This is a genomic window from Metamycoplasma phocicerebrale (assembly GCF_003383595.3).
GTDB lineage: Bacteria > Bacillota_I > Bacilli_A > Mycoplasmatales > Metamycoplasmataceae > Metamycoplasma > Metamycoplasma phocicerebrale.
Genome location: NZ_CP033058.2, coordinates 1 through 57671, shown reverse-complemented (window position 1 = coordinate 57671; position 57671 = coordinate 1). Strand labels below are relative to the sequence as shown.

The window sequence follows — 57671 nt, the reverse complement described above, 5'->3', positions numbered from 1 at the left end:
CGTTTTGAATTAATATCAAAAAGAATATTTGAGTATTTAGGAAAACAATATGATATTAATGAATTTAATTTAAAAACAAAACAAAAATTATTGTTGTATTTTCAACAAGATGGTTATGATCCATATATTAATCAAAAACTTGATCTTTTTAAAGTTATTAACGATTCCAGCTATTCTGAAATAGACCATATTATACCTTATAGCATTAGTTATAATGATGCTATTACAAATAAAATATTAGTATTAAAATCTACAAATCAAAATAAGGGAAATAGAATTCCTAGAGAATATTTAACTGAAAAACAATTTGAAAAATTAATCGATTTTTGTAATCAAAAATTCACTTCTACTAAAGATAACCCATTTTTTGACGCTAAATCTAAAGAAGCAGAGAATAAAAAAAGAAATTTATTGCATGAACTTATAACTGAAGATGATGAAATCGAATTTGCAGCAAGAAATTTAAATGATACAAGATATGCAAACAAAATGTTTTTAGAAAAATTGAATAATTATTCTGAAATAAATGATAAACCTTTTAATGTTGTTACAATAAGAGGCAAATTTACAAGTTTAATGAGAAAATTAGGGGGTCTAAGTCCAAAAGATAGAAATCATTTTTCTCATCATGCTATTGATGCTTCAATTTTGGCAATAGTGGCAAATAATTATAACCCAAGAGCACAAAAACTAGCTTTTAAAGATCCTAAATATTTGGTAAAAAATCATAAAATATTTGACTTTGAAACTGGAGAATATATTTGTGAATTTAAAGATTTAAATTTAAATGCAATAAAAATATCAAATATAATTAAAAATTCAATGACTGAAGTATTTGATGAAAAGAAAAATTTAACTAAAACAAAATCAGACATTATAGATAAAATTAGGTATTCAAGAAAGTTGATTAAGGATTATAATATTGAATTATTTAATGATACTATTTATTCTTTAAGAGAGGATTCTAATGGGGATTATAGAAAAATTGAAAGAATTTCAGTATTTGATATATCGCCAAAAATTATTTTAGATGAAGAACAAAAAGAATTAGTGTTAATGAATAAATCGCATCCACAAGAGTTTGCAAAAATCAACAAAATATTTTTTGAATATAATGAAATATTATTTAAAGAAAACAATTCTAAAAAGATAACCTCGAAAGATATTTTAAATAGATATACTTTTGATTTATTTAAAAACTTTAAAGAAGAATTATGCAAAGATCCTAATAAATATGAAGAAGAAGCCAAAGCCTTTTTAAATAATGAAGAAAAAAGAGCACTAATAATAAAAAATGAAAATGGCTTTTCTTATGTTAAAAAAATAAAAATTTTTGGAGACAAAATTGATATAAATAATGTAAGTTTTATAAAAAATCAAGATAATAAAAGTTTTAAGCAATCATTCAATTGGGTTGCCTTGCTATTATACAAAGATGATAAAAATAAATATACATACTTACCTGTAAATGCAAAAATATATCATTTTAATAATAATAAGCAAATAAATTTTAAAGACGAATCCATATATTTACAAAAAGAATTGAAAAAACAAAAAAAACTTAATAAGATACCCTTAGATAATAAAATAATTGATGTATTTTATAAAGGGACAATGTTAATAGATTGTTCAGAAATTATTAAAGACAAGCAATTAATTTATATAAGTGGAGCTACCAACGGTAGAATAGAATACAAGTATTGCTCGCATTTAGAAAAAGACCATGATTCCAACAAAATTAAAAGAAATCTTAAAACAGTCAATTCATTATTAACAACATATGAAAAAATAGATAAATCAGTTTTAGGCTAATTTTAAAAATAAGAAAAGATAAAAAAGTAAACTAGGACAAAAAAAGTTAACATAGCTATATAGTGAACCCCTAAAGTTGGACCAAACAACGGAATAACTTTAGGGGTTTTTATTATGAAATTAAAAAATGAAGAAAAAATAAAAATAATCAAACTTTCAAATGAAGGTTATAGCATTAAAGATTTATGTGAAATGTATAATGTAAGCAAAACTACAATAGCGACTATTAGATCTCTATATAAAATACATAAATATGATTTCTTAAGCAAAAACAAAAAAAATAACTATTCTTTTAATTTTAAAATTTGAATTATTAAATTAGTTAAAACTGGTCGCTCTATTCACGATATTGCTGTGAAATTTAACATAAATTCTGGTGTTATTTATAGTTGAATAAAAAAATATTTAAATTTAGATTATAATGGTCTTAAAAGAAAAATAGGAAGGCCATGTAAAATGAATTTAAATAAAAAACTTAAAGAAAAAGAAACAACAACAGATAAAGATAAAAAAATAAAAGAACTAGAAGAACGTAATGCTCAGCTTGAAATGGAAAATGATTTGCTAAAAAAATTGAGAGCCTTGGTTCAACAAAGGAAAGAGCAACAAAAAAAGAAAAAGTAATTGTTGTATATGAATCAAGGCTAAAATATCCTTTAAATAAAATGCTATTATTTTTTCAAATTGCTAAATCTACATATTTTTATATTTTAAAAAATATAAATGAAGAGGATTCTAACAAGAAAGAAAAAAAATTAATTCTTGACATTTTTAATAAAATAAAGCAAGGTATGGATATAGAAGAATAACTTTAGAACTAAAAAATAGAGGCTTTATTATCAATCATAAAAAAGTAAAACGATTAATGAGTGAGCTAAATATATACGGTAAGCAACCTAAAGCTAAATATAAATCATATAAAGGCGAAATTGGCAAAATATGCAAAAATCTTTTATTAAAAAAAGTTGTTGACAAGAATAAAAATATTACTTATTTTAATAGAGATTTTCAAACTAGCAACATAAACCAAATTTGGAGTACAGATGTTTCAGAATTTCATATTGCTTCTGGAAAAGTATATTTATCACCAATTATAGATGCAAATAGTCGCGAAATTATATCTTACACAATATCAAGAAGTCCAAATTTTAAACAAACTATTGATATGTTAAAAATTGCCTTTAAAAAACACAAAAATTTAAATGGTTTAATTTTGCACTCTGATCAGGGTTGACAATATCAAATGAAAGAATATAGAGATATTCTAAAAGAAAAAAACATTCTGCAAAGCATGTCTCGAAAAGGAAATTGTTATGACAATTGTATAATTGAAATTTTTTTCGGAACAATGAAGAATGAAATGTTTTACGGTCATGAATATGAATTTAAGTCATTAGATGAATTAGAAAACGCAATGCACAAATATATAAAGTATTATAATGAAAATAGAATAATAACAAAATTAAGAGGAATGACACCTAAACAATATAGATGCCATTCGCTTAATAATTTAAAATAATTTTTTTAGTCCAACTTTTGGGGTTCACCCTACTTGACACTGTTATCATTTTTTTTAGGCGGATTAGGTATTGATAGATTTTATGCCGGAAGAATTGGTTTAGGAGTACTTAAAATATTCTTTGGTTTTGGAATTTGACAACTAATAGATTTTATTCTAGCAGTTGCAGGTTTACAAAAAGATGCTAATGGAAAATTAATTTCAGAATGAAATCCTGGCAAAACAAGTACCAATAGCTAATTTTGCTATTATTTTAATTAAAAATCAAGCAAGTTTTATGTGCTTGATTTTTAATTTAAAAACTTGAAATAAACATTGAAATTTTATTTAAATTTAAATGTCCTTAAATGAAATATCAAGTGCAACACATAATTGTGCTTGATGTTTTTATTATATATTTAAAATTTTAAAGTTTGTAAAAATATATGTTTTTTTTGTTTTTATGTATTTTTTAAACAATTTAAATAAACAAAAAACACCGTTTATTCGGTAGAAATAAATTCTAATTTATTTATTTGTTAATTATTAGCTTAGATGTAATTTTCTTTTAAAAATAGTTCTTTTGAAGATTTTCAACCAAGTATTTCTCTTGGCATTTCATTTATTTTATTTGAAATATTTTGTAACGTTTCAATGTTGATTGTATTAAAGTTAAAACCTTTTTTATATTCCCTTCTAATTAAACCATTTCAATTTTCATTTGAACCACGTTGAAATGATGCATAAGGTTCAGCTCGATAAATTTTTATTTTTAATCATTTGGCTAATATTCCTATTTTTTCAAATTCTATACCATTGTCAATTGTTATACTTTTAACAATTAAACTATTTTCTTTTATTAGCTTGCGTAGTTGAGTATTAATTTCATAACCTGATTTACTTAAAACAAATGTTGCAAAGCCTATTCTTGTTTTTCGTTCTGTTAAAGTTAAAATATTTCTGAAACCAGTGCTGCGCTTGCCAATTACTAGATCAGCTTCTCAATGACCATATTCTTGTCTTAAATCTATAGATTTAGGTCTAGTTCAAATCGGAAAAACATAGCTAGCGCTTGTAACTAATCTGCTTACAACTGAAGCTGTTCGTTTGCCGCCCTTTTTATAAAAACTCCTTAATCTATTATGTTTTTTAATTGTTCATTGATTGCTTTTTATCCAATTAAAAACAGTTCTTAGTGATGGTAATTTAATTTTAAAATTAGTTTTAATATAGTGATATGTTGATTTTATACCAAAAAACTTTTTGTCATATTTTTGAATAAAAATGTTAGTAAATTCTTTATAGCTAAAATTAACATTAAATCTAAACATATATTTATGAGAATGTCTTTTAAACGATTTTATATTTGCTGCACAAGAATCATAATTTCCAGTTAAATCAAGATTTCTTTTTATTTCTCTAGAAATGGTTGAAGGACTTCTGCGTAATCGTCTAGCAATTTTTCGTATTGAATAGCCATTATCCATTAATTTTTTGATAAAAAATCTTTCTTCATAAGAAATGTGAAAATATTTTTTAAATGCTTTATAATTCATATTAGGTCTCCTTAGGTGTTTTTTGTGAGGCCTTTTTTTATTTTTTTAAGTAGAAAAAAATTCAAGCAACCTCACACTAATATTTTATCAATAAAGTGTTGCACTTGAATTTTCAATTCAGCAATGTTGAGACATAAAACTCAACATTTTTTATTTTTGTATTGATAATTAATTTAATAATATATCTTTTTAATTAATCTTATTTTTTGATTTTTATTGTTAAGCATTTTAGTAAAAAATAACCATTAGTGTTTTGTGGTATAATGATTTTAATAAGTTTCTAGACTTAATAAAGTAAGGAGAATTATGTACGGCTTAGTTTTTTATTTAAAAAAAGAAATACTAATGAGAGAATATGATCAAGGCGAAAGTGATTATAAACAAGCATATGAAGATATAAGAGATATTTTAAGACATTATGGATTTCATTGGTTGTCAAATAGCTTTTATTTTTCTCGTTCAATAAATAATTTGTTGCAAATTACTAAGGCACTTCAACATATAAAATCAATTTCATGATTCAAAAAAGCTTTGGTTTCTTTACACGTTTTTAAAATGGAAGACTTATCAAACTTTACAGAATATATAATAGGCGAAGAATAAGACTTAGTCTTATTTTTTTATAAAAAAAGCTAGATAAAGCTAGCTTAATCAACAATCTTATAATGTAAGTTATTATTATTTTTTAAAGCATTTTGTAGAAATTCTTTAAGTTTTTGATTATTAACTTTCAAATTAACTACTTGTGAGTTTTGTTGCCCTTCATAAAAGAAAAGTTTCTCTGAAGCGTTGCTAATTTTATCGTGTAATTCTAAATTAACAAATTTATTTAAAGCTAAAGCAGACTCTTCAATAGTATTAATATTATTTAAATTAATAGTTGTTAATCTATTTTTAGCTAAAACTCCCACACTCAATTTCTTTAAATCTTTTAAATCATCTAAATTAATTGAATTAATTTGATTATTTCAAAAAGCACCTTCTTCTATTTCTTTAATTGAACTTGGTAAAACAACAGCTTGCAATAAGTTATTAGCAAATGCATCTTTTTTAATTTTTATTAATTTGTTAGATGCTATATCAAATGTTATTTCTTTTAATCCTAATCCTAAAAAAGCACCTTCTTCTATTATTTCCAAAGATTTTGGTAAAATAATTTTTTCAATATTTATTTGTTTAGTTAATTGGTTAATAATCCCGGCCGGAGGTGTTAGCACCCCGTCTTTGTTGTTTGGTGAAATTGCTTTTATTAATAATTCTGATAAGGCGGCATATGAAAAAGCGCCTTGAGGTATTACTTTTATCTTTTCTTTACTCAAGTCTAATGTTTTTGTATCTTTATTGTAATTTTCTCTACCTTTTGCCCCCAATACAAAATCCTTTGCAAACTCATTATAAGCTTCTTTATTTCCGCAAGAAACAAGAGAAATTGAAGTTGCAAAAGGTATAGATAAACCCGTTAATGTTAATAATAATTTTTTTGTTTTTTTCATAATTGCTTATTATTTTACCATAAACTTTATTTATACTTTTAAAATATAAACTAATAGTTTATAATTCTAGTCATGAATAACTTTAAACTTTTTTCTAAATTTCAACCTTCAGGAGACCAACCTCAAGCTATACAAAAATTAGTAGACGGTATAAAAAATAATAAAAAACATCAAGTTTTATTAGGAGTTACAGGTTCTGGTAAAACATTTACTTTAGCAAATGTTATAGCTAAAACAAATAGGCCTGCTTTAGTTATTAGTCATAATAAAACTTTAGCTAGTCAATTGTATACTGAGTTGAAGGAGCTGTTTCCCGAAAATAGAGTGGAATACTTTATTTCTTATTTTGATTATTATCGTCCAGAGGCTTATATTGTTTCTTCTGACCAATATGTTGAAAAAACCTCTAAAAATAATAAACAAATTGAAGCCATGAGAATGTCTGCTGTCAATGCTTTAAGTACAAGAAGGGATACTATTGTTGTTGCTAGTGTGGCTTCAATTTATGGAGAATTTAATCCACAAGAATATCGAAAACACTTTTTTCCTTTAAGTTTACATCAAAAAATTACAAGAAAAGAAATAATGAGAAATTTAGTTAAATTGCGTTATGACAATAAAAGATTTTCTCCAAATATTGAGCAAGGGGAATTTAATAGTTTTGGGAACATTATTACATTAAGCCCTGGTTATAAATTCGATTATAATATTCAAATAGAATTGTATGATGATGAAATACAAAGTATAAATTTTATTGATCCAATAACGAAAGATATTGTGGAAAAAAAAGAAGAAATTACTATATTTCCTTCTACTACATATTTAATAAATATGGAAAATATGGAGCAAATTTGCAAAGAAATTGAGCAAGAAATGCTTGACCGAGTAGTTTTTTTTAAAGAAAAAGAAAAATACATAGAAGCTCAAAGAATTGAAGATAGAACGCGCAATGATTTAGACTCTATTAGAGAATTTGGCTACACTAATGGCATGGAAAATTATGCAAGATATATGGATGGTAGAAAACAAGGTCAAAAACCATATACTTTATTTGATTATTTACACAAAGATACAATTATATATATTGATGAAAGCCACTTAATGCTACCTCAATTAAAAGGTATGTATGAAGGAGATAGATCAAGAAAAGAAACACTTGTTAATTATGGTTTTAGATTACCTTCAGCTTTAGATAACAGACCATTAAAATATAGTGAATATCAAGATATTGATTTGCCTAGAATTTATTTATCTGCTACCCCAGGCGATGAAGAAATTTCAAATGCAGATGGAGAAGTTATAACTCAATTTATAAGACCTACAGGGTTGCTAGATCCAGTAATTGAAATTAAGCCAAAAGCTAATCAAATTAATATAATTCATGATTTGTTAAAAAATCAAATTTCAAAAAACGAAAGAACTTTAATTTTGACGCATACTAAAAAAAGTGCTGAAGAATTAGCTTATTATTTAAAAGAAAAAAAGTTTAAATCTGCTTATATACACAATGAATTTAAAGTGTTTGAAAGAAACAATATTTTAAATGGTTTAAGACTTGGAAAATATGATGTTGTTATTGGAATTAATTTATTAAGAGAAGGAATTGACTTACCTGAAGTTAGTTTGATTTTAGTTTTGGATGCTGATGTTACAGGATTATCTAGAGATAAAAGGTCGTTAATTCAAATTGTTGGTAGGGCAGCTAGAAATGACCATGGAAAAGTTATATTTTTTGCTGATGAAATGACTCAAGCTATGAAAGATACAATTGATGATAATTTATTAAAAAGAAGTATTCAACAAAAATATAATACTGAACATAATATTGTTCCTCAAACAATAATAAAACCCATTCCTAAAACAATACAAGATGTAGCTATGAATTTTAAAATTCAGGATGTTGGAAAAGAACCAAATGCTTATAATAGAAAGTATATAAAACAATTAATTAGAGAAATGGATGAAGCTGCAAAAGCTAGAGATTTTGACAAAGCAATTCAAATTCAAACATATTTAAAAGAAAATAATATAGATATAGATTAAAAGCAAAATCTTTGCTTTTTTATTTTTATATTTTTATAAAAATATACAGAAATTCTTTATCATTGTATTTATGGATAAAACAAAAAAAATACTATTATTAACATCACTGAGTATTACAGCTTTGCCCCTTATTACTATAAGTTGTAATAATGAAAAAGACAATAAAACAACTGAATATGAAAAAAAATATATAGATATAAAATCAGAATTGGCAAAAAATAAATATAAAAAAGATATTTTCCAAAAGCCGGTTGAAAAATTAAATAAATTTTTAAATGGAATTACTCAAAAACAACTAGATAAAAATGATCCCCAAGAAATAAAACTACTAGATATAAAATATAAAGAATTTTTAAAAGAGATTGAAAAAATTATTCAAGATCAAAAAAACCAAGCTAAAAAAGCTTTAGAAGATTATATTAATGAACTTGAAGTTAAATTACAAACCTCTGAATTAAGAGACGATCAAAAAACAGATTTAACTAAAGCCCTAAATACCGCTAAAAATGTTTTAAATGACCAATCTTCAACTAAAGAGAACTTTGAATTAGCTAAAAATACATTGCAAAATTCATATGAAGCTATATTAGCTAAACCTGACCCACAAATAGAACTAAAAAACCAAGCTAAAAAAGCTTTAGAAGATTATATTAGCGAACTTGAAGTTAAATTACAAACCTCTGAATTAAGAGACGATCAAAAAAAAGATTTAACTAAAGCCCTAAATACTGCTAAAAATGTTTTGAATGACCAATCTTCAACTAAAGAGAATTTTGAATGAGCTAAAAATACATTACAAAATTCATATGAAGCTATATTAGCTAAACCCGATCCACAAATAAAACTAAAAAACCAAGCTAAAAAAGCTTTAGAAGATTATATTAGCGAACTTGAAGTTAAATTACAAACCTCTGAATTAAGAGACGATCAAAAAACAGATTTAACTAGTGCCCTAAACACCGCTAAAAATGTTTTGAATGACCAATCTTCAACTAAAGAGAACTTTGAATTAGCTAAAAATACACTACAAAATTCATATGAAGCTATATTAGCTAAACCTGATCCAAATACCCCTCAACAAGAAAATAGTATTAAATGAGGCCACTGAAATGTTTTAAATTTTACTGGTGATGATAGTAAACAAGCTGATAAAACTAAAAGAATAGCTCTTTTAGCGTTTTTAGAAAAATTTGATGTTTTAGGATTAACTGAAGTTGACAGATCGGAAGGAGTTCAAAAATTAGTAGATCTTTTAAATTTATACGGAGCTTCTAATAAATATTCTTTTGTAGTTTCTCAAAAATTAAAAGGTGATAAATTTAAAGCTAATTCAGCCGAACATGTTGCTATTATTTATAATAAATTAAAAGTAACACCAGTACCTTTTGATAATGGCAATATAGGCTATAGTTATACTCAAACATTTGCTGATGATTTTGGCGATTCTGCTGCTCAATATGCAAGACCTCCTTATGGAGTTAAGTTTAAATATAACTTAAAACCAGAAAAGAAAATGACCTTTGTATTTGCCCACTTTGACGGTCCGGGCGTTAAAAAAAGCGCAGGCGAAGAGTCATATAAAGGTATGGGTTCATTTGAATATAGAGAATCAAAACAACTTGTTAATGTTTTAGATTATTTTGACTCAATTGATGGAATTCAAAGTAATATTTATTTTGGAGGAGATACAAATATAAAATTAGGAAAACAAAGTACAGCTTTTGCAGCAATGAAAAATAAATATATTTCTCTATTTGAAGACAAAGAAGAAAATAAGACCTCTTTAGGACGAGAAAAACTTTGATCACAACCATATGATAAAATGTTTGTAAAAAGCGAATTTACTAATCAAAACCATTTTATTTTTAATATTTATAAAACAAAAACCGACCAAAGAATAATTGATTTATTTACTCAATATAATGTTGCTTTAAGCCAAAATGACAAAATCTGAACAGCTTCTGTTTTAAGCGACCATACTTATATTGGTTCTGAAATTATTATTAATTAAAAATATTTTAAAAGTGCTTTGCACTTTTTTAATATAGTTGTTTTAACTAAAAGCATGCATTTTTTGCTTTAAAAATTTTTAATTTTTTATTCTTTCTTTCTTTTTATATAAAAAAGAAGTAAAAAGTTGCTAAAATTTTGTTATTAAAAACTTTTAATTTCAATTAATAATAAAAAGATTTAAAGGAGAATTATGAATAAAATAAACTTTTTTGCATTAGGCGGACTAGATGAGAATGGAAAAAATGCCTATGTATTAGAAATTAATGAAAAACTTTATGTAATAAATTCTGGTACAAAAGTTCCAATAAATTCACACAATGGGATAGATACTTTAATTTGTAATTATGAATATTTAGAAAAAAGAAAAAAAGATATAGTAGGCTTATTTATTACCGATGTCAAAAATGAAACATTTTCAGCTGTGCCATGGTTATTAATGAAAATACCTGGGTTAAAAATATATACAAGTCCTTTTAATAGAATTGTTATACTAGATAGAATTACCAAATATAATATCGGATCACACGATTATGAAATAAAAACAATTAATATACCTCTTAAATTAGGAGATGTTATTGTTAGTCCATTTGATGTTGCTGGAGGGTTACCAGGCCAAATAGGATTAAATTTTGAATATTCAGAAGGTAATATACTTTTTATGACTAATTTTGTTGATGGCGATTTGGGGCCTTATGGAAAAACAGATGTTTCAAAAATTAAATCTATTATTAGTAATAATAAAAAGTTGCAGTTATTAATTTTAGATTCAGGGCATTCAAATTATCCAGGCAGAAGTATTGATAAATTATGAATATCAAAAAAAATAGAATATAAATTTAAAGAAACTCCAATGAATAAAAGAATTATTGTGGGTCTTTATGATGAAGATATGATAACTGCTCATGAAGTTTTGGTTTTAGCCAAAAGATATAATAGGCCAGTTATTACATATGGAAGAAATTATTCTCAATTTATTAATTTAGTAGCAAAAATTAATCCAGACTTGCAACTACCAGAGTTTGTCGATTATCGTTTAGCTAATGAACAAAAAAACGCTGTTGTTTTAGTTACAGGAGCTATTGAACGTTTATATTTAAGATTTATTAGAATTGCTTCTAATAATGATGTTTATTTAAAATTAAGACCAGATGATGCTGTTATAGTAATTGCTCCCCCAGTTAATGGGTTAGAAGTTAATTATGCTTTAACCTTAGATGAAATAGCAAGGAATACACCCAATTTAATTGAATTGGGTTCTGATCAATATTATTCTTGTAATCCTACTAAAGAAGATATTTTAAATATAATTAAGGCATTGAAACCAAAATATTTTATTCCTATTCAAGGATTATATAGATATTTAGTTGTTGCTGCTCATTTAGCTAGAGATGCAGGTATGAATTTTAATAATTGTATAGTTTTACAAAACGGTAGAATAGCTGAATTTGTTAATAATGAATTAGTTTCTCAAAAAAGAGGAATAAAAAATATAGGAGATACAATTATTGATGGTTTTGGAATAGGTGATATTTCGCAAGAAGTTATAAATGAAAGAGAGACATTAGCTAGAGATGGAGTTATAGCTTTAAGTTCCTTAATAGATTACAAAACAAAAAAACCAATTGGTACATTGCACATATCTTCTTATGGTATTATTACAAAAGATAATAAAGAAATAATACATAAGATAGTTAATGATTTGTTTTTTAAGGAATTTGAAAATTTAAGTGCATCTGAAATAGATTTAAAAGCAATTCAAGAGAAATTGCGTAAGAGCATGAAGAAAAAAATTTACAAATCTTTAAGTAAAGAACCAATGTTTGTTATAACTTTATATGAAATTTAATTAAAATTTAAATAGGTAAGAAAATGTCAGAAGAAAAAATAGAAAGCAATTTGCAAAATATAAAAACTAAAAAAACCAAGTTTTATTACTTTTTAAAAGATAAAACTTTTATTTGAACAATATTTAGTTTTATAATAGTTTTCTTTATGGTTATATCTTTCTTAAATATAAAAGGATTAACCACAATACATTCCTATACTTTTGGAATGTTCTTTGGTATGTTTTCAATAGCAATTTATATTGTTTTATTATTAGTTGCATTTAAAAAAATATTTAAAATGAAAAATACTTACTCTGTAGGTGTTTTTCATTTTAGTTTATTACGGATTAGTTTAATTGTGTTTTCTTTAATAATGTTAGGGACAGCAATTTATTACACTAAAAATAAACCAGATTTATATTCATATAAAAATGCTATTTCTAAAATTATGTCTAAATGATATATAGATTTTAAATATAGCACAGCTAGTCCTGAAGATGCGGCATGATTACCTTATAAATGAACACCAGGAGCTATATTTAGTATATTGCATATATTTAGTTCATTTCTTGGAAAAACAGCCGGCATGGTTATATCTTATATAGTTTCAATAATACTTTTTTGTTTATCATTTACTACTTTATTTATTAGTGATAAAAAGTTTGTCAAGTTAATTCCTTCAAAATTTAGAAAAGATAGAGTCAAAATTAAAACAAAAGTTCAAAAAAATATAAATGTATCTTTAGATAAACAGGAAGCTATTAATAACAACTTGCAAACTAAAGAAGAAATAGTTATAAAACAGCTAGATTTAACTAATAAGCAAGAAAGTTTAATGTTAGAAAGCATTAAAACTAATGAAATGTCGTTTGATACTAATACAGGTATTCTTTTAGAAGAACCGGATTTTAGCACTCAAGAATTTGAAGTAGCAATGCAAACGGAAATGAAGGAAAATAATTCATTTTTTAAAAAAAATGAAACTGAAATAAACGTAAATTATCAATTAAATAATTCTATTTCGAAAATAAATGAAGATACAATTAGTGATTTAACTAAAGAAGAAGAAATTGATATATCAAAAGACTCTAACGCAAGTATATCTTTTGAAGAAGAATCAGAATTATTGAAAGACCAAACAAACATTAAAGAACCAGAAAATTTCTTTACAAATGAAAACGCTATAAATAACAAAAAATTTTTTAAATCTAATGAAACTGAAATAAATAAAAAAAGTTCAACAAAAAAAACAAAAAGATTTTCAATAATTGAAGATAAAGAAGATTTATTTTAGGGGATAAAAATGAAAAAGCAAAATAAAAAAGAGGAATTAAAATATACAAAATCTAAAATAGTTCGTGAATTAGATTGAGACAAAATATTTACAGATCAGGTGCATACAATATACGAACCTTTAGTTGCAAAAATTAAACCAGCTTTAGATAAAGTTTATAAAAAAATAGTTTTAGATGAGCACGCTGAAGAAATAAAATTTATTGATGAAAATGTGACTAAAATTCAAAATTTGCATTCTGAAATAAAAGTAGAAAAAAAGACAAAAAAAATTACTGCTAAAAAAGTTTGCAACGGTTTTATTTTATTTTTTTCTTTTTTATTAATAGGTTTGCCCTTTCTTGGTTTTTATCGTAAAAATAGAAAAGCTATCAAAGATTTTAAGGAATATAGCAAAATAAGATTAGATGAAATTTCTAAATTAATCGTAAATAATAACATTATTTTAACTCCTATATACAATAAATTTTCAATTCTTGAATGAAAAAATATGCTTTTGAAGGAAATGGAAATAAATAAAGTCAATAATATAGAGGTTTCTGAAATTGCATTTTATTTATTAAGCCCTACATTTTATTCTTTTTATTCTGTTAATAAATATGATATTAGAAATTCATATTATTATGACATACTTTTTGGTGTTGAGGTATGACAAAATATTGTTACTTCAGCTACAGTTTATAAACAAATTAAAACTAAAGATGGCTGAACTTCAATACCTATAACAGCTTATCATAGCGAGCCAACACCTTTTATTACAACTAAACATTCAGTTAACATTCCAACAAATTATTTACCAGAATTAACATTTAATCCTAATTCTGAAAGATTAAATCAAAAACAATATAATCATAAACTTAAAAAAGGGGAATTTCTTTTAGAAAACCCCGAGTTTTATCAATATTTTAATTTTGATTTTAATGATAAAATTAAATTTACCACTTATTTTCAATTAAAAACACAAGAAAATTTCATTGATTTTGCTAAATATTTCGATAATGATACTTATGCACTACGTAAGTATAAAAAGAATTTATATACTACAAGAGTATATAACGAAAATAGATTGTCTTATTCTAATGTCCACAACTGATTGCAACTCTTAGTTGATTTGAAACAACCCATTAATTCCGATCATATATATAATGTAATTTATAACATAATGACTTCAACTTTGAAACCAATATTTAAATCTATAACACAAGCTTATTTAAATAAAAATATTGCTTCCGAAGATTTAAACACACAAGGATATTATTTATCAACTTATAAAGATGATAAAAAATATATTCAAACAAATAAGATTGGATTATTTGAAATATTTAATAAAGCAGTCATGGGTTTTAAATATAAACTAGAAAGTTTTAATCCAGCTAGAAAACCCTCTTTTGAAATTAAAGAAATTTTAGAAGATAATTTTGGCGAAGGAACTGTTGCAATGCGTATTCAAATGTCTTCATATTGAGAAGAAAATTTAATTGATTCTGTTTATAAAAGCGGAGTAATAATTAATGTGCCCTTTGTTAGATATAATTCTTTTAATGAACAAAAATGAGTTATATATAGTCCTAAATATAAGACTAAAAACGATGGTTCCTTTGTTTCCTTTAATGACACTCAATACGAGAAATCAGTGCTAAATTTTCTAAAATATGGTTTTGATAATAATTTTACTAATTTTTCATACAATACAGTTGCAGCCAATAATAAAGAAGAGTTGGAATTTAATATCTCTTTAATTAAAAAAATAGTTGACGGAAATGACAAGAACAGCAACAATATTAAAGTTTTAATTGATAATCAAGGCTTATTTATTTTTATAAATAAGAAAATTAACTCAAAAGAAATAGAAAAAATATTTAATTTATTATAATTTAAGTACAAATAAGGAGAAAAAAATGTTATTTGATTCAAGAACACCACAAGAAAAAGAGGGTTTTAAACCGAATGTTGATAATTCAATTAAGCACCCTGAAGTTTCGGGCGGCGAAAAGTTTTTATATGTACTTTTCTTTATATTAACATTCGGTTTGTTTATAATAGCTGTTATAAGTAGAAGAAATTCTTTATTAGCACAAATGAATAGAATACAAGAAGCATCATCTTTAATTCAAGCGGCCGAAAAAAAACGAAGAGCTATTTTAATTAAACAATTAGATACAGTTAAAGGATATGCCCAATTCGAAGCTAAAACATTAAAAGAAATTACTAAATACCGTTCAAAACTTTCAGATCTAGAAACAGAACAAGATCCAGCAAAAATTAATGAAGCTTTAAATTCAATTCAAAGAGGAATTAACATTCAATTTGAACAATATCCAAATTTAAAAGCCGATAGAACATTTTTACAATTTCAAACAGAAATTAGCTTGCAAGAAGATGAAATATATTCAACAATTAGACATTACAATGCAATTGTTAGAGTATTTAACTCAAATATTTATCAATTTTGAACAAATATAGTAGCTAAAAAAATGGGAGCTTACAATCAACCTTTATTTCAAGCTTCAGAACAAGAAAAAAGAGATGTTGATACAAGTTCGCTATCAACAATGTTTGAATAGAAGGAAAATACCAGTTGGTATTTTTTTATATTTTAGTTAAGTCTTATTAGCTTATTTATAAGCTAAAAGCAATAAATTTGATATAATTATTAAATATTATTATCATGTTGCAAAGGAGATTGATATGTCAGAACAAAAAAAATATGAAGCAAGTGATATACAAGTTTTGGAAGGTTTAGATCCGGTTCGTATTAGACCAGGTATGTATATTGGTTCAACAGGTTATAAAGGTATTCACCACTTGATATGAGAAATTCTAGATAATTCAGTTGATGAAGCTATGGCAGGTTTTGCTACACAAATTAATGTCACTTTATATCCAAATAATTTTATTGAAATAGAAGATAATGGTAGAGGTATGCCTGTTGATATACACCATTCAACTAATAAATCTGCTGTGGAAACAATTTTAACAGTTTTACATGCTGGGGGAAAGTTTGATAGCAACAATTATAAAGTTAGTGGGGGGCTACATGGAGTTGGTGCTTCTGTTGTTAATGCTTTAAGTGATTCTTTTGAAGTTTGAGTAAAACGTGGCGGAAAATTATATTACCAAAAATATGAACATGGTGGAAAACCGCTGGAAGATTTAAAAGTTATAGGAGAAGTGTCCTTAAATGAAACAGGTACTAAAATCAAATTTCATCCTGACTATACAATAATGGATAAAATAGATTTTGATTTTGGCACTATTAGCGATCATATAAAACAAGTGGCCTATTTAAATAAAGGTCTGACTTTTAATTTATTTGATATAACTAAAAATACTAAAAAAACATTTTGCTTTGAAGGTGGTATTGTAGATTATGTTAAAGAACTTAACAAAGGTAAGAAATTAATTAATTCAGATGTTATTTATGCTTTAGGTTCTATTGTAGATCATGAAAAACCAACAGAAGAACAATTAGCAAATAATCAAGAACCTAAAAGAGTAGATATTTTAGTTGAAGTAGCGTTTCAATATAACGAAGCTTATCAATCTACAGTTATTTCATATGCCAATAATATTCAAACTACAGAAGGTGGAACACATGAAAGTGGTTTTTATGATTCAATAGTTAGAATTTTTAATAAATATGCAGAAGATAATAAATTATTTAAAAATGCAACAGAAAAAATAAGTAAAGAAGATTCAAAAGAAGGATTGATTGCGGTTATTTCTATTAAACATAGTAATCCAGTTTTTGATGGACAAACAAAAGCTAAGTTTGGTTCTGCTAATGCTCGTTTTGCAACTAATAAAGTTGTTTCAGAAGTGTTAGAAAGATATTTAGCAGAAAATCCTATAATAGCAAAAAATATTATTAATAAATGTTTGCAATCACAAAGAGCAAGATTAGCAGCTAATGCAGCTAAAGAAGCTTCAAGAAAAAAAGATGGTTTAGAATTTAGCGGGTTACCTGGAAAATTAGCTGATTGTTCGTCTAAAAATGCGGAAGTAAGAGAATTATTTATAGTCGAAGGTAATTCTGCCGGTGGGTCAGCTAAAGGTGGCAGAGATCGTAGTATCCAAGCTATATTACCATTACGTGGTAAAGTTATTAATGCTGAAAAAAATGATCGTACTAAATTTTTATCTAATCAAGAAATTCAAACCATTATTCACGCTTTAGGAACAGGCATAGGAGAAGAATTTAATATTAATAAAGTTAAATATCATAAAATAATAATAATGACAGATGCTGATGTCGATGGAGCGCATATAACAACTTTATTATTGACTTTCTTTTACCGTTATTTAAAACCTTTAATTGAATATGGTCTTGTATATATTGCTATGCCGCCGTTATATAAAATAGTTGCTGGAAAAGTAGTGGAATATGCTTATAATGACGTTCAAAAAGATGAAATTCTTGCTAAATTAGAGGATAAAAAAAGTGTATCTATTCAACGTTATAAAGGGCTTGGAGAAATGGATGCAGAACAATTGTGAGAAACAACAATGAATCCAGAAACTAGAAAAATGTTACAAGTTCAAATAAACGATATGGCAATTTGTGACACAGTATTTACTACATTAATGGGAGAAGAAGTCGATCCACGTCATGATTTTATTGAAGAAAATGCTAAATACGTTTCAAATATAGATTTTTAATAAAACAAGGAAATTAATGGAATTATTAAAAAATCAAGGTTTTACAAATAAAACTTATTACGATAAAGAAAAAAAGCAGTTTATAAAAATAAAAAATTATGATTCTTTTAATCATAAAACTTCTAATTCTATTTTAAATAATTTGAATTTTGTTCCTAAAACTATTTTTGAAGATAATACAAAATTAATTAACGAATGAATTTCTGGTGAACTATTAAATAGTAAGACAATTACAGATGAAGATTTAAAAAAAATAGGTCATTTATTAATAACACTGCATAACTCAAAGTTGCCTTTTTATAAAGAAAATCAGATAGCCAGAAGATTTAAAGTTTATAGAGAAAAAATATCAAGTTTAAATAGAAAAATTCCGGTTTTAGATAAATACTATAAAAAGATTAATTTATTTTTAAAAAATATTGATAATTCAGCACCTACCCATAATGATTTGTGATTATTTAATTTTATAAAAAACGAAAAGGGAATTTTTATAACTGATTGAGAATATGCAACAATGGGAGATGTCCACTTTGATTTAGCTTATTTTATCGAATCTTCAAATTTAGATTCAAGACAAGAAAAAATATTTCTTGATGCTTATGGTGATGATTATGAACCAAAATTTTTAATGGCTCATAAAATTATTGTGAATGCATTAATAGTTTTGTGAATTAACAAACATGAAATTAAGCCTTTTGATGATTCCATGTATATTGCTAGAGTTGAAAAGCGAATAAAACTATATGATAAAGAATATCGAATATAAAAAAGAGCGTAATTATGTATTTGAAAGAAAAAGAAATTTATATAGAAGATAAACAAAATAAAGAAAAAATAAATATTATGCATGAAACTTTAATATCTATTTTAGGAAATGATATAGATAATAAAATTAATCATGCACGTTTTTATTATAATGAAGAAAATAATATGTATTTTATCGCTCAATATAAAGATATTTGAGTTCAAATAAGAATTCCAAAAAAAACAAATATGTATGATTATGAAACAGAACGTAAAATAATTAAAAATTTTAAAGATTATTTGTTCATAAAAGATGGAATAATAATAAAAAAATGATTTCCGGGAGCCGATTTATTTCAAATCAAGCTAAATTCAAAAGTTATTTATTCAATTCTAAATTGTATAAAAAATTTTCAATCTTTAAATATAGAGGTCAAAAAATTTAACTGAAATAAATTTAGAATTTATGATAAAAAATATCATGAATTACTACATGGATACAAAGATGATGAATTAGTTTTAAGTCATAATAACATTCAAAAACATAATATTATTATTAATAAATATGGTTTTGTAAAATTAGTTGATTTTGAAAATTCAAGCTTAAATAATCCATATTTTGATTTGGTATCCTTATATTTGTATGCCGGCCTAGATAAAAATACAATAATTGAGTTTTTTGATCTTAATGAACAAAAATTTAATGATTTTATTTATTTAATTAATACTTATCGCGAAGCAGAATATAAAAAAGATTATTGTAATTTAACTATTAATAAAAATAAAACTCCTGAAACTTTAAATTTATATAAAAGTAAAAACGTTTACGAAAACAAATTTATAGTTCATAAAAGCCACAATCAATTTGATAATAGATTAATTATTGATAAAATTAAACATTTTTATTTTGTGCCAATGCATATTTATGAAGATGATAATAAGGTCATATGAAGATGATTAAATAACAATACTAATTTTGAAATTAATTCAAGAACAATTAAAATTATAGCTAAAGCTATGAGAACTTATCATGATTCTGAAGTTGAATTTCCAAGCAACATTTTAGAACAAAAAGTCAATTGATATCTTGAAAACATTAATAAAAAAGATTTATTTTTAGATATAGGTGCAAAAGATTTTATAGATGAAATTTTGTCTTGAATAGAAAATCTAGAGATTGATGCCAATTGTCATAATAATCTTAATTTAAGCAACATTTTATGAGGCGAAAATCAAAATATTTTTATAATAGATTGATCTGTAGCTTATAAAAGTTCTAGATTTTTAGATATAGCATTAATGTTTGAAAATTTGCACGTAAATAGTAATTTAGAAGCTTATTTTTGAAAAACATATACTATTTCCAAACCAAAAGATTTTTATAAATATAGAATAATAGTTTTATTTACAGAGTATTTATATAGTAAAATTTTGAATGGAGATTTGCAAAGAGCTAAAAATAACGCAAAAAGAATTAAAGAAATTTTAGTTGAAGAACATATAAAACAAAGCAAGTAGGTTACAATGGCAGAAAAAGATTTAGAACAAAAAGAAACCATAATTAACAATACAAATACAAATGATGATTTACCAGTTAAACCAAAAAGAAATAAGAAGAAAATTGTATCGTCAGTTTTTATGTTTGCAGGAATAATTTCCTCTGTTGTTGCAATTACTGCAGTTTCTATTTATTTTTCATCATCTAAAGAAAAAACAAGATATTTTATATTGGATAAAAAACAAGATGTTAAAGTATTGGAAACACCAATAACCACGCAACAAAAAAAATATAATATTTCTTTAGAAAAAAACATTATGGCTCAAGATTTATTTGATTTAGATAAATCAATTGAAATTAATAAACCAAAGTATGATTACGGAACAAATACAGCAGTTTTATATTCTTTTTATAATACTGGTTATAATTTTGAAAAAGAATTTGATAATAAACCAAATATAGGCCAATTAGAAGCAAATTCATTAAATAATATAGTTTTAGATTTAAATTTAAAAGAAAAATTTTTAGCATTTAATAAAACCTTAAAAAAACCCATAACTTTTCATTATTTTATTCAACAAATTGCCACTATGAAATTACCTATTTCTTATTTTTATAAGGGCCAAAAAAATAAATATTATTTTTTAAATTCTAAACCAGGCGTAGCTGGTTTAGAGATTAAGGAATTTTTTACTAGAATTCACGAAATTGTGAAAAGTAATAATAATATAAAAAATTCTATTCCTAATGATTTTAGAATATTAATTTTAGCAACCACTAAAGAAGGAAAAATACAAAATCTAAAATTTAAAATACAAATAGATTTTGATATCCTAACTTAATATATTTTTTTAATATAAAGCAATTAGTAAACAAACAAATATTAAAAAACCAAGCATTATTTTGCAAAGCTTGGTTTTTAATAAATTTAATAAATTCTTTTTTAAAATCTAACTGATAAACAAGTAAAACCACCATCAATTTTTTTGTATTCAGATGTGTCAGATTCAACTATGCCTTTGTATCCTTTTAATTTTGAAAGCATTTCTTTGGTTTTTGGATAACCAGACGGCATATATAAAGTTCCATTAATATAAATAACATTCACTGCGTAGTCTTCTTCTTTTGGAACCTTGATTAAGTTATATTGTTGAAATTCTGGTGTTTGTTCAAATTCACCTGTTACTAATAAATTGTTATTTTCTATATAAGTTGTTCCTGTTTTTAAGTGTAAAAATTGATTAACAGGAATAGCTACTACTTTAATACCTAATGGTTTTACAAATTCTGTGAATTGATCAATTGCTTCTTGATTAGTTCTTTTACTTAATCCAATATAATATGTATTTCCAATAGGTAATACATCGCCGCCATCCATATATCCTGGCGCCTTTATATATTTAATTTTATCTTCTGGAAATAGTTTTTTAATTTCTTTTTCCATTTCCAATTTTTCACCATTACGTGTTTTATCTCCTGGGTTTGTCATAATTGCCAATTTGTTTGGGATAATAACAACAGGGTCCTCAACAAAACAAGAATCCGGATATTCTTCTAAAGCTTTTAATTCTATAACTTCAATACCTAATGATTTAATAGTTTTAACATAATCTTCTCATTGTTTAGCTGCTTTTTCATATACAGGTTTTCCCAAATGAGCCAATTCTGCTCAATCGTTAATTCCTTCAACCATTGATTTACCTGGTTTTCTAACTATAAATCTTTTAAATACTAATTCATTCATTTTTTTTCTCCTTTATTTACTATATAAATAATTATACCTTATCAAAATAATAAAAAACCAAGCATAACGAATATTAGGCCTGGTATTTTATTATTAATGTTGACATAATTAAATAAAATAATTTTTCATTTTTAAGAAATTATTGAAACCCATTAAATTCCTTTTGCAAGGTTCATTTTTGTGAAATTCCTTCTATAGAAACTTCTACTTCAATCTTTAATGTTTTAGTATTTTCTAGTTTTTCAAATTTTGTAATTTTAAATGTAAAAGGTTCGTTGGTAATAAATTCAATATTATCTTTTTGTGCATCTTTTATTTTTGTGTTTGCAATATCACCTTTGTAATTAATAGTAATTTTTGAATTAACATCTGATTGTGTTCATTCACTTGGTTTTCCAGTTTTAAAACCTGTTATTGTTTTTGTAAATTCACCAATTTTTTTAAAACCACGTTTTTGTTTAACCTTTATAGATACCGTTCCACCTAGTTCATCATATGTTACTGAAACAATTTCATATTTAAATTTATTTTTAATACTCATTGGAAATACGTGATGATTTTCTCTGCCTGCTTGAATAGCATAAAATTTTGCATAGTCAGAAGGTTGAGCTTTGTTTGTAAATAAATTTAAATAAACAAATTTAATATTTAAATCACTTTCTTCAACTGAATAAGTAGTTTTAAATCCAGTAATTTCTTTTATTAAATTAGTATATACAAGCGAATTATCTTTTGCATTAAGAACTTTAATATTAAGCATTAAAATTCCTTCATCTGATTTTGTTGTTTGAATTGATCTCAATTCATATTTATATTTAGTTGACTTACTATTTAGTACAATTTCATTTTCTTCTATATCTTCCACATTTTTTGTACTATATTGGTCTTTACTTAAATTACTTATTGTAATTTCAACATCATTTTCGTCAAGAGGTAGTTGCTTTTTAAATCCAGTAATTTCTTTTATAATTACTCCTATATCATCTCCTGTATCTTTATTTTTTTGAGTAATTTCAATAATAATTTTTCCTTCTAATTTATCAATTTCTTTTACATAAACGCTATATTCAAAATTTGAACTTTTGCTTGTTACAGAAAAAGTAATGTCATTTGTAGCATAATGATTTTGTAAATCATCTATTGATATAGTAGCTTCTTTAAATTTAATTTCGATGTTAGCATCATTTTCAATATTTTGATTATTTTTAAAGCCAGTTATTGTTTTTTCAACGTCATATTCAACATCAAATTGTTTAATTTTTAAACTAACTGTTACACTATTTGCTTCCGAATATGTTCCTTCAATAGTTGCAGTCCATCCTTTTGGTGTATTTATTTTAATTTTTTTAGAATCAAAATTTTGAATTTCTGTGTTTTCAACATTTGAATATTCTAATTTTGTTTGTTCTTCAACTTCTTCTTTTGTTAAAGTAACAATTTTGAATCCTTCTAAAAATCTTTCAAAAGTATATGTTTTATTTTGACTTGTTGCTTCTAAGTTAACTTTAATTTTGTTAGCAGATATTATTTCAAAATCTTTAACTTTAACAGATACTTTTCTTGGCGCAACAATACTTAGCTCTTCTTTTTTAAAATCAAAAACTTGTTTTTTAGATATATAAGGATAGTGAATTATAACTTTTTCTTTAATTTCTTCTTCTGTTAAAGTCACTAATTTAAACCCTGTTATCTCTTTTTCTATTTGATATGTAACAGAACCATTTTGAGCTTTAATTCATAATTTAATTTTATTTTCTTTCTCAATGATTTCTTTTTTTACTATTTTATACGATCAATTTTTTAATCCTTCAAATTGTATTAATAAAGGATCAAAATCTTCTATTTCAGTTTCTTGAATATTGTCATATTTCAATTTAAGTCCTGAAAAAACTTTTTCTTTACTTTCTTTTGTACAACTAGTTACAAGACCAGCTGATATTGCTGCAAGCCCAGGAACTATTGAAAAATATAATAATTTTTTTGTGTTTTTTTTCATAAAACCCCCCTTTGTTTATTAACAATTTAATTATAATTCTTTATTTTGTTATTTTCATTTTTATTAATAATATAGCGCTTAAAACAAGTTATAAATTAAAAAAATGTGTAAAAAATAAAAAACTCACAATTAAGTTGCATTTTTGTTGGTACAAAATTCAATATTTATCATTTATATTTTATAGATTTTTATATTTCAAAAAATCTATAAATTTTGAGATTGCATTTGTTGGTTATTAATTTTATTATTTTTAATTATAGATAAAGATTTAAATGCAGCTACAACAGCACAAACAATATTCATTATTATGTTTATTAAAAATAATACTCCTATCAATATTCCTCCATATGATCCTATAAGAATCAAAGTTATGACAATGCCTCAAGTTGATGCTGTATAATTATTGCTCATTATTAACATTGTAATAGCAAAAATAACATAAAATATGTATATTGTCTGAAATATAATATTTAAAATTAAATTAGATAAATGCAATTGCCTTTTCATTTTTTTCTTTCTAATTTTAAATTTCAAATGACTAATATTAAAAAAATTTATTATATTAAAAACAAAAAAATTAACTTTTTATTTAGTTTTAAAAATATATTGTTTTAAATTTAACAAAAATGAACACTTTTTGTATTGTTTTTTATATTTAAATCACTTAAAAATATTTTTTTACTTAAAAAAACACAAAAAATATGAGTTTAGAATAATTTTTATTAAAATTCTTTTATCCAAGTAAATATGGATTATATAATTAGGAGTATTTTATGTGAAATTCTAAAAAAACCAAATTATTAAAGATTTTATCTTTAACTACTTTAGCTATTACACCTGTTGTTTTTACATTTAGTTGTGTTAATAAAAACAAACAGCAAAAACAAGGAATTGCTAAACAGATAGAAAACATTAATATTTTTATATCAAATAAAGTGGATAAAATGGCTTCTGCTATTCAAGATTCAGATATTAGTTTTTCAAATTATGATGATAAAGAGTATGAAGTTTCTATAATTTCAAAAACTCCAAACGACGAAACTGGAGAACTAGAAATAAATATAAAACTTTTTCAAAAAGGCAAAGAAAATACTTTTGTTACAAAAAAACTAGTTATTAATGGATTTAAGAAAAAAAATGAAATAGATCTTAATCCTAATAAAGATAATAAATTTGAAAAAGCCGAAAACATAATAAAGAAAGATGAAAAAATAAATTATTTAGCTATAGGAGATTCGGTTTCGGCCGGCTTTACAGCAGCATTAGATAAAGATTACCATGGTAAAATGGTTAATGGAAAAATAGAAGGAATGTCTTTTCCTGTTTATTTAGCTTACTATTTAAATAAGGATAATCCTCAAAGAGTAAAAAGTTTTGATAATTTTGCAACATCCAATTCAACTATTTTAGAATGACTTGATTTGCTAGACGAAACATATAATTCTAAAAGACCTGAAATATTTAAAAATGAAGATGGAATTTATAAGCATACATTTGATGGAAGATATGAAAATAAAGAAGAGTTTAAAAAACTTTTAGTCCAAAAAATTAAACAATCTAATTTGATGACAATTACTTTGGGAGCAAACGACTTTTTAAGATTTTTTAGTTCTGTATTGGAAGCCGTCAATTTTAATGAATTAATTAATGATTTTCAAAAAAATAACAAAATTGATTATGAAAAATTATCAGCTTTATATAAAAAATTTACTGATATATGCAAAGAAGAAATTACTGATAGATTAGTAACATTATTAAATAAAATTAATTCTATTAATTCAAAAACTAATGTTGTATTGTTTAATTATCCGGCTCCGTTTTTAAGATTTTTAAGTATGATTCATAGTTTATTTCCTAACAATATTCAACTTTCAGGAGAGACTGAAAACCTTATGTTGCAATTTATGCAACCTCTTACAAATGCAATAAAAGAAGCAAAACAAAAAGTGGGTAAAAATATTTATTTTGTAGATGCATTTGATGCGTCATATTGAAACGAAAACCAAGAAGTTTTAACATCGGTTGTTTTTGATATTCATCCCACTGTTTATGGATACAAAAAAATGGCTATGGATGCCTTTGTTAAATTAACAGCTAATACTATTAAAAACGAAACTTTATATAATTTAGGTTGAAGCAAAAAATATTTATCTTCTTTTAGCAAAGATAATAATAAGCAAATAATAGAATTAACTACAGAGGATTCTAAAAAATTATATGAAGATAATATAGGCAAAAATAAACAAGAAGTAATAAATAAATTATTGGAAGAAGAAGAGGTAATCTTACATATTAAGGATAAATTAGATCCTAAGCGTATTTCAAGAAGATTAATCAATTTTACAAATAATCAAATTAAAGAAATATTTTTATCAATTTTAAAAAAATCTTTTAATATTCAAATAATAAAAGATATCGATCCTAACAATGATATTTACAATTTCTTTAAGAATAAAGAAGGCGCTGCTGATAAATTAGTTTCATGAATTAAGCAATCTAAATTTATAAGTTCTCAATTAGATGAATTTCAAAAACAATTATTAGAAAAAGATTGAGATAAAGATGGAAAATCAGGGGCCAAAATTTTAAAGAAAGAATATATTGTTGATTTATTAAATCAAACATTCTTAAAACAAGAAAATATTTTAAATTTAATTAAAGATTTTGCTAAAAGTGATTTTGCAACTTCATTTAAAGAAGATTTATCAACATTGGTTGAAAAAATTTCTAAAAACATTTTAAAAAATGATGCAATTAATAATTTAATAAAAGATAGTGCAAAAAAATTAAACAAAAAGCAAGAATATATTAGTAATGAAGATTTAGATATATTTTTAAGCAAGTTGATGCATTCAAATAAATTACCAAAATTAATTAGTGAACAATTAAAAAACATTATTAATAATGCCCAACACAATGCTAATGAAGAAGAGTTTAAAAATATAAATACAATAAGTAAACTATTAAAATTTATTTATAAAAGCCAGGCAGAAAACTTAGAATTACAGGAAGCTTTTTCCGAAACATTTAAAGAATTTATATCAAATGAAGAATTAAAACCAATTTTAGTAAGAATTATTTGCAATGTTATTAACAAAGACCCAAATATTAACAAACTATTTAAAGAAATAAATTCAGAAGAACAAACTAAGTTAATTGGTTCAATCTTAAGTGTATTTGTAGAAATAGAGAATAATTTTGATATTTCTAAAGTTTTGGCTAACGGCATGATTTCAGAATTAGGCCACAATGGATTGAAATTTAAATTTAATTACTTATCTGAAGCTTTTATTAAATATTCTCATAAAACATTTAGTGATGAAAAAAATATAATTAAAATAGTTAAAATTATAAAAATAAATGATGAATTAAATAATAATATTGAATTAGTTAAGAAGTTTTTAAGCAATGCTTTTGATATAGTTAAAGAAAAACCTAATTTAAAAGATATTATATTAAATAATAAAAATATTAATAATTTAATTGGTACAAACAGTGAAGAAGAAAAACAATTAACTAAAGATTTACTTGATTTTATAATTAACCAAGCTAGTCTAAAACAAATATTTAATTTCGGATTGGATTTATTTTTTGATACAAATAATAATTTAGTTTTAAGCAGAAACGTTTTAGAATTAGTAAAAAACCTTGCTAATGGTTCACAAATAACTAACATTAAACAATCTTTAAAAGAATTTGTTAAAACTTTATTTAATGACCCAGAAGCAAAATTAGCTAAACAAATAGATATAATAATAACAAAGACCTTTAAATCTTTACCTAATTTATATAAAATAGATGTAATTGAAAGCAATAAAAATACAATTAAAAATTTTGTTGATTCATTCTTAAAAGCTATTATTAATGAAGAAACAATATTTAGCGAAATTATAGATAATATTTTTGAACAATTTGTTACTATAAATACAGGATCCACCGATACTGTATCAGAATTGAAAAATACACTAATTTTAGGAGTTATTAAATTTATATCTAAAGATAATGATCCAAAAACTATTCATATTCCTACTCTTATGAATAAATATAAGGATAAAATTATTAATTTATTTAGTAAGGTAGATCATATTGCTTATACAAAAATGATTAATTATTTATTTGATGCAAGCAAGTTTGATTTAAAAGAAGGATTGTATTCGGTTTTATTTAATAAATCTTACAAAGACTTAGCTCAACAAAATATTTCAAAAATAATTAAAAGAAGTGCGCCTTCTGGGCAAAACGGAAAGCCAAGAGATAATAGTGAATTTAAAATTAATGTTGAAATAGGTTTGGGATTGGAATTAGTAAACTTATTATCAGCTGATACATTATTAGCAAGCTTATTTAGACCAACAGTTCAAACATTTATTGAAGAAGTTGTAAAATTAGCTAAAAACAATAATAATCAAATAGATATTAAAGAAGTTAAAAAATTAGATGGTTATAGAGCAACCAGCCGTATTTATGCATCTATAACATTATTGTCTCTTTCAAATATGACAATAGACGAATATTGGCCTATTACAGGAGCAGCAGCTTTATCTGGGCAATATGCAGAAAACTATATTTCTAGTTCTATTGCTAAAGCATATAAAGAAGTAATTGAAAAAAATAGTGAAATCAAAACTTACTTAAAAACATTAAATAATGACACTTTAGCAAAAATAGGTATTTCAAATGAAATTAAATATAATGATTATTTCTTTGCTGGATACACAATTGATAATACCAATTCTAGAAATGTAAACTTTAGAAACTTTAGTAAGTGAACAGATGATTCTATTATGTCATTTATAGCAAATCCTGAAAAAACAGACAATATCTATCACAATGAAAAAAATATTGTTTTAATTGCAAAATTATTACAAAAAGGTTATTTATACAAAAATATGGATAATGAATAATAAAAAAGACACTTTAATTAAACCGATAAAACAAATAAAGGTTTAAATTGTGTCTTTTTTTATTATTATTTTTTCACTTTCTTCAGTAATATTTCTTTTTCAATTAGTTTTGGCAGTAACTATTTCAAATATTAGTCATCTTATGAAATCTATCATAAAAAATAAACAATATGCAACTTCTAAACTAATAAAAGTATTTTTTGATCTTAATGGTATGATAATTCCAAAAGTCAAAGTAATTAATCAAATAAATGATAATCAATGAGCTCCCAACATCGTTAATGAACCTATCATATTTCTACCACCAGCACTTGGTAAAGCAGCGGTAGTATAAAATCAACACCAAACAGGATTAATGCATATAAATGTAAAACAAGTATATAAAAATATTTGTCTAAAAGATAAACCTATTTTTAATTTCATATCTTTAATTAAATTTTGAATATCTTCATTATTTATAAAAATATTTAATTCATTTTTATTAGGTATTCCATTAGATCAAACATGGAATTGCGAGTTATAAACAATTTTAGCTTTTTCTAAAATGTTGGAATCAATTCAATATTTCGTTTGTTTTGATTCTAAAATATTTCCAAAAAGCCCTCTATCTAAATAAAAGTAAATATTTGAAACTACTGCCTCTTGAGCTCCTCTAGATGTAGCAGGGGAATAAGCAATACCAAATACAACCCCTACCATTATTGTTGACATTGTTAAACCCATTATAGCATGAAAACCTTTTAGGGCAAATGCATGTTTTTCAGCTTCTTCAAAATTATTTTTTCCTAAATTGCTAGCAACAAAATATGAGACGTTAGATGAACAAGCCGAAGTAATTGCTGAAGCTATGGAAGCTAAACTTTCAACTAAACCCAATATTGTCACAGCATTGATTCCCATCCAAGCAGCTCTAATTCCCGAACCATTAATCAAATCATCGGGAAAGGCTCTTGATCATATAATCATTCTCATAGGTAATGTAATCATTGCAGCTATTGTTATTAACATAGCAGGGATCCTTCTAAGCAACTGTTTAGCAACAGGTTTTGTTATTCTGTAAATTTTAAAAATATTTATAAATATTGGCCTATCCTTATAATAAGTTAAAAAAGAATCTGAAGCTAGACACACAAAAGCGCTGATAATTGAACCAAAAGCAGCATAGTAGGCATGCCCCTTAAAACCATATAAAGATATAGCATTAATAGTAGCATTACTTAATAAGGTTAAACAGGCCGAAACAAAAGCTAAATTTGAGTGTCCCGTTTCATTAAGTTGCATGTTAGTATTAAAATTAAATGAAGTAATTACTCATGATACTGATATTAACATTAAATACATTCTTGATTCATTTAAAGCTACACCGTTAATATTTTTTCCTCCAATAAATTGAATAAGGTTTGTCGGAGTGCTTCAACAAATTATTGCAAAAGTTAAACTTATGAATAAATACATTCAAATTCTAAGGTTCATTATTTGATTAACCTTTTTATAATCTTTTTTTCCATAATATTGACCAACAAACATTCCAGCTATACCCTGAATAGCAAAAAATATGGTATAAATAATACCAGTATATGTATTAGCATAAGTTAAAGCATCAATACCAGAAGGTATGTGGCTTACCATAAAATTGTCCAAAAAACCATTTAGGCAAAATAGAATTTCACCTATAATAATTGGTCATGTTTTTGAAAAATAAATTTTTCAATCATATTTTGATTGTGGTAAAAACCTTCTAAAATAATGCTTTTTTTTGTGTTTTATTACACTTTCTTGCATTATTTTTTATCTCCTTTAAAGGTTTCAAATTTTTTGTTTTATATCTTTAATAGTTAAATTCTCATCTAGTTCTAAATTTTTAATTTGTTTTAATAATTCTTTTTTATACAAGTATTGTTTAATCATTTTGTCTGTTCTCTCTTGATCTGTGGTTAAAAATAACATTTTTTTAACGTCATCTCCTGAGTATTTTCTTAATTCTTTTATGACTAAATTTTTATTTAATTTTAAAAAGTATTTTTTTCTTTTATCATTCACACGCAAATTTTTAATGGCATTTATGTATAATCAATGTCCTACAAATGAAGCAATAGCACCATTTTTCCCTGCCACTCTCTTTTTTAATGATTCAATTCCCGAATCTTTAATTGCCTTTTTAATATTTAAAAAATATTCATCTTCAAATATGGGCCCCGTTAATTTAGATAAAGATAAAACAGGACATGACGGGTCTAATAAAGGTTGAACTTCATTATTAGGAAAGAGTTTTTGCAAAATTCTTTTTTCAAGGTTTGGATTGTGACCAATAAAAACAATTTCTGAAATTTTTAATTTTGGATTAATTTCGTATATATGTTTAATAATATTTTGTTTAATAATTGATCAAATATTATTTAAATTATTGCCTTTATTAAAATCTACAATAAAAGTTTTAGTTTCAAAATTTTGATATTTATTCAATCCTCCTACAGTATATGCATAAGGAGTATCGGAAGGAAGATTAATTATTCTTGCAAAAGGATTTGCTATAGCTTCAAAATCAATATATACGTAGTTTTTGTTCATAATTCTAAAATTATAGCACTCAAAAATAAAAAAATAGACAATGCTTTTATAAGTGTTATATGTTTTTGGGCTTTAAATTGAGTTTAATATTCATAATATTAATTATTAATAAAAATTGTGCAACTCAAGTTTAAAATGAATGTAAAAGAATGTATTTTAATATTACGTCTCCAACCTAAGGAATTTTTTAATAAAAAAATAGTAAATACATATGAAAAAAAGGTTATTAGATTTAAAAAAAGATGTTCGAAGAGTAAATTTATCTGATTTAAATTTTAATATTAACTCATTAAAAACAGAGCAAGATGAACAAACCAAAAAAATAATATTAAAAGAACATGAATATATAAAATTGGCGGGTAAAATTGTGCTTTTTTTCTTTGGCGATGTGCGAATAAAAAAGAATTGATAAAATTTATAAACCATCAAAAATAAAAAGTAAAAATAGTCATTCAAAAAAAACATTAATAAAATAAAAGTAAAATATTAGTCCTTATTAGAAAATATTGAAAAATTTTTCATCTCAATAAGCATTTAATTAGTTTGTTTGCAATTAAATTTGCATTTTTTTATCGCATTTTTCCTATATATATATATATATATATTATAATTGTACTTACACTATTTAAATCATAATTTTTAAAATTATCTATTTTTTTATTAAGTGCAAGGAGAAAAAAATGAAAATTACAACAAAAAAGAAAAAAATGGCCATTATTTTAGGCTCAACTTTTAGTGCGGTGGCTGTTTCAGCTGGTATTGCTGCTATTATAGCAACAAAATATGCCAAGAAAAGAAGCGGAACAGACAAAGACCAAAAAATTCAAAACCCAGAAACCAATATTTCTGATAATGAACATTCAAAAGCAAGTACTTGAGATGCAACAGTTGATAAAGATTACAAAGAATTGCGTAAATATATTGAAAAACTAATCAAAGCATTAAATATAGGTTCAAGCAATATTAAAAAATCTTTATCGATTGAAGATTTGAAAGAACAAATTGAAAAATTAGAAAAACACGTTGGCTTTGGAATTGATACTATTGATATTATTAACAAAAGCTTACAAAAACTTCAATCTAATAAAGATAAGCATGACACTTTAAGTCAAGATAAAAAAGCTTTAGAGTCTGCTCTTGAAAAAGCAAAGGATGTTTTGGATCAAGGAAAAGCAAAATTAGCTGAAAAATTAAAAGAAGTGGAAAAAGTTAAAAATGAAGCCAAAAAGTTAATTGAAAAAATTAATAGTGAAGTTGAAAAATCTAAAAGAGCTTTAATTAAAGCGGAATTTGAAGAATTTATAAATTCATTAAATCTTCTTATTGGCACAGGGAATATTATTAAAGAAAAATTAGATTTATTTAATGAAACTAATTTATCAAATCAATTAAAAGAAGCGCTTGATAAAGCACAAGAAGCGGTAAAAGAATTAAAAAATAAATTAAATTCTCAAACTTTAGAACAAGAAAAAGAGAATTTAAAGAAATTTGCTAATAAATTTAAAGAAGATGCAAAAAAAGCAATCGAAGAATCAAAAAATGCTTCATCAATAGAAGAACTAAAATTAGCAATTGACAATATTAATTCTCTTATCAAAATTGGAGAAGAAGCTTCTAAAAAAGCTAATGAATTAAATTTAAATGATATTAAGCAATCAATTGATGAAACTTTAAAAGAACTTAAAAATCAAACAAAAGATCTTGATACTAAATTGAAACAAAAGCAAGAAGAAGAACAAAAATTAAGACAAGAAACAACCGCCGCTATTGAAGCTTTAAACAAAGCAATAGAAGAAGCTAAGAAAGCAAAATCAATTAATGAAATGAATTTAGCAATAGCTCATTTAGAAGAAGCTATTACAAAAGCAAATGAACTTAAAGAAAAATTAATTAAAGCTAAATTAGATGAATTAAAAACTGAATTAGAATCTGCAATCAATAGAGCTGCAGACATTTTAAAACAAACTCAAGAAAAATTAAAAATAGAAAAAGAAAGAATTCAAGCAATTAAAAATAGTTTAATTGAAAACACCAATAAATTAAACCAAGAAACCTTGAATACAAAAACTAAAACAGATATTACTTCGTTAACTGAAGCATTGCAAAAGCTTAATGCAATTATTTCACAATCAAATGATTTAGATAACCAACTAAAAAATGATATTTCTAAAGATGCTTTCAAAGCAGAATATGATACATTTAAAGCGGCTTTGGAAAAAGCAAAACAAGAATCAATCGATTCCCAAACGAGATTAAATGAATTAAAAAACGCTAAAGATGAATTAGATAAAAAAGTAAAAGCAGCTATTCAAAAAGCAGATGCTGCCATTTCTGAGGCAAATGCAAATAAAGAAAGTGAAGATTTAGTAATTTTAAGCTCAACATTAGAAAAACTTTCAAAAGCTAAAACTGAACTTGAAAATGTTAAGACATTAGCGCAAAATGTAAATGATACAGAAAATATTAATAAGTTAGATCAAAAATTACAAGAAGTAAATAATGCAACAACACTAATTAATAACCAAAAACAAAAAATTGAATTGGAAAATGAACAACTGGAACAAGAAAAACAAAAAATTAAAAAACAAATAGAGGATTTGCAAGAAAAAATTGATTCTACTACTAATGTACTAAATTCAAATGATAAAAATTTGATCGTAAATGCCAAAAATGCTTTAGAAACTGAAATGAACAAGGCCAAAACTTTATATGAAAAAAATAAAGATAAAGCCAAATTAACAGAAGATAATCAAAATTTAAAAAATAAAATTGATGCCGCAGAAGATGCATTTAATAAAGCCAAAGAAGCAATCCAAAACATTGAAAATAAAGAATTAGAAATAACTACCGAAGCAAATGAAGCTAAAAAATCACTAAAAGAAGCTACTGAAGCTGCTAACGAGGCTTTAAAAAATAATGATTTAGATGCCCTAAAAGAATCGCAAAATAAATTAAAAGATGCAATTCAAAAAGCAGAAGAAGCAAAAAATAAAGCTACTGATAATAACATGTCTACTTTAGCTGAAGAATTAAAACAAAAAATAGATGAAGCTAAAGTTTTAGAGCAACAAGTTAAAGACAAAATTGCTGAAGAAGAAGCTAAAAATATAGAAGTTAATAAACAAAAGATAAATGACGAAATTAGTAATCTTGAAGCCGCTATAAATGAAGTTAATGAAGCTTTAAAAGAAGAAAATAAACACAATTTAGAAAAAGCGACTCAAGCCTTAGATAATATTAAATTGGCTTTAGAAAAAGCTAATGAAACAAAAGATAATTTAGCATCTAATCAAGCTAAATATCAAACAGAATTTGATAATTTAAAAAATAAAATAAATGATGCCAACGATAAGAAAGCATCTATTTCAAATCGTAAGGATGAAATTGTTCAAGAAAGAAAAGACGCTGATTCTCAATTTGATAACGCCAAGAATTCTTTTGATACAAATTCTAATGAATTTGAAACAAACAAGAATAATTTATCTAAAGTAACTCAAGTTATACCAAAACTTGAAAAAGATTTAGAAAATATAAATAAATTGATTAAAAAAGCAACTGAAATTCAATATGATGAATTAAAAAGTAAGGCACAAAATTTAAAAACTCAAATTGAACAAAAATTAACAGAAGCAAGAAATAAAAAATCCGCTTTAGAAAGTGCTGCCGAACAAGAAAGACTAAGAATTGAAGAGTTGAAAAGAAAATTGCAAGCTTCAAAACAATCATTAGAAGCAGCTATTCAAAACCTTAATAATGCTCAAGGCTTAGACGAACAACAACAAAAATTAGATGAATTAATTCAAAAAATTCAAGAGGCAACTCCTAATACTAACATAGCGGATATAGATAAAACTCAAAACGTTAAAACAGAATATAAAGCATTTAAACAAAAATATGATGAAGCTACAATTTTAAAACAAACTAAAGAAACAGAAATTGCAAATTCTAAGAAAACTATAGAAGATAAAGTTAAAGCTTTAGAAATAGAAACTCAAACTTCATTAAATGAAGCTGATAGTGCTATTTCAAATAAAAATAAAAACGACTTACAATCATCATTATCAAAACTTAACGATTTAAAAACTAAATTAGAAGCTTTAGTTTCTGAAATTGAACCTAAGGGTTATAAAACTCAAACAGATAAAGCTAAAGAGTTATTAAAAAATGTTTCTGATAAAAAAGATGAAGTAGATCATGAATTAAATGCTGAAACTAATAGAATGGAGCAAGTTAAAACTGAATTAGAAGAAGCAAAAGATAAATTGCATACCGCTAAAGAAGATGCTACAAATAATTCAAATAATATAGACAAATTAAAAGAAGCTCTTACCAAATTGGAAGCTCAACACGGATTATCTCAATCTAAATTTAATGAACACAATATAGCCAAAAATCAATCAATTCTAGAACTTAAACAAGCATTAGATGCCTTAGAAGCTGAATTAAATGGCTATAATGCTTACAAAAAAAACTTAGAAGATATTCAAAAAAATAATGAAAAAGAAGTTAAAGAAGCGCTAGATAAAGCATTAGAAAAAGCCAAAGATGCTCTTGAAAAAGCTGACAATGCTGGAACCGATAAAACTAAATTAGAAGAAGCGAAAGAAGCTCTTGAAAAAGCAAAACAAGCCTTAGAACAAGCTAAAAATAAAGCGGATGAAAAAGGCGATTCAAAATCTAAAGAAACAGCAGAAAATAAATTAATTGAAATTACAAATAAATTAACTGAAATTACTGATAAATTAGATGGGAAAATTGCTAAAGAAATAGAAGATGCTACTTTAGTATTACAAAATTTAGTTTCAGAAGTGAATAATTTATTAGGTGTTGATGAATTAACTACAAAACTTCCATTATTAGAAACAGAAATTACTAAGGCTACATTAACCTATGATAAATATAATAAAGATAAATATAAAGATAAAGTTTCTGTTCCTGAAAAACTAAATGCTCTAGATACTACTATTAAAGCAGCACAACAAACTAAAACAACAAAAACTCAAGAAAGAGACACTAAAAAAGAAGCTACCGAAAATAGCTATAATGAAGCTAATAATAAAAAACAAGATGTGTTTACATTAGCTCAAAATGCAGGAGAAGATTCAACTAAATTACAATTTGCTTTAGATGCTCTAAAAGAGGCGTTGCAAAAAGCAGAAGCTGCTAAAAATTTAGCAACTGTTAATAAATATAATAAATATGTCGAAGATTCTCAAACTTTAATTAATGAAATAAATACAAAGATTGAAAAAATTAAAGAAGACTTAGAAAAAGCAAAAGGTGAAGATGCTAGAGTAGAAGCTCTTAAAACTGAATTAAATAGAATAATTGTAGAATTAAAACAATATAAGGAAGCAGCAAAAAATGCTCAAGGCAACATTGATGATTTAGATTTAAAATTACTTGATTTAAATCAAAAAAATACTACTGCAATTGCAAAACATAATGCAGAAAATATTGAAAAAAATACTAAACATCCAGTTTTAAAAACCACCTTGGATAATTTAAAAACTTTAACTGATCAATCAACAGAAACTTATAGAACATTAAATGAGGAAAATGAAAGAAATAAAAGAGAAATTGTTGATGCCTTAAAGGTTCAACAAGATGCTTTTGCTTCACTTAATTTAGAAATTATAGAAGCTTTAAACTCTAAAGAAATTTCTAAATTGCAAAGCGTTATTACAAAATTAGAAAAAATCCAAACCGATACCACAGCGGTAAAAACTAACGCTTCAAATAAACACTATTCTTCTAAAGTTACCGAAGCAGAAGCTTTATTAAATAATATAAAAACAGAATTAACAAGACTTAATAAAACTTTAGAAGAGGCTCAAAAATCAGAAGAAGAAAGAATTACTGGTGTTATTAAGGCTTTAGAAGATGCATATAAAGATTTAAAACCTAAAAAAGACGCTCTTGATACTAAAGATAAATATAATTCTATAAATTCAAACATTGGGACTTTAGAAACAACAATTACTAGTGCTAAAAGTGTATATGATAACAATAATAATACAAAAAATCAAGGTATACCTAGAATTAAAGAACAATTAGATAAATTAAATAGTCTTTTAAATGATTCAAAAAACTCTATTCAAAATGCTAAAAATAAGGCAAAAGCCATAAAAGAAGAATATGATGCATTATATATTAAATTCAAGAAAGAAGAATATAAAACTGCTAAAGATCTTGAAAAAGATAGTGGAAATAATGTTCAAAAAATAAAAGATGCTATTATCGCTTTAGAAACAGCTCAAAATAAAGCAGAACAAATCAAGACTGCTGCAAACGCAAAAGAATACCATGAAATAGATTCGGAAATAACAACCGATATAGCTGATATCGAATTATTAATTAAAAATTTAAAAGCTAAATTACAAACTGAAATTAAAAAAAGCGAAATAAAAAAACTTATACAAGATGTAAAAAATTCATATACAAATTTAGAAATTAAAGTTGATAATCTTAGCGAAGCATGAAATAGTAGAAAATATGATTCTATTAAAAGAGAGCTTGATATTTTACTTGAAGAAAGAAGAAGTGCTCAGGCTTTATATGATAAATTCAATACTAAAGAGAATAGAAAAAATAGGGAAATAAATGAAAAATTAGATAAATTGGAATCATGACTTTCAAATTGAACCAATAATATAATCAATAAAAAGCGCACGAAAGATTAGAAGCAATAGAACAAAGCTTTATTAGTAAATGAAATTCTATTATTGATGGTTATAATATAGCTAAAAACAAAATTTATGAGGCCGGAATCGATCATTTAAAACTTAAAGAAGCAGTTGAATTTTTGGAAAAAATTTATAAAGATTTTGTTGATCTTAAAAAACGAGCAAGCATTGAAGATGAATACCATAAAAAGGATGCTGATATCGAGGATAAAATTACTGAAATTGATGAAAAAATAAAAAAAATAAAAAAACAAATTGAATTTGAAAAAGAAAGATCTATGCAAATTATTGAAGAAATAATAAATTCATATACAAATTTAGAAATTAAAGTTGATAATCTTAGCGAAGCATGAAATAGTAGAAAATATGATTCTATTAAAAGAGAGCTTGATATTTTACTTGAAGAAAGAAGAAGCGCTCAAGCTTTATATGATAAATATAACACTGAAAGCAATAAAACTGTGTATAGAATAAATGCAGAGTTGGGCAGATTGAAAGCATGACTTTCAGATTGAAGTAATAATATAATCAATAAAGCGCACGAAAGATTAGAAGCAATAGAACAAAGCTTTATTAGTAAATGAAATTCTATTATTGATGGTTATAATATAGCTAAAAACAAAATTTATGAGGCCGGAATCGATCATTTAAAACTTAAAGAAGCAGTTGAATTTTTGGAAAAAATTTATAAAGATTTTGTTGATCTTAAAAAACGAGCAAGCATTGAAGATGAATACCATAAAAAGGATGCTGATATCGAGGATAAAATTACTGAAATTGATGAAAAAATAAAAAAAATAAAAAAACAAATTGAATTTGAAAAAGAAAGATCTATGCAAATTATTGAAGAAATAATAAATTCATATACAAATTTAGAAATTAAAGTTGATAATCTTAGCGAAGCATGAAATAGTAGAAAATATGATTCTATTAAAAGAGAGCTTGATATTTTACTTGAAGAAAGAAGAAGCGCTCAAGCTTTATATGATAAATATAACACTGAAAGCAATAAAACTGTGTATAGAATAAATGCAGAGTTGGGCAGATTGAAAGCATGACTTTCAGATTGAAGTAATAATATAATCAATAAAGCGCACGAAAGATTAGAAGCAATAGAACAAAGCTTTATTAGTAAATGAAATTCTATTATTGATGGTTATAATATAGCTAAAAACAAAATTTATGAGGCCGGAATCGATCATTTAAAACTTAAAGAAGCAGTTGAATTTTTGGAAAAAATTTATAAAGATTTTGTTGATCTTAAAAAACGAGCAAGCATTGAAGATGAATACCATAAAAAGGATGCTGATATCGAGGGTAAAATTGCTGAAATTGATGGATGAATTCAAGCAATAAAAAATTTAATTTAATTTAGAATTGAATAAATGGAAATTTAGATAATTAATAATATAATTGCAATAGTGTTTTTAATAATTAAAAATTATTTATAATATTTAAGTCATGGAATTAAAAAAATATATAAGAACAGTTATGGATTTTCCAGAGCCAGGTGTTAAATTTAAGGACATTTCACTTTTATTAGCGAACGGGAAAGCTTTAAATTATACAATTAATAAAATGGCCGAATGAGCAACTGATGCTGATATTATTGTAGGCCCAGATGCTAGAGGGTTTTTGTTTGGAACCCCAGTAGCAGCCAAACTGTCAAAACCATTTATTATGGTTAGAAAAAAAGGTAAATTGCCTGGAGAAGTGATTAGTTGCGCATATGGTTTGGAATATGGCAGATCAATACTTGAAATTCAAAAAGGTTTAGTAAAGCCAGGGCAAAAGGCAGTTATTATTGATGATGTTTTGGCTACTGGCGGAACATTGCAAGCAATAACAAAATTATTAACCGATCAAGGAGTTGAAATATTAAGAATTATTGTTTTAATGGAATTGGACGGTTTTGATGCAAGACAAAAATTGAATTGCGAAGTTAAAAGCTTAATTTTCTTAGACAAACAAGATATTGAATAAGGTTAATTTAGCCTTATTTTTTATATAAATAAAGGAGAACAAATGAAAAAATATGAAAAATATGAAGATATAGAACAAGAGTATCGTTTTGATTTAGAAGATATTCTAGGAAGCAATTCTTACGAAGAATTAAAAAAAGAATATTTTAATTTGTTTGCTCAACAAATAGAAATTAAGGATTCAAAATATGAATCTTTTGAAAAATATTGTAAATCAATTAAATTAGATGAAAAAATGATTATTTTATCGAATAAAATAAGTAATTATTTATCAAACAAATTAAACACAAATGTAGTTAGCCATAATGTTAATAAATTAATTTCAGAATTTGAATCAGAAAAAGCCAATTATTCTAAACTTTTTGGTTCTGAAATAAATAGAATTGCAAAAAATAAAGAAAAAATAAAAAATTGAATTCAAAAACCAGATTTAAAAGAAATAAAAAAAGATATGGAAGCAATATTGGAGGAATTAGACCATAAATTAGATGATAATGTAGAGTTGTATTTAACTAGTACAGCTCATGGTAATCCAAATGTAGAAGAAATATTTGGAATATTGACAGATAGTGAAATAGAATATGGTTTTGCTCATGATAAATGAGGCAAAAAATATGAAATTACTGAAGGCACCAGGCCTCAATTAATGAAAAATAAAGATGAGTTAGTTAGAAAACAAACTTATTTTAATTATGCTGGTGGTTTTTTAAAGCATAAACAAAGTTTAGCTAAATTGCTTTACCAACATATAAAAGAAATATCGGTTAATGCTTTGCATAGAAAATATTCTTCGTCATTAGATTCAATATTATCTGGAGATAAAGTAGATAAAACCTTATTACAAATTATTTATTCTAGCGTTCAAGAAAATTTAAATATTTTTCAAAAGTATTGAAAAGCCCATAAGAAATTTTTTGAAATTAAATTTAATAAAAAGTTTGAGCTTTGAGATGGGGCTGTAGACCTAGTAAAAGTAAAAAATAAATATACTGTCAAAGAAGGGCAAAATATATTAAAAAAAATAACTTCAGTTATGCCTTATGAATATCCTAAAATTGTTGAACAAGCAATAAATGAAAGATGAATTGATTATATGAATGTACCATCAAAAAGATCAGGAGCTTATTCAATCGGTGAATCTTACGGGTTGAATAAAAAGTATATTTTAATGAATTGAGATAATACAATTAATTCTGTAAATACACTATGTCATGAAATGGGCCATTCAATGCATTCTTATTATTCAGATAAGAATCAAAGCGTGTTTAGAAGTCAATATACAATTTTTCTAGCCGAAATTGCTTCTATATTTAATGAATTATTATTAAATGACTATCTAATATCAAAGGCAAAAAGTGATGAAGAAAAATTCTTTTTAATAAATGAAAGTATTGGTGACTTTATAGGAACAGTTTTGCGCCAAACTCAATGATCAAATTATGAATATGAATTATATAATAGAATTGACAAGGATGAGCCATTGAATTCATATGAAGAAATTGAAAAATTATATGTTGATATAGCTAAAAAATATACTATAAGTGATGTTGAACCAAAAATTGGGGATGCAATAAATGTTTATAGTGTTATTGTGCCTCATTTTTATTATTATTTTTATGTTTATAAATATGCCTTAGGATATATAGTTGCAAATGTATTTTTCCAAAAATACAAACAAGATGGTGAAAATGCACTTAAAAATTATGTAAATAAATTTTTATCTGCAGGCGATAAGGATTGACCTGCTGCTATATTAAAAGAAGCAGGAGTTGACATATATGATAAAAGCATATATGAAAAAGCTTTTAGTATATTAGATTATAAGGTAGAGGAATATATTAAATTAGGAAATAAAATTTTTAAAAAATAACTATGTTTTGTTTAATTATTTATTACAACTTTTATTTTTAATACAGTTAAGTTATAATTTAGGTGTGCGTATTTAGACACAAAAAAAGGAAACAGAATGAAAAAGACAAAAAAAATTTGAATTTCTTCACTAGGCTTGTTGACAACAGTAGCTTTGCCTTTGGCAGCTATTTCTTGTACCAAACCAGAACAAAAACGCTATGAAAACCTTGTTAAAAAATTAGAGGATAAAATACAAAACTCAAAACTTCCTAAAGATCAAAAAGAAATTATTGCAAAAGGTTTTAGCGCAATCAAAAAAGAAATTTCAGAATCAAAAAACATTACAGAAGAAGATTATAAAAGAGCAGCCGATGCTTTGGAAAAAATATTAAAATCAGCAGAAGAAATATTAGACAAATTAAAATAAAAAATAAAAGCACTGCAAATGTTAGTGCTTTTATTTTGTATCTATATCAACAATTGTAAATCTTAAGGGTTCGCCGCCAAAATCATCATCAAATAAAATTTTTTTAGTCCTATTGCCTTTAGAAAAAAGTTTTCAGGCATGAACATAATTAGACAAATCAAAACGTTTTAAATTTGTTTCATTTTGGTATATTAAAGGATATATATAAGAATATGTAAAAATAGAAATTTTAGTTTTTTGAAGATCTTCAGGAATTAAATTATTATCTTCATCTTTAAAATTAGTGGTAATGCTTAATCTTAATATTATTCCCTGTTTAGTTAAAATAAAAAATTCTGATTTTTTTTGATAACTGTTATCAGGTTCTTTAAGTTCCACAAATTGAATGGCTTCATTTGTTTTTGGATGGTTAAAACCTCCTAAATCTAATGAATCTTTTTGAGTGTCCACACTTAGCTTTTCTAGAGGGGCCTCAAACTGATTATAAGAAGGAAAATAAGCAAAAGTAAATTTATTTAAATTAAATAAAAATCATAATCAGTTTTCTTGGTATAAATTATCTAGTAATTGGCTATACTTTTCTTTGCCAATAACTTTTTTACTAAAAAATCCTTTTTTATCATCGCTTTTAATAATCGAAGTGGTATTACTGCTGTAATATAAGTAATCTTTTATATTTGTAAAATAAGAATTATCTATATTTTTTTGTTTATTAATATAATTATTAATTTTTTGTTCATTTCCTTTAAAAGCTATATTTAATAATTTATTAATATATTCATATTTTAAAAAATTATTTCATTTTGCTTCAATATCATTTATATTTGCAATATTGTGAAGATTTATTTTTTTTTCATTATCATTTTTTGAATCAATTTTTATATTGCATGACATAGTTATAATGGGTAAAGTTAATAAAGAACCTATTGAACTAAATAGTAATATTTTATTTTTTTTCATTATTTATCCTTTGCTAATAAAAATCCTATAGATGGATAACTGTAATTATTTATAATATTTTTTTCAAAGTCATCATAACCTTGCTGATTTTTATGAATTAATCCATTATGAATAATATTTGAAATAAGTCTAATAGATATTTTTTTAGTTCTTGATTTATTAAAATAAATAATTTTATCAAAATTAATTCCTTTACCATTGCTATTTATAATGAACCTAAAAATAAATTTTTCTTTTTTTAGATAAAATATTCCATTTTTTGAATGGCTCGATTCATCGCCTTCTTTTAATTGATCTAAATTATTATTTAAAAAAGCAACATTTTTTGGTTCATCTAAATCATTAAGTTTATTTATAAATTCTTGACTATGTTTTGCTTCTGCTGTTTCGGGAAACTTTCACCATTCTAAAAAACTTCATTCAAAATTTTTAATATTTTTTAAAATAAAAAGTCAATTTTTTGAATAAAAACTAAATAATAGCTTTAAGTTTTCTTCTGTTGAATTTTTTTTATATTTTTGTGATATGTCTTTTATTTCTTTTTTTAATTTTTCTTCTTGGTTTTGAGATTTTATAAATTCTATTTTTTTAAACTCATTTTTTCTAAAATTAATATTTAATAAATTATTAATAATTTTATCTGTTTTTTCTTTTTCAGGATTATCAAGATTATTGATAACTTCAAATCCATCTGGTCTTTTTAAATTTTTATTTAAAGAATCGTTAATACAAGAAATTGAAAGCAAAGCAGTTGGTAGAATAGATATTGCTGTAGAAAATAATAATAAATTTTTATTTTTTTTCATAAATTGACCTCATACTAAAACGATATACTTTTAAATAATCTTTATTGATTTCATTTAAAACTTCATGAAGGAAACCATTATATTGAAATTTTTCTTGAAATTTCATATAGAACTTATCCAGATATCTTTTTAAAAATTCTTCTTCATTAAATTCTTCTCCAAAAGCTTTTGCATCTTCTTTGTTTTTTTTGTATTGTGCTTCAAAATGACTAATTCTTTTTTCAAAAATTTTGCTTTCCAAATTTTCTAGCAAGCTTTCAATATTTATTGATTTTTCATTGCTTGGATTGTTAAAAACTAATAAATCTGGAACAATTTGGTATTTAATTTCTCCGTTTTCTTTGTATTTTCATATTTTGATTGCTTTATTGCCATCATAAACTAAATAATATATTTCTTTATCACTATAAACATTGAAGGGAGCCACTTTTAAATTTTCTTTATATTGAATATTGATTAATTTTTCTGGACGAGGGTTTTTGATATTCATAATTAAAGTACCAAAAGTTCTTTTAACATTTTCAAACCACTCTTCCTCTTTTTTAAAATTCTTGTATCTATCACCATAAGGATTAAAATTAAAATTAAATTTATCTATATTCATTAAACTCCAATACCAATCTTGGGAAAGGGTTTTTTGAATTGCATCTTTACTTTTTTTAGCTAAAAATTTATAATCAGGGTTTTTATTAATTGCATCAATTATAAAAGGCGGATAAAAAACAAAAGCATATCTAAGTTCATTAATTTTAGAATTAGATTTGTTTTCTTGTTGAGAAACATAAATAGATTTTTTATTAATGTCATTGTTAGAAAAAACATTTAACATTTCTTTAATATATAAATTTGAGCTTAGAGATTCTCTAATTTTTTTTTCTTTTCTTTCTTTTGACGTTGTATTTATACAACTTATAGTTGTTAATGGCAATATCAAAGAAATACTAAACAGAAATAACTTTTTCATAGAATAAGCTTTCTAATGGTTTATTTTTTTTGCCAGTATATAAGATATTGCCATTATGTATTAATGTAACTGAATTTACATATTTATCAATTTCTGATAAAACGTGTGAACTAATAACAATTGTAATTCCTTCTTTATTTAATTTTTGTAATAAAGAAAATAATTCATACCTTGCAGTTGGGTCTAAATTTGCAGCGGGCTCATCTAAAATTAATAATTTAGGATTGTGAAGTAGTGCTTGTATTAATAAAACTTTTTTCTTTTGTCCAGATGAAAAAGTGTATGGTCTTTCCTTTAATAAATCAAATATTCCAAATTTTTTTAAATATTCATTTATTTTGTTTTTTGCTTCCTCTTTTGGAATGTTTGACAATATTGAAAGATTATATAAATAATCAAAAACACTAAAATCTTTTGGAAATACGGCTACTTCTGGTACATATCCAATAATAGATTTTGCTTCAGCATTTTTAACATTTATGTTGTTTATTATTATTGAACCATCATACCTACAATAAGCTCCGATAATTGATTTAATTGTTGTAGTTTTACCGGCACCATTTTCCCCAATAAATGCATGAAAATCACCTTTATTAACACTAAAATTTATTCCCTTTATTCCTCTATCAGTTTTCGGGAAAATTTTTTTTAAGTTGATTATTTCTAAAATTTTTTCCATAATTATTTATAGTCCCTTCTTTTGTATAGATAGAATACCGAAACAAACAAAATTAATATTAAAATTATTCATAAAACATAATAGACATTTTTATTTACAATTTTTTTAGATCTATTTATTGCATAAACATCCTCTGTTGCTTTAAACAAGAAGTTTGAATTAGAAGGTGTTAAATCATATCTTAAAACAATTTTAGATATTAATATTGGTTTGCCATCACCATCTTTTTCCACGTTTCCATGTGTGTCCATTTTTTCTCTTTGAACAGTTATTACTTTTTTATCATATGAACTAAAACCACCAATTAAATATTTAAAACCACCAAAATTAATAACTATTTGTGAATTGCCATATTCATTAATTTTATTAGGATTTACTATCATAGATTCATAAATATAACTATTTTGTTTATTAAAATATATGTAATTTAATAAAGCAACTGCTATATAAATTTTTCTTTCAATTTCAGATTGTATTTTTTTCTCTATTATTGAATTTTTATTAAAAATAGTAACATGAAAATTTTCTAATTCATAAATTATTGAATTATCGCTTAGATCATTAATTAAAATAGAAATTTCATTCATTAATTCTTTATGAGCAATAGTGCGATTGTTATTAGTTAATTTGGGTTCGATATTATCAATAATTCTTTTTGCTACTAAATTAAAGTTTTTATCCCTTAATGCTTCATATACATATTTTCAATTCAATTTACCTACTAAATTATTTTCAGCTGAAAATTGAGCACTGTCTTCAGGAAAATCGACATCTGTGTTAGAAGCATTTTCTCTTGCATATATTATGCTGGTTCCAATAGTATTTGGAATAATAGAATTAGATTTTAAAAGCCCAGGAACAATATATCTTTTTTCTAGAATTCCGGAGTTAGATGAATCATATTTTTTTCAGTTAACATTTTTTTCTAATTTGTATTGATAAGTAATGTCATCTAAGCCGTTGTAATAAATATAATTATTTTGATTTGTAAATTTATTTTTTGAAAGAACTTCAAATACATTATTATTATTAAAATTAAATATATCTAATAATTGATAAGGTGTAGATAATCATGAATATATTTGCCATTCACTTGATGATTTATTAGATATATTCATAACTTCTTCAAGATATTCAATTTGTTTTTTACTAAATTTATCATTTTGCAAGCCATTGGGAATTAAAATTAATTCATCTTTTTTATTATTAATAAAAAAAGGTTCAACGTTCGCTTCATTTCCAGAAAGATGATATGGATATTTAGTATTTATATAATATGCAGCGTTATTAGCATTGGATGTTGCATTAGCAGATAATAAAGATCCGCCTAAAGCTAATGGAATAAATAAAGCTAAAGGAATTGTTATTGCAAATTTTTGATTTAATTTATATCCTATTAAAGCAGTAATTAATCCGATAAACATATAAGTACAAAATACTACTATTAAAAATAACCCTGAATAAGTAAATAAAAGCCTTGCATTAAAAAAACCATTTAAAAACAATAAAGATGATAAAGATGAAACAATTGCTCAAATTAAACCAAAATAAATTAAAGTTATTAATTTACCTAAAACTAAATTATTTCTCGATATAGGTTTAGATAAACTGACTATTTCCATTCCCTCTTGTTCAAAATCTTTAAAAATGTTTAAGGCCTTTATTGAAGAAAAAATAACTGTAGCTACTAATACAAAAAAAATATATATATATGTTGTTAAATTAAAGTATTTGTGATCAATAGTAAATCTAAAAATTAATCCCATAATTAGTGATAGGCCAATTAATAAAGAAGGAATAATAATTGAACTTTTTTTCTTAAATACATTATTAAAAGCAAATCTTGAATATTTTAAAGCTGATGTTTTCATAAAAGCACTACCTTTCTTTTGTTTAAATATTAAAAAAATTATAGCATAAATAACATAAATAATCAATTTTTTTTATATTATAATTTTATTTTTTATGTTAAATTATTCTTCTCTCTGTTTTTATTTAAATGAAAAAAACACAACCTTTTTATGATTGTGTTTGATAACTTTAATATTATTAATTTGTTTGATTATCTTTATCTTCTGTTTTTTCTTTATTTTGAGATTGTTGTTGTTTTTTCATAAATTCCATGGCTTGTTGCATTTTTTGTTCGAATTCATTAACTTTTTTTTCTAAATTATCATAATCTTTATCATTTAGTAATTTTTCAATTTCTTCTTTTTCTTTTTTAACTTCTGCTAGTTGAGTTTCGGGAAGTTTTTTAGCTTCTTCTGAATTTAATGTTTTATCTAATTCATGAATTAATTGTTCTGCTCTAACTGTAATTTCTACTTCATGGCGTTTTTTCTTATCTGCTTCTCTATTTAATTCTGCTTCTTGAACCATTTTTTCTACATCTTCTTTAGATAAAGATGAAGTATTTTGTATAGTTATACTTTGTTCTTGATTAGTTTTTTTGTCTTTTGCTGTAACCTTGGTTATACCATTGACATCAATTGAAAAACTTACTTCAATTTGAGGAATGCCTCTTGGAGCAGGTTGTATTCCTGTTAAATCAAATCTTCCTAAAAATTTATTATCTTGGGCCATTTGTCTTTCGCCTTGTGTAACAACAATAGAAACTGAAGTTTGGTTATCAGCAGCTGTTGAAAATATTTGGCTTCTAGTTACAGGAATTGTTGTATTTCTTGGAATTAATGGAGCAACTATATCTCCTTCTACGACTATTCCTAAAGTTAATGGAGTAACATCTAATAATAAAACATCTTGAATGTCTCCGGCTAATATTGCGCCTTGTATAGCGGCCCCAACACTAACTACTTCATCAGGATTAATTGAATTATTTGGTTTTTTACCGGTTACTTCTGATACTATTTTTTGAACAGCTGGCATTCTTGTTGATCCACCCACTAACAAGACTTCTGTAATATCGTTTCAGCTTAATTTTGCTTGACTTAATGCGTCTAGTAATGGTTTTTTGGTTTTTTCTAATAAATCAGAAGTCATTGCCTCGAATTCAGATCTTTTTAATTCTAGTTCAACATTAATTGGACCATTTTCATTCATAGCTAAAAATGGTAATGAAATATTTGCAACCATAGATTCAGAAAGTGCTATTTTTGCTCTTTCGGCTTCTTCTTTTAATCTAGCCATTGCCATTTTGTCATTTTCAGCATTAAAGTTATATTTATTTTTTATTTTTTCAATCAATCAATCTACTATTCTGTGATCTCAATCATCACCACCTAAATGATTATCACCCGAAGTTGACAATACTTCAAAAGTTCCATTTTCCATTTCTAAAATAGAAACGTCAAAAGTACCTCCACCTAAGTCAAATACTAAAATTTTATGATTTTCATCTTTTGATTTATCTAGTCCAAAAGCTAAAGCTGCAGCAGTAGGTTCATTAATAATTCTTACTACATCTAAACCAGCAATAATACCCGCATTTTTTGTTGCTTCACGTTGTGCATTATCAAAATATGCTGGTACTGTAATTACTGCTTTTTTAACTGTTGATCCAATTTTCTTTTCAGCATATTCCTTCATATAAGAAAGAACCATAGCACTTATTTCTTCTGGTTTATATTCTTTTTTATTTATTTTTACTGTTTCTGAACTACCCATTAATCTTTTAATTGATGATATACTATCTGGGTTAGTTTCTAATTGTCTTTTAGCCGCCTCTCCAACTATTCTTTCATTATTTTTAAAAGCCACTACAGAAGGTGTAGTTCTTTTTCCATTTGGATTTTCTAAAACTTTAGGTTGTCCATTTTCAACAATAGAAACTGCTGAGTTGGTTGTTCCTAAGTCAATACCTAAAATAATTTCCTTTGTCATTTTTTCTCCTTTAAAAATTTGTTTTATTTATATTAAATATTTTTAATTTTTAAACCACATTTAATTAGTTTACAAGAATATTTTAGCACAATTTTTAGCACTTTGAAAAAAAGAGTGCTAATTTTTTAAATTAAATGATAAAACTTAAAAAAATTCTTTTTTTGTGCTTAATTGCCTATAAAAATAATTAAAAATTCTATTGTATTTAACATTTAATATTTTTTTTGTTATTAAAAATGTAAAATTGTATTGGGTATTGAATTTATATTAATACTTATAAAAATTAAAAAAAGCATAATACTAAATTAATTATTTATGCTAACGGAAGGAAAAAAAACATGAATAAAAAAATACATCTTACAAATTTTTTATTAATGATTTTTATTTCAATTTTAGTAGTAATAGCAGGAGTTTTATTGTATTCACTTGTTATTAAAGGGTCTTCTTTTACAGTTGATACGAAGAATATAAAGCTAAGTACTGAAAATTTTTGAAATTTAATGAAATCTAAAGGTGTGGCAATAGCTAGTTCAATAATTGCTTTATTTTCATTAGCAGCACTTTTACATATTATACTTTTTATATATATTATTATTGGAGCTGTAGATGGTTTCAAAAATAATCATTATTCAGTTGGAGTTTTATATGTATTAGGGGCATTTATACCAATGTCAATATTTACATTTATTGCTTCTTGCATTGGAATGTCGAGAGGAAAAAAAGCTTAAAAAATAATTTTAAAAGTGAGGTTAATTGCCTCACTTGCTGAATTGAAAATTCAAGTGCAACACTTTATTGATAAAATATTAGTGTGAGGCTGCTTGAATTTTTTTCTACTTAAAAAAATAAAAAAAGGCCTCACAAAAAACACCTAAGGAGACCTAATATGAATTATAAAGCATTTAAAAAATATTTTCACATTTCTTATGAAGAAAGATTTTTTATCAAAAAATTAATGGATAATGGCTATTCAATACGAAAAATTGCTAGACGATTACGCAGAAGTCCTTCAACCATTTCTAGAGAAATAAAAAGAAATCTTGATTTAACTGGAAATTATGATTCTTGTGCAGCAAATATAAAATCGTTTAAAAGACATTCTCATAAATATATGTTTAGATTTAATGTTAATTTTAGCTATAAAGAATTTACTAACATTTTTATTCAAAAATATGACAAAAAGTTTTTTGGTATAAAATCAACATATCACTATATTAAAACTAATTTTAAAATTAAATTACCATCACTAAGAACTGTTTTTAATTGGATAAAAAGCAATCAATGAACAATTAAAAAACATAATAGATTAAGGAGTTTTTATAAAAAGGGCGGCAAACGAACAGCTTCAGTTGTAAGCAGATTAGTTACAAGCGCTAGCTATGTTTTTCCGATTTGAACTAGACCTAAATCTGTAGATTTAAGACAAGAATATGGTCATTGAGAAGCTGATCTAGTAATTGGCAAGCGCAGCACTGGTTTCAGAAATATTTTAACTTTAACAGAACGAAAAACAAGAATAGGCTTTGCAACATTTGTTTTAAGTAAATCAGGTTATGAAATTAATACTCAACTACGCAAGCTAATAAAAGAAAATAGTTTAATTGTTAAAAGTATAACAATTGACAATGGTATAGAATTTGAAAAAATAGGAATATTAGCCAAATGATTAAAAATAAAAATTTATCGAGCTGAACCTTATGCATCATTTCAACGTGGTTCAAATGAAAATTGAAATGGTTTAATTAGAAGGGAATATAAAAAAGGTTTTAACTTTAATACAATCAACATTGAAACGTTACAAAATATTTCAAATAAAATAAATGAAATGCCAAGAGAAATACTTGGTTGAAAATCTTCAAAAGAACTATTTTTAAAAGAAAATTACATCTAAGCTAATAATTAACAAATAAATAAATTAGAATTTATTTCTACCGAATAAACGGTGTTTTTTGTTTATTTAAATTGTTTAAAAAATACATAAAAACAAAAAAAACATATATTTTTACAAACTTTAAAATTTTAAATATATAATAAAAACATCAAGCACAATTATGTGTTGCACTTGATATTTCATTTAAGGAATATAGGAGTTTTTCTCCTATATTTTTAGTCAGTTTCCTGAAATGGTACGCCCTAGAGGATTCGAACCTCTGACCCAATGGTTAAAAGCCATTTGCTCTACCTTCTGAGCTAAGGGCGCATAACATGGTGCCCAGAACTGGACTTGAACCAGCACGGCCATTACAGCCAACGGATTTTAAGTCCGTAGCGTCTACCATTCCGCCACCTGGGCAAGGTGGTTTTTGTTAAATGCTATATTATTATAATATTTTTTTTATTTTTGTTAAACAAAAAAACAATTTTTTTATAAAAATCAAAAATATAATTTAATTTTAAAATATTAATTAATTTGAAAGCTTAAAAAAGCCGAGTTTAATTTAACTCTTTAAATAAATTTATAAAATCGTTTTTATTCAAATTTTCTGCTCTAATTTTGGAATCGAAATTTAATTCTTGAAAAGAATGCAATATTTTTTCTTTTGAAAAATTAGTGTTCAAATTATTGAATAAAGTTTTTCTTTTGAATTGAAAACATAGAGCAATAAACTTAACAATTTCCTTAGCGTTTTTCTTTAAAAAATCATTGGGTTGAATGAATTCAATTTTAATTACAGTTGAATCTACTTTTGGTTGAGGATTAAATTGTGAAGCTTTTACATCTAATAATTTTTTTATATTACTAAATATTTGTAAAGTTACCGATAATTTTCCATATACTTTAGAATTTGGTATAGCCAAAATTCTTTCAGCTACTTCTTTTTGTATCATCAAGGTTGCTGATTCAATTTTTAAATAATTATCTAACAATTTAAAAATTATTGGAGAAGTTATGTTGTAAGGAATATTGCCAATAATAGTTACTTTGCTATCTTCAATAAAATTAATGTTGGCTTCTAAAAAATCCTCATTAACAATTTGAATATTTTTTGGATAATTTTTTTTATTCAAATATTCTCATAATTCTTTATCTAATTCATAAGCCTTCAAACTAGATACTTTAGAAATCAAAAAATCTGTAATAGCACCCATACCAGGCCCTATTTCTATTACATTTTTATTTTCTACATTAGCCAAAGAAACAATTTTTTCTTGAATTTGTTTATTAATTAAAAAATTTTGACCAAAAGATTTTTTTGCTCTGATTTTTGCCATTACACACCAAAAACTTTCTTAACATTTTTTCTAATTTGTTTTACTAAAACTTCTTCATCAATTTGTTTTAAATTGGCAATATATTTATAAGTATGTTCAACATAAGGACTTATGTTAGGTCTTCCTCTCATTGGCATTGGAGCTAGATAAGGAGTGTCAGTTTCGCAAAATATTCTATCAATAGGCACTTCTAAGCAAGATTCTTGAAGGCTTTTAGCATTTTTAAAAGTTACTACTCCTGAAAATGAAAAAAAGAAATTATCATGTTTTAAACATTTTTTGGTAAATTCTTTATCACCACTATAAGAGTGAAAAACAAATTTGACATCTTTATATTTAGGTAATGAAATTATTTTATAAGCATCATCTAAAGCATCTCTAATATGCATAACAACTACAACGTTATGTTTTTTTGCAACCTCTATTTGTGAAATAAACCCTTCTTTTTGAATTTCTTTAGAAGGAGAATCATCATAATGATAATCCAAACCAACTTCGCCTATTCCAATAACTTCCTTAGTAATAATTGTCTCCAAGAAATTGCCATCTTTTTTTCCTTCTGATAAAGTTGGATGTATTCCAATTATAGGATATAAATAATCTTGTTTGGCACATAAATCAATTAGTTCAACACAATCTTCTTTCGAAGTGCCATTAACAAACATAAAATCCATATTCATGTTTTTTCATTCTCGAACAACACAAAGAGGATTATCATAGTATTCTTTAAATGGGTGTGTATGTATATCTATATATTTCATTAATTTAACCTTTCCAAAATGTTTAATAATAAATCATTAATTCTTGCACTAACTATTAACGTATTATTTCTATAGTCTTTATCGTTGTCTTCAATTGTAATATTGTCAGAAATAACCTTAATAATAGAAATTGGCATATTATAAAAATCTGCAGTATGAATTAAAGCCGTAGCCTCCATATCCATAGTTTTAATATTATTAAAATTTTTTTCTATATTTTTAGCATCACTAATTGTAAAAAATTTATCAGCAGAAACATTGTTAGTCAATTCTAAATTTAATATTTTTTGAAATTTTAAATTTAAATTATCGTTGGTTTTAAATTCAATTACATTGTTAGGTAGTTGCCCAAGCTTATAATTTTTTAAACAAGTTAAATCTACATCATAGTAATAACTTTTTTGAACTAAAAATGCTTCTCCTACTTTTGTTTTCTTTAGTCCGCCCGAAGCTCCAATATTTAAAATTTCACTTATTTTAAAATCTTTAATGTTTAGTAGTCTTGATAAAAATAATGAACTATTAACTTTCCCTACTCCCATATGTGCTACATAAAACTTTTTATTTTTATATTTGCACAATAAAATATTTTGATAACTTGAAAAGCTGTTATCAAAAATATATTCATTAATTATTTCAACGTGAGATAAAAAAGACTCACTTTCTTGCTTTTCAGCAAATAGTATTAATAACATAAATTTACTCCAGACTAAAATAATAATATTAATATTATATATTACTAAATTTAAAAAGTTTTATCACTATAGAAATAAAAAATAAAAAGTGGAAATTATAACCACTTTATATTATATCATTCGAATTATTAAGCTACTAAACCGTATTTTTTTAAAGTTCTAGCATTTTTTGCAGTTACTCTAACAGTTTTTTTAGATCCGTTTTCAGTTAAAACAGTTACTTTTTGCAAGTTAAGGTCAAATGTTCTTTTTGAAGTATTTAAAGCGTGCGATCTTTTGTTTCCGCTTAAAGATTTTTGACCTGTTAATTGATCTCTTCCTGGCATATTTTCTCCTTAATTATTTGTAAATAGTATGTTAATATTTTATATTAAATTAATTTTTTTTTAATTTTTTATTATTTTTGTTGTGCGGCTTTAATTATAAACAACTCGTCATCAACCCAAACTGTATCACCAACCCTAATTTTTGCATTTCTACCTTCAGGTACACGGTCGTTGATTTTTACTTTGTGCACATTTAAAAAGAATTTAACCATCCCACCAGTTCTACATATTCCGACTTTTTTTAGAAATTGCCCTAATTTTATCTCTTCTCCTGTTATTTCTACTTTCATTAGAAACCTCTTTGTGGAGTTATTAAATGATATAAATTAGGATTAGATTCAGATGTTATAACAATTCTCATTTTATCGGCTGTAAATGATAAGGTTATTTCTTCTTCAAAACTTTGAATTGCATCCTTCAAGAATCTTGAGTTTAAAGCTAATTTTAATTCTGTATCACTATAACTAAATTTTTGTGACTTAATTTCTGCATTAGCAATTTCTTCTCTAGTTGAAGAAATCGTCAAAACCTGATCTTGAATATGAAGTCTTATTTTATTATAATTTTCACTAATAATAACAGAAGCTTTATTTAATAAATTATTTAATTCTCTTTTATTAATTACTAAAGTATAAGCAAAATTTTTAGGTATTATTTTAGAAACATCTAAATACACTTGATCTACAACTTTAGATTCAATAATTGTTCCATCTATTTCAAACAAAACTTTTTGATCTGAAATATTTAGAACAACATCGCCATTGTATTCAAAGTTTAAAATATCTTTTAAATTTTTGGCTAATATTGAAATATTAAAGTTAACATCATCTTCTATATCTAATACTTCTTCTGCATAACGATATTTATCAGTTGCTACAAATTTTAATTTTTTATTTTGTGCCGACATATTTATACAACATAATATAATATTTGTTTCTAAGGTTGACGCAGCTACTCCTACATTTCGCACAATATTTTTTAAAGTATTTCAATTAACCTTAACTTGATCACCATAAATTGAAAAATCTATAGGGGGATATTCATAAGCATTATATAAATTTAAACTAAATCTATCATTTTCAGTCAACACTTCTAAAGTGTTTTCTTGAGCCTTCAAAACAATATCGTTATCTAATTTTTTAATTATATTTCTAAATAAAGAAAGATCTACCAAAATTGAACCAGGAACAATAATTTCTGCATCCATACTTGCAAGAATTTCATGCTTAATACTTATTGCTCCGTTTGAACCAATTAAAGTTATTTTATTTCCTTCAGCATTTAACAAAATCCCCTTTAATTCAGGTATAAAAGGATTAGGATCTATTGCTTTTGCTACTTTTTCTATTGCATTATCTAATAATAATTTATTAATTTTTAATTCCATTTTTTTCTCCTTAAACAATCTTCTTTAAAGAATCTTGTATTTTTTCTATTGCCATTTTTAAAGTTGAATTACTTTTTAAATTAGATTCAATTCAATTTAAAGAAGCTATCACAGTTGAATGAGCTTGATCTCCAACCATTTTTCCTATTTCTTTTAAAGTAAAGCTAAAATTGTTTCTTATTAAATAAATAGCTATTTTACGAGGAATAACAATTTCTTGAGCTCTACTGATACTTTTTATCTTTTTCTTTTCAATTCCGTAATATTTACATACTGTTTCTATTACTTTTTCTGGCGTAATGCTTTCTTCTGCTTTGGTTACATTTTTAAAAATATTTTGAATAGTTCTTATATCATAAGTAAAGAAATCATCTCCTTCAGAAAATAATTTTATTCTACTAATAGCTCCTTCTATAGCTCTTATTGAAGTTGAAAAATTTCGAGCTATATATCTTAAGGACTCATCTTCCCATAATTCGGGGTTAATGTTATTTTCAGATAACTTAAATTTTAAAATAGAAATAACATCATCCATTTGCAAATTATTAATTTCAATTATTAATCCACCTTGAAATCTTGTTATAAATCTTTGTTCAAATCCTCCAAGATAAGATGGATCTTTATCTGCACAAAAAATAATTTGTTTATTATTTGTTTTCATTGTATTAATGATATTAAACAAAACATTTAAAGTACTTTCTTTATTTCCATATTGTTGAACATCATCAAACATTAAACAATCATAAGATGTTAATTCATCAACTATTTTATTTATTTGTTCTTGATTTTTTGATTTAAGTTGTTCCACTAATCTTCTAGTTAAATTATCAGGATTAATATATAAGCAATTTTTATTTTGTTTTGTTAATTCATTTCCAATTGCATGTAATAAATGTGTTTTTCCTAAACCACTATTAGAGTGAATAAATAATGGATTAGAAATATCATCATATTCAGTACAAATTTTCTTTGCAGCTTTTAGAGCCATTTTATTAAAATTACCTGTTGCATAATTTTTAAAAGTTAAATCTTTTTTTACATTGCTTATTTTTGAATTATTAATAAAACTTTGGGTTTTATTTTTATCCACTATTGGTCCAATTTCATCAAGTGAAGATATTAAAATCAAAATAATTTTTTTATCCAGAGTATTTACAATTGCCCTTTGAATAGTTTGAAAATGGTTCGTCTTAATATAATCAATCAATGAAGGCGAAGTCTTAACATATGCATGATTCTCATCAACATGAACTAGTCTTAGGTTTGAAAAAAAACTTTCATATATCATTGAATCACTTGCTGTGTTTTTTAACTCATTTTGTAAAATAGAATTACTTACATTCAAATCGATCTCTTTTTCTTTATATTTCATATTTTGAATTATATTTTAAAAGCTCAAATATGTTTTATAATTGCCAAAAATAATGAATAATATCAACATTTTATT

At 24.5% G+C, this 57671-nt stretch carries 45 protein-coding genes and 2 tRNA genes (1 of these 47 running past the window's edge); 25 read left to right on the top strand and 22 right to left on the bottom strand.

Features of this window, described 5'->3' with window-relative positions; all coding sequences use genetic code 4:
- From cas9 to DMC14_RS00215, 5 genes are all read left to right on the top strand, one after another.
- Positions 1–1812 carry the 3' portion of a type II CRISPR RNA-guided endonuclease Cas9 gene (cas9, locus tag DMC14_RS00230; RefSeq protein WP_116171843.1) on the top strand. 1767 nt of this gene lie to the left of the window's left edge, so 1812 of the gene's 3579 nt are visible here — the last part of the coding sequence; its start codon lies beyond the left edge, outside the window; the stop codon is at positions 1810–1812.
- A 114-nt stretch (positions 1813–1926) separates the two neighbouring features.
- The gene (locus DMC14_RS05625) at positions 1927–2436 is read left to right on the top strand and encodes a helix-turn-helix domain-containing protein (protein ID WP_137412643.1); all 510 of its coding nucleotides are present in this window, start codon (positions 1927–1929) and stop codon (positions 2434–2436) included.
- A 41-nt stretch (positions 2437–2477) separates the two neighbouring features.
- Positions 2478–2621, top strand: a complete 144-nt coding sequence (locus tag DMC14_RS03265) for a hypothetical protein (protein WP_175393431.1) — start codon at positions 2478–2480, stop codon at positions 2619–2621.
- Positions 2618–3331 carry an IS3 family transposase gene (locus DMC14_RS00220; RefSeq protein ID WP_217495062.1) on the top strand — a complete coding sequence of 238 codons (714 nt, stop codon included), beginning with the start codon at positions 2618–2620 and terminating at the stop codon, positions 3329–3331. Before DMC14_RS03265 ends, DMC14_RS00220 begins: the two co-directional genes overlap by 4 nt.
- Before the next feature lie 33 nt (positions 3332–3364).
- Positions 3365–3571 (top strand): TM2 domain-containing protein, encoded by a 207-nt coding sequence (locus DMC14_RS00215; protein WP_116171811.1) that lies wholly within the window; start codon positions 3365–3367, stop codon positions 3569–3571.
- A 290-nt stretch (positions 3572–3861) separates the two neighbouring features.
- Here DMC14_RS00215 and DMC14_RS00210 read toward each other — a convergent pair whose 3' ends face one another.
- A complete protein-coding gene (locus DMC14_RS00210; protein ID WP_116171706.1) occupies positions 3862–4866 on the bottom strand; it encodes an IS30 family transposase in 1005 nt (334 codons plus the stop codon).
- 306 nt (positions 4867–5172) lie between these two features.
- Here DMC14_RS00210 and DMC14_RS00205 point away from each other — a divergent pair, with 306 nt between their 5' ends.
- A complete protein-coding gene (locus DMC14_RS00205) occupies positions 5173–5469 on the top strand; it encodes a virulence protein (protein WP_116171841.1) in 297 nt (98 codons plus the stop codon).
- A gap of 44 nt (positions 5470–5513) precedes the next feature.
- Here the strand turns inward: DMC14_RS00205 and DMC14_RS05620 are convergent, their stop codons facing one another.
- Positions 5514–6359 (bottom strand): leucine-rich repeat domain-containing protein, encoded by an 846-nt coding sequence (locus DMC14_RS05620; RefSeq protein ID WP_116171840.1) that lies wholly within the window; start codon positions 6357–6359, stop codon positions 5514–5516.
- Positions 6360–6431: 72 nt separating this feature from the next.
- Between DMC14_RS05620 and uvrB the strand changes: the two genes are divergently transcribed.
- The 10 genes from uvrB to DMC14_RS00150 all read left to right on the top strand — a co-directional run bounded on the left by uvrB (position 6432) and on the right by DMC14_RS00150 (position 21277).
- The gene (gene uvrB / locus DMC14_RS00195; RefSeq protein WP_116171839.1) at positions 6432–8402 is read left to right on the top strand and encodes an excinuclease ABC subunit UvrB; all 1971 of its coding nucleotides are present in this window, start codon (positions 6432–6434) and stop codon (positions 8400–8402) included.
- A 70-nt stretch (positions 8403–8472) separates the two neighbouring features.
- Complete coding sequence (locus tag DMC14_RS00190) at positions 8473–10413, top strand: MnuA family membrane nuclease (protein WP_116171838.1); 1941 nt, start codon at positions 8473–8475, stop codon at positions 10411–10413.
- A gap of 192 nt (positions 10414–10605) precedes the next feature.
- Entirely contained in the window at positions 10606–12261 is a 1656-nt protein-coding gene (locus tag DMC14_RS00185; protein WP_116171837.1) for a ribonuclease J, read from the top strand.
- Positions 12262–12284: 23 nt separating this feature from the next.
- Positions 12285–13535 (top strand): hypothetical protein, encoded by a 1251-nt coding sequence (locus DMC14_RS05615; protein ID WP_116171836.1) that lies wholly within the window; start codon positions 12285–12287, stop codon positions 13533–13535.
- 9 nt (positions 13536–13544) lie between these two features.
- On the top strand, positions 13545–15407 hold the full coding sequence (locus DMC14_RS05610) for a hypothetical protein (RefSeq protein WP_116171835.1): 1863 nt from the start codon (positions 13545–13547) through the stop codon (positions 15405–15407).
- Positions 15408–15432: 25 nt separating this feature from the next.
- Positions 15433–16098, top strand: a complete 666-nt coding sequence (locus DMC14_RS05605) for a LemA family protein (protein ID WP_116171834.1) — start codon at positions 15433–15435, stop codon at positions 16096–16098.
- A gap of 124 nt (positions 16099–16222) precedes the next feature.
- Entirely contained in the window at positions 16223–18193 is a 1971-nt protein-coding gene (locus tag DMC14_RS00165; protein ID WP_116171833.1) for a DNA topoisomerase subunit B, read from the top strand.
- A 13-nt stretch (positions 18194–18206) separates the two neighbouring features.
- Positions 18207–18959: a phosphotransferase gene (locus DMC14_RS05600; protein ID WP_116171832.1), complete on the top strand. Its 753-nt coding sequence runs from the start codon at positions 18207–18209 to the stop codon at positions 18957–18959.
- A 14-nt stretch (positions 18960–18973) separates the two neighbouring features.
- On the top strand, positions 18974–20455 hold the full coding sequence (locus tag DMC14_RS00155; protein ID WP_116171831.1) for a hypothetical protein: 1482 nt from the start codon (positions 18974–18976) through the stop codon (positions 20453–20455).
- 6 nt (positions 20456–20461) lie between these two features.
- On the top strand, positions 20462–21277 hold the full coding sequence (locus DMC14_RS00150; protein WP_116171830.1) for a hypothetical protein: 816 nt from the start codon (positions 20462–20464) through the stop codon (positions 21275–21277).
- A 101-nt stretch (positions 21278–21378) separates the two neighbouring features.
- Here the strand turns inward: DMC14_RS00150 and DMC14_RS00145 are convergent, their stop codons facing one another.
- The 3 genes from DMC14_RS00145 to DMC14_RS05595 all read right to left on the bottom strand — a co-directional run bounded on the left by DMC14_RS00145 (position 21379) and on the right by DMC14_RS05595 (position 24682).
- Complete coding sequence (locus DMC14_RS00145; protein ID WP_116171829.1) at positions 21379–22179, bottom strand: dimethylarginine dimethylaminohydrolase family protein; 801 nt, start codon at positions 22177–22179, stop codon at positions 21379–21381.
- Positions 22180–22318: 139 nt separating this feature from the next.
- Positions 22319–24175, bottom strand: coding sequence for a hypothetical protein (locus DMC14_RS00140; protein ID WP_116171828.1), 1857 nt, complete (start codon positions 24173–24175; stop codon positions 22319–22321).
- A 204-nt stretch (positions 24176–24379) separates the two neighbouring features.
- Positions 24380–24682 carry a hypothetical protein gene (locus tag DMC14_RS05595; RefSeq protein ID WP_127922955.1) on the bottom strand — a complete coding sequence of 101 codons (303 nt, stop codon included), beginning with the start codon at positions 24680–24682 and terminating at the stop codon, positions 24380–24382.
- Positions 24683–24948: 266 nt separating this feature from the next.
- Between DMC14_RS05595 and DMC14_RS05590 the strand changes: the two genes are divergently transcribed.
- Positions 24949–29079, top strand: coding sequence for an SGNH/GDSL hydrolase family protein (locus DMC14_RS05590; protein ID WP_116171826.1), 4131 nt, complete (start codon positions 24949–24951; stop codon positions 29077–29079).
- Between the two features lie 42 nt (positions 29080–29121).
- Here DMC14_RS05590 and DMC14_RS00125 read toward each other — a convergent pair whose 3' ends face one another.
- Positions 29122–30861 carry an MATE family efflux transporter gene (locus tag DMC14_RS00125; protein WP_116171825.1) on the bottom strand — a complete coding sequence of 580 codons (1740 nt, stop codon included), beginning with the start codon at positions 30859–30861 and terminating at the stop codon, positions 29122–29124.
- Positions 30862–30876: 15 nt separating this feature from the next.
- On the bottom strand, positions 30877–31647 hold the full coding sequence (locus tag DMC14_RS05585; protein ID WP_116171824.1) for a DUF2779 domain-containing protein: 771 nt from the start codon (positions 31645–31647) through the stop codon (positions 30877–30879).
- A gap of 211 nt (positions 31648–31858) precedes the next feature.
- On the opposite strand from DMC14_RS05585, the gene DMC14_RS00115 reads away from it, so the two are divergent.
- The 6 genes from DMC14_RS00115 to DMC14_RS00090 all read left to right on the top strand — a co-directional run bounded on the left by DMC14_RS00115 (position 31859) and on the right by DMC14_RS00090 (position 42593).
- Positions 31859–32059 (top strand): hypothetical protein, encoded by a 201-nt coding sequence (locus DMC14_RS00115; protein ID WP_116171823.1) that lies wholly within the window; start codon positions 31859–31861, stop codon positions 32057–32059.
- A 268-nt stretch (positions 32060–32327) separates the two neighbouring features.
- Entirely contained in the window at positions 32328–38330 is a 6003-nt protein-coding gene (locus DMC14_RS00110) for a coiled-coil domain-containing protein (RefSeq protein WP_137412641.1), read from the top strand.
- Positions 38331–38452: 122 nt separating this feature from the next.
- Positions 38453–39703, top strand: a complete 1251-nt coding sequence (locus DMC14_RS05580; protein ID WP_137412640.1) for a coiled-coil domain-containing protein — start codon at positions 38453–38455, stop codon at positions 39701–39703.
- A 91-nt stretch (positions 39704–39794) separates the two neighbouring features.
- The gene (locus tag DMC14_RS00100) at positions 39795–40316 is read left to right on the top strand and encodes an adenine phosphoribosyltransferase (protein ID WP_116171821.1); all 522 of its coding nucleotides are present in this window, start codon (positions 39795–39797) and stop codon (positions 40314–40316) included.
- A 42-nt stretch (positions 40317–40358) separates the two neighbouring features.
- Positions 40359–42185 (top strand): oligoendopeptidase F, encoded by a 1827-nt coding sequence (gene pepF / locus DMC14_RS00095; RefSeq protein ID WP_116171820.1) that lies wholly within the window; start codon positions 40359–40361, stop codon positions 42183–42185.
- Between the two features lie 96 nt (positions 42186–42281).
- Positions 42282–42593, top strand: coding sequence for a hypothetical protein (locus tag DMC14_RS00090; RefSeq protein ID WP_116171819.1), 312 nt, complete (start codon positions 42282–42284; stop codon positions 42591–42593).
- A gap of 30 nt (positions 42594–42623) precedes the next feature.
- Here DMC14_RS00090 and DMC14_RS00085 read toward each other — a convergent pair whose 3' ends face one another.
- The 6 genes from DMC14_RS00085 to dnaK form a co-directional block, all read right to left on the bottom strand.
- Positions 42624–43553, bottom strand: a complete 930-nt coding sequence (locus DMC14_RS00085) for an aromatic motif membrane protein (protein WP_116171818.1) — start codon at positions 43551–43553, stop codon at positions 42624–42626.
- A complete protein-coding gene (locus tag DMC14_RS00080; protein ID WP_116171817.1) occupies positions 43553–44359 on the bottom strand; it encodes an aromatic motif membrane protein in 807 nt (268 codons plus the stop codon). Before DMC14_RS00080 ends, DMC14_RS00085 begins: the two co-directional genes overlap by 1 nt.
- Complete coding sequence (locus DMC14_RS05575; RefSeq protein ID WP_116171816.1) at positions 44346–45323, bottom strand: aromatic motif membrane protein; 978 nt, start codon at positions 45321–45323, stop codon at positions 44346–44348. The genes DMC14_RS00080 and DMC14_RS05575 overlap by 14 nt, the downstream gene beginning before the upstream one ends.
- Positions 45301–46002: an ABC transporter ATP-binding protein gene (locus DMC14_RS00070; protein ID WP_116171815.1), complete on the bottom strand. Its 702-nt coding sequence runs from the start codon at positions 46000–46002 to the stop codon at positions 45301–45303. Before DMC14_RS00070 ends, DMC14_RS05575 begins: the two co-directional genes overlap by 23 nt.
- Positions 46003–46004: 2 nt before the next feature.
- Positions 46005–47873, bottom strand: a complete 1869-nt coding sequence (locus DMC14_RS05570) for an ABC transporter permease (protein WP_116171814.1) — start codon at positions 47871–47873, stop codon at positions 46005–46007.
- A 178-nt stretch (positions 47874–48051) separates the two neighbouring features.
- Positions 48052–49842, bottom strand: a complete 1791-nt coding sequence (gene dnaK, locus DMC14_RS00060; protein WP_137412639.1) for a molecular chaperone DnaK — start codon at positions 49840–49842, stop codon at positions 48052–48054.
- 338 nt (positions 49843–50180) lie between these two features.
- On the opposite strand from dnaK, the gene DMC14_RS05565 reads away from it, so the two are divergent.
- Together DMC14_RS05565 and DMC14_RS00050 are read left to right on the top strand one after the other, a co-directional pair.
- Entirely contained in the window at positions 50181–50570 is a 390-nt protein-coding gene (locus tag DMC14_RS05565) for a hypothetical protein (RefSeq protein WP_116171812.1), read from the top strand.
- A gap of 158 nt (positions 50571–50728) precedes the next feature.
- Positions 50729–51733 carry an IS30 family transposase gene (locus DMC14_RS00050; protein WP_127922957.1) on the top strand — a complete coding sequence of 335 codons (1005 nt, stop codon included), beginning with the start codon at positions 50729–50731 and terminating at the stop codon, positions 51731–51733.
- A 233-nt stretch (positions 51734–51966) separates the two neighbouring features.
- Here DMC14_RS00050 and DMC14_RS00045 read toward each other — a convergent pair.
- The 9 genes from DMC14_RS00045 to dnaA form a co-directional block, all read right to left on the bottom strand.
- Positions 51967–52042 (bottom strand) — tRNA-Lys (locus DMC14_RS00045).
- Positions 52043–52048: 6 nt separating this feature from the next.
- Positions 52049–52135, bottom strand: a tRNA-Leu gene (locus DMC14_RS00040).
- Positions 52136–52275: 140 nt separating this feature from the next.
- Positions 52276–53055 carry a 16S rRNA (adenine(1518)-N(6)/adenine(1519)-N(6))-dimethyltransferase RsmA gene (gene rsmA, locus DMC14_RS00035; protein ID WP_116171791.1) on the bottom strand — a complete coding sequence of 260 codons (780 nt, stop codon included), beginning with the start codon at positions 53053–53055 and terminating at the stop codon, positions 52276–52278.
- Positions 53055–53816 (bottom strand): TatD family hydrolase, encoded by a 762-nt coding sequence (locus DMC14_RS00030; protein WP_116171790.1) that lies wholly within the window; start codon positions 53814–53816, stop codon positions 53055–53057. The genes rsmA and DMC14_RS00030 overlap by 1 nt, the downstream gene beginning before the upstream one ends.
- Entirely contained in the window at positions 53816–54511 is a 696-nt protein-coding gene (locus tag DMC14_RS00025) for a 5'-methylthioadenosine/S-adenosylhomocysteine nucleosidase (RefSeq protein ID WP_116171789.1), read from the bottom strand. The genes DMC14_RS00030 and DMC14_RS00025 overlap by 1 nt, the downstream gene beginning before the upstream one ends.
- Before the next feature lie 128 nt (positions 54512–54639).
- Positions 54640–54837, bottom strand: a complete 198-nt coding sequence (rpmB, locus tag DMC14_RS00020) for a 50S ribosomal protein L28 (RefSeq protein ID WP_116171788.1) — start codon at positions 54835–54837, stop codon at positions 54640–54642.
- Between the two features lie 71 nt (positions 54838–54908).
- A complete protein-coding gene (locus DMC14_RS00015) occupies positions 54909–55127 on the bottom strand; it encodes an RNA-binding S4 domain-containing protein (protein WP_116171787.1) in 219 nt (72 codons plus the stop codon).
- A complete protein-coding gene (dnaN, locus tag DMC14_RS00010; protein WP_116171786.1) occupies positions 55127–56224 on the bottom strand; it encodes a DNA polymerase III subunit beta in 1098 nt (365 codons plus the stop codon). The genes DMC14_RS00015 and dnaN overlap by 1 nt, the downstream gene beginning before the upstream one ends.
- Before the next feature lie 10 nt (positions 56225–56234).
- A complete protein-coding gene (dnaA, locus tag DMC14_RS00005) occupies positions 56235–57596 on the bottom strand; it encodes a chromosomal replication initiator protein DnaA (RefSeq protein WP_116171785.1) in 1362 nt (453 codons plus the stop codon).
- Between the last annotated feature and the right edge of the window lie 75 nt (positions 57597–57671).